63 protein-coding genes (2 of these 63 only partly in view) are annotated in these 57,671 nt (G+C 38.4%); 58 read left to right on the forward strand and 5 right to left on the reverse strand.

The window, feature by feature from the left end; all coding sequences use genetic code 11:
- From ACE198_RS11345 to ACE198_RS11360, 4 genes are all read left to right on the forward strand, one after another.
- Positions 1-2,506: the 3' portion of a vitamin B12-dependent ribonucleotide reductase gene (locus ACE198_RS11345; RefSeq protein WP_375375643.1), read on the forward strand. The gene continues 53 nt to the left of window position 1, outside the view; 2,506 of the gene's 2,559 nt are visible here — the last part of the coding sequence; the start codon falls outside the window, past its left edge; its stop codon occupies positions 2,504-2,506.
- Positions 2,507-2,730: 224 nt separating this feature from the next.
- Positions 2,731-3,183 carry a C40 family peptidase gene (locus ACE198_RS11350; protein WP_375375644.1) on the forward strand — a complete coding sequence of 151 codons (453 nt, stop codon included), beginning with the start codon at positions 2,731-2,733 and terminating at the stop codon, positions 3,181-3,183.
- A gap of 160 nt (positions 3,184-3,343) precedes the next feature.
- A complete protein-coding gene (locus ACE198_RS11355) occupies positions 3,344-4,228 on the forward strand; it encodes a patatin-like phospholipase family protein (protein ID WP_375375645.1) in 885 nt (294 codons plus the stop codon).
- Between the two features lie 31 nt (positions 4,229-4,259).
- Positions 4,260-4,433, forward strand: a complete 174-nt coding sequence (locus ACE198_RS11360) for a hypothetical protein (protein WP_375375646.1) — start codon at positions 4,260-4,262, stop codon at positions 4,431-4,433.
- A 36-nt stretch (positions 4,434-4,469) separates the two neighbouring features.
- Here ACE198_RS11360 and ACE198_RS11365 read toward each other — a convergent pair whose 3' ends face one another.
- Entirely contained in the window at positions 4,470-4,865 is a 396-nt protein-coding gene (locus tag ACE198_RS11365; RefSeq protein ID WP_375375647.1) for an SA1362 family protein, read from the reverse strand.
- A 57-nt stretch (positions 4,866-4,922) separates the two neighbouring features.
- The gene (locus ACE198_RS11370) at positions 4,923-5,867 is read right to left on the reverse strand and encodes a DUF1385 domain-containing protein (protein WP_375375648.1); all 945 of its coding nucleotides are present in this window, start codon (positions 5,865-5,867) and stop codon (positions 4,923-4,925) included.
- Between the two features lie 289 nt (positions 5,868-6,156).
- On the opposite strand from ACE198_RS11370, the gene ACE198_RS11375 reads away from it, so the two are divergent.
- From ACE198_RS11375 to ACE198_RS11455, 17 genes are all read left to right on the forward strand, one after another.
- A complete protein-coding gene (locus tag ACE198_RS11375) occupies positions 6,157-6,654 on the forward strand; it encodes a YqhR family membrane protein (protein ID WP_251457227.1) in 498 nt (165 codons plus the stop codon).
- Between the two features lie 79 nt (positions 6,655-6,733).
- On the forward strand, positions 6,734-7,795 hold the full coding sequence (locus ACE198_RS11380; RefSeq protein ID WP_375375649.1) for a M24 family metallopeptidase: 1,062 nt from the start codon (positions 6,734-6,736) through the stop codon (positions 7,793-7,795).
- Positions 7,796-7,816: 21 nt separating this feature from the next.
- A complete protein-coding gene (efp, locus tag ACE198_RS11385) occupies positions 7,817-8,374 on the forward strand; it encodes an elongation factor P (protein WP_098571152.1) in 558 nt (185 codons plus the stop codon).
- A gap of 133 nt (positions 8,375-8,507) precedes the next feature.
- The gene (locus ACE198_RS11390; RefSeq protein ID WP_375375650.1) at positions 8,508-9,011 is read left to right on the forward strand and encodes a DUF6803 family protein; all 504 of its coding nucleotides are present in this window, start codon (positions 8,508-8,510) and stop codon (positions 9,009-9,011) included.
- Positions 9,012-9,161: 150 nt separating this feature from the next.
- Positions 9,162-9,611 (forward strand): PCYCGC motif-containing (lipo)protein, encoded by a 450-nt coding sequence (locus ACE198_RS11395; protein WP_375375651.1) that lies wholly within the window; start codon positions 9,162-9,164, stop codon positions 9,609-9,611.
- A gap of 10 nt (positions 9,612-9,621) precedes the next feature.
- Positions 9,622-10,272: a c-type cytochrome gene (locus tag ACE198_RS11400; RefSeq protein WP_375375652.1), complete on the forward strand. Its 651-nt coding sequence runs from the start codon at positions 9,622-9,624 to the stop codon at positions 10,270-10,272.
- Between the two features lie 233 nt (positions 10,273-10,505).
- Positions 10,506-11,558, forward strand: coding sequence for a hypothetical protein (locus ACE198_RS11405; RefSeq protein ID WP_375375653.1), 1,053 nt, complete (start codon positions 10,506-10,508; stop codon positions 11,556-11,558).
- A 13-nt stretch (positions 11,559-11,571) separates the two neighbouring features.
- A complete protein-coding gene (locus ACE198_RS11410; protein WP_098571157.1) occupies positions 11,572-12,024 on the forward strand; it encodes a cytochrome c maturation protein CcmE in 453 nt (150 codons plus the stop codon).
- A gap of 25 nt (positions 12,025-12,049) precedes the next feature.
- Entirely contained in the window at positions 12,050-14,032 is a 1,983-nt protein-coding gene (locus ACE198_RS11415; protein ID WP_375375654.1) for a heme lyase CcmF/NrfE family subunit, read from the forward strand.
- Between the two features lies 1 nt (position 14,033).
- A complete protein-coding gene (locus tag ACE198_RS11420) occupies positions 14,034-14,540 on the forward strand; it encodes a cytochrome c-type biogenesis protein (RefSeq protein WP_375375655.1) in 507 nt (168 codons plus the stop codon).
- A gap of 12 nt (positions 14,541-14,552) precedes the next feature.
- Entirely contained in the window at positions 14,553-14,927 is a 375-nt protein-coding gene (locus tag ACE198_RS11425; protein ID WP_375375656.1) for a hypothetical protein, read from the forward strand.
- Positions 14,924-15,919, forward strand: a complete 996-nt coding sequence (locus ACE198_RS11430) for a hypothetical protein (protein WP_375375657.1) — start codon at positions 14,924-14,926, stop codon at positions 15,917-15,919. The genes ACE198_RS11425 and ACE198_RS11430 overlap by 4 nt, the downstream gene beginning before the upstream one ends.
- Positions 15,920-15,943: 24 nt before the next feature.
- Positions 15,944-16,648 (forward strand): ABC transporter ATP-binding protein, encoded by a 705-nt coding sequence (locus ACE198_RS11435; protein ID WP_251457203.1) that lies wholly within the window; start codon positions 15,944-15,946, stop codon positions 16,646-16,648.
- Positions 16,645-17,325 (forward strand): heme exporter protein CcmB, encoded by a 681-nt coding sequence (locus ACE198_RS11440; RefSeq protein WP_375375658.1) that lies wholly within the window; start codon positions 16,645-16,647, stop codon positions 17,323-17,325. Before ACE198_RS11435 ends, ACE198_RS11440 begins: the two co-directional genes overlap by 4 nt.
- Positions 17,326-17,328: 3 nt before the next feature.
- On the forward strand, positions 17,329-18,090 hold the full coding sequence (locus ACE198_RS11445; RefSeq protein ID WP_375375659.1) for a cytochrome c biogenesis protein: 762 nt from the start codon (positions 17,329-17,331) through the stop codon (positions 18,088-18,090).
- Positions 18,091-18,102: 12 nt separating this feature from the next.
- Positions 18,103-18,234, forward strand: a complete 132-nt coding sequence (locus ACE198_RS11450) for a CcmD family protein (protein WP_081825327.1) — start codon at positions 18,103-18,105, stop codon at positions 18,232-18,234.
- 77 nt (positions 18,235-18,311) lie between these two features.
- On the forward strand, positions 18,312-18,821 hold the full coding sequence (locus ACE198_RS11455; protein ID WP_098571165.1) for a TlpA family protein disulfide reductase: 510 nt from the start codon (positions 18,312-18,314) through the stop codon (positions 18,819-18,821).
- A 43-nt stretch (positions 18,822-18,864) separates the two neighbouring features.
- On the opposite strand, the gene ACE198_RS11460 is transcribed toward ACE198_RS11455, so the two are convergent.
- On the reverse strand, positions 18,865-19,542 hold the full coding sequence (locus ACE198_RS11460; RefSeq protein WP_375375660.1) for an SIMPL domain-containing protein: 678 nt from the start codon (positions 19,540-19,542) through the stop codon (positions 18,865-18,867).
- A gap of 216 nt (positions 19,543-19,758) precedes the next feature.
- Here ACE198_RS11460 and spoIIIAA point away from each other — a divergent pair, with 216 nt between their 5' ends.
- From spoIIIAA to spo0A, 23 genes are all read left to right on the forward strand, one after another.
- On the forward strand, positions 19,759-20,682 hold the full coding sequence (gene spoIIIAA, locus ACE198_RS11465; protein WP_251457188.1) for a stage III sporulation protein AA: 924 nt from the start codon (positions 19,759-19,761) through the stop codon (positions 20,680-20,682).
- Positions 20,683-21,198: a stage III sporulation protein SpoIIIAB gene (spoIIIAB, locus tag ACE198_RS11470; RefSeq protein WP_098571168.1), complete on the forward strand. Its 516-nt coding sequence runs from the start codon at positions 20,683-20,685 to the stop codon at positions 21,196-21,198.
- A gap of 11 nt (positions 21,199-21,209) precedes the next feature.
- On the forward strand, positions 21,210-21,413 hold the full coding sequence (gene spoIIIAC, locus ACE198_RS11475; protein WP_007084610.1) for a stage III sporulation protein AC: 204 nt from the start codon (positions 21,210-21,212) through the stop codon (positions 21,411-21,413).
- A 15-nt stretch (positions 21,414-21,428) separates the two neighbouring features.
- Positions 21,429-21,818 carry a stage III sporulation protein AD gene (spoIIIAD, locus tag ACE198_RS11480; RefSeq protein ID WP_373561647.1) on the forward strand — a complete coding sequence of 130 codons (390 nt, stop codon included), beginning with the start codon at positions 21,429-21,431 and terminating at the stop codon, positions 21,816-21,818.
- A gap of 31 nt (positions 21,819-21,849) precedes the next feature.
- A complete protein-coding gene (gene spoIIIAE, locus ACE198_RS11485) occupies positions 21,850-23,049 on the forward strand; it encodes a stage III sporulation protein AE (RefSeq protein WP_375375661.1) in 1,200 nt (399 codons plus the stop codon).
- Positions 23,050-23,060: 11 nt separating this feature from the next.
- On the forward strand, positions 23,061-23,690 hold the full coding sequence (spoIIIAF, locus tag ACE198_RS11490; RefSeq protein WP_098571171.1) for a stage III sporulation protein AF: 630 nt from the start codon (positions 23,061-23,063) through the stop codon (positions 23,688-23,690).
- The gene (spoIIIAG, locus tag ACE198_RS11495) at positions 23,683-24,336 is read left to right on the forward strand and encodes a stage III sporulation protein AG (protein ID WP_098571172.1); all 654 of its coding nucleotides are present in this window, start codon (positions 23,683-23,685) and stop codon (positions 24,334-24,336) included. The genes spoIIIAF and spoIIIAG overlap by 8 nt, the downstream gene beginning before the upstream one ends.
- 3 nt (positions 24,337-24,339) lie before the next feature.
- Positions 24,340-24,528, forward strand: a complete 189-nt coding sequence (locus ACE198_RS11500; RefSeq protein WP_375375662.1) for a hypothetical protein — start codon at positions 24,340-24,342, stop codon at positions 24,526-24,528.
- 15 nt (positions 24,529-24,543) lie between these two features.
- Complete coding sequence (locus ACE198_RS11505) at positions 24,544-25,113, forward strand: SpoIIIAH-like family protein (protein ID WP_098576554.1); 570 nt, start codon at positions 24,544-24,546, stop codon at positions 25,111-25,113.
- Positions 25,114-25,364: 251 nt separating this feature from the next.
- Positions 25,365-25,877: an acetyl-CoA carboxylase biotin carboxyl carrier protein gene (accB, locus tag ACE198_RS11510; RefSeq protein ID WP_098574927.1), complete on the forward strand. Its 513-nt coding sequence runs from the start codon at positions 25,365-25,367 to the stop codon at positions 25,875-25,877.
- A gap of 18 nt (positions 25,878-25,895) precedes the next feature.
- Entirely contained in the window at positions 25,896-27,251 is a 1,356-nt protein-coding gene (accC, locus tag ACE198_RS11515; protein WP_098574926.1) for an acetyl-CoA carboxylase biotin carboxylase subunit, read from the forward strand.
- An 18-nt stretch (positions 27,252-27,269) separates the two neighbouring features.
- The gene (locus tag ACE198_RS11520; RefSeq protein WP_251457176.1) at positions 27,270-27,680 is read left to right on the forward strand and encodes an Asp23/Gls24 family envelope stress response protein; all 411 of its coding nucleotides are present in this window, start codon (positions 27,270-27,272) and stop codon (positions 27,678-27,680) included.
- A 223-nt stretch (positions 27,681-27,903) separates the two neighbouring features.
- Complete coding sequence (gene nusB / locus ACE198_RS11525) at positions 27,904-28,302, forward strand: transcription antitermination factor NusB (RefSeq protein WP_098574924.1); 399 nt, start codon at positions 27,904-27,906, stop codon at positions 28,300-28,302.
- A gap of 33 nt (positions 28,303-28,335) precedes the next feature.
- Positions 28,336-29,193 (forward strand): bifunctional methylenetetrahydrofolate dehydrogenase/methenyltetrahydrofolate cyclohydrolase FolD, encoded by an 858-nt coding sequence (folD, locus tag ACE198_RS11530; protein ID WP_251457173.1) that lies wholly within the window; start codon positions 28,336-28,338, stop codon positions 29,191-29,193.
- Between the two features lie 92 nt (positions 29,194-29,285).
- A complete protein-coding gene (gene xseA, locus ACE198_RS11535) occupies positions 29,286-30,644 on the forward strand; it encodes an exodeoxyribonuclease VII large subunit (RefSeq protein WP_375375663.1) in 1,359 nt (452 codons plus the stop codon).
- A complete protein-coding gene (locus ACE198_RS11540; protein WP_311315808.1) occupies positions 30,634-30,867 on the forward strand; it encodes an exodeoxyribonuclease VII small subunit in 234 nt (77 codons plus the stop codon). Before xseA ends, ACE198_RS11540 begins: the two co-directional genes overlap by 11 nt.
- Before the next feature lie 3 nt (positions 30,868-30,870).
- Complete coding sequence (locus ACE198_RS11545; RefSeq protein WP_251457167.1) at positions 30,871-31,764, forward strand: polyprenyl synthetase family protein; 894 nt, start codon at positions 30,871-30,873, stop codon at positions 31,762-31,764.
- 188 nt (positions 31,765-31,952) lie between these two features.
- Positions 31,953-33,848: a 1-deoxy-D-xylulose-5-phosphate synthase gene (gene dxs / locus ACE198_RS11550; protein WP_251457164.1), complete on the forward strand. Its 1,896-nt coding sequence runs from the start codon at positions 31,953-31,955 to the stop codon at positions 33,846-33,848.
- A 3-nt stretch (positions 33,849-33,851) separates the two neighbouring features.
- Positions 33,852-34,691 (forward strand): TlyA family RNA methyltransferase, encoded by an 840-nt coding sequence (locus ACE198_RS11555; protein ID WP_251457161.1) that lies wholly within the window; start codon positions 33,852-33,854, stop codon positions 34,689-34,691.
- Positions 34,692-35,025: 334 nt separating this feature from the next.
- Positions 35,026-35,475 (forward strand): transcriptional regulator AhrC/ArgR, encoded by a 450-nt coding sequence (ahrC, locus tag ACE198_RS11560; RefSeq protein ID WP_098574917.1) that lies wholly within the window; start codon positions 35,026-35,028, stop codon positions 35,473-35,475.
- A gap of 15 nt (positions 35,476-35,490) precedes the next feature.
- The gene (gene recN / locus ACE198_RS11565) at positions 35,491-37,209 is read left to right on the forward strand and encodes a DNA repair protein RecN (protein WP_251457158.1); all 1,719 of its coding nucleotides are present in this window, start codon (positions 35,491-35,493) and stop codon (positions 37,207-37,209) included.
- Positions 37,210-37,389: 180 nt separating this feature from the next.
- Positions 37,390-38,679, forward strand: coding sequence for a SpoIVB peptidase (spoIVB, locus tag ACE198_RS11570; RefSeq protein ID WP_098574915.1), 1,290 nt, complete (start codon positions 37,390-37,392; stop codon positions 38,677-38,679).
- 380 nt (positions 38,680-39,059) lie between these two features.
- Positions 39,060-39,851 (forward strand): sporulation transcription factor Spo0A, encoded by a 792-nt coding sequence (spo0A, locus tag ACE198_RS11575; protein ID WP_098574914.1) that lies wholly within the window; start codon positions 39,060-39,062, stop codon positions 39,849-39,851.
- An 84-nt stretch (positions 39,852-39,935) separates the two neighbouring features.
- Here the strand turns inward: spo0A and ACE198_RS11580 are convergent, their stop codons facing one another.
- Positions 39,936-40,073 carry a YycC family protein gene (locus ACE198_RS11580; protein WP_144547617.1) on the reverse strand — a complete coding sequence of 46 codons (138 nt, stop codon included), beginning with the start codon at positions 40,071-40,073 and terminating at the stop codon, positions 39,936-39,938.
- A gap of 37 nt (positions 40,074-40,110) precedes the next feature.
- Between ACE198_RS11580 and ACE198_RS11585 the strand changes: the two genes are divergently transcribed.
- On the forward strand, positions 40,111-40,839 hold the full coding sequence (locus tag ACE198_RS11585) for a glycerophosphodiester phosphodiesterase (RefSeq protein WP_251457156.1): 729 nt from the start codon (positions 40,111-40,113) through the stop codon (positions 40,837-40,839).
- A gap of 10 nt (positions 40,840-40,849) precedes the next feature.
- On the opposite strand, the gene ACE198_RS11590 is transcribed toward ACE198_RS11585, so the two are convergent.
- Entirely contained in the window at positions 40,850-41,083 is a 234-nt protein-coding gene (locus ACE198_RS11590) for a DUF2627 domain-containing protein (RefSeq protein ID WP_098574911.1), read from the reverse strand.
- A gap of 183 nt (positions 41,084-41,266) precedes the next feature.
- Here ACE198_RS11590 and ACE198_RS11595 point away from each other — a divergent pair, with 183 nt between their 5' ends.
- From ACE198_RS11595 to ACE198_RS11655, 13 genes are all read left to right on the forward strand, one after another.
- Positions 41,267-43,342, forward strand: coding sequence for a sigma 54-interacting transcriptional regulator (locus tag ACE198_RS11595; protein WP_375375664.1), 2,076 nt, complete (start codon positions 41,267-41,269; stop codon positions 43,340-43,342).
- 129 nt (positions 43,343-43,471) lie between these two features.
- The gene (yqiS, locus tag ACE198_RS11600) at positions 43,472-44,377 is read left to right on the forward strand and encodes a phosphate butyryltransferase (RefSeq protein ID WP_375375665.1); all 906 of its coding nucleotides are present in this window, start codon (positions 43,472-43,474) and stop codon (positions 44,375-44,377) included.
- Between the two features lie 30 nt (positions 44,378-44,407).
- The gene (gene bcd / locus ACE198_RS11605; protein WP_098574908.1) at positions 44,408-45,511 is read left to right on the forward strand and encodes a branched-chain amino acid dehydrogenase; all 1,104 of its coding nucleotides are present in this window, start codon (positions 44,408-44,410) and stop codon (positions 45,509-45,511) included.
- 106 nt (positions 45,512-45,617) lie between these two features.
- Positions 45,618-46,721: a butyrate kinase gene (gene buk / locus ACE198_RS11610; protein WP_251457150.1), complete on the forward strand. Its 1,104-nt coding sequence runs from the start codon at positions 45,618-45,620 to the stop codon at positions 46,719-46,721.
- A gap of 21 nt (positions 46,722-46,742) precedes the next feature.
- On the forward strand, positions 46,743-48,164 hold the full coding sequence (gene lpdA / locus ACE198_RS11615) for a dihydrolipoyl dehydrogenase (RefSeq protein WP_375375666.1): 1,422 nt from the start codon (positions 46,743-46,745) through the stop codon (positions 48,162-48,164).
- Positions 48,165-48,203: 39 nt separating this feature from the next.
- Positions 48,204-49,199 (forward strand): thiamine pyrophosphate-dependent dehydrogenase E1 component subunit alpha, encoded by a 996-nt coding sequence (locus ACE198_RS11620; RefSeq protein WP_251457144.1) that lies wholly within the window; start codon positions 48,204-48,206, stop codon positions 49,197-49,199.
- Between the two features lie 12 nt (positions 49,200-49,211).
- Positions 49,212-50,195, forward strand: coding sequence for an alpha-ketoacid dehydrogenase subunit beta (locus ACE198_RS11625; RefSeq protein WP_251457141.1), 984 nt, complete (start codon positions 49,212-49,214; stop codon positions 50,193-50,195).
- Between the two features lie 64 nt (positions 50,196-50,259).
- Positions 50,260-51,567 carry a dihydrolipoamide acetyltransferase family protein gene (locus tag ACE198_RS11630; protein WP_251457138.1) on the forward strand — a complete coding sequence of 436 codons (1,308 nt, stop codon included), beginning with the start codon at positions 50,260-50,262 and terminating at the stop codon, positions 51,565-51,567.
- Between the two features lie 126 nt (positions 51,568-51,693).
- Entirely contained in the window at positions 51,694-53,592 is a 1,899-nt protein-coding gene (locus ACE198_RS11635) for a methylmalonyl-CoA mutase family protein (RefSeq protein ID WP_375375667.1), read from the forward strand.
- Positions 53,573-55,771, forward strand: coding sequence for a methylmalonyl-CoA mutase (gene scpA, locus ACE198_RS11640; protein ID WP_375375668.1), 2,199 nt, complete (start codon positions 53,573-53,575; stop codon positions 55,769-55,771). Before ACE198_RS11635 ends, scpA begins: the two co-directional genes overlap by 20 nt.
- Positions 55,771-56,886: a methylmalonyl Co-A mutase-associated GTPase MeaB gene (gene meaB / locus ACE198_RS11645; protein WP_375375669.1), complete on the forward strand. Its 1,116-nt coding sequence runs from the start codon at positions 55,771-55,773 to the stop codon at positions 56,884-56,886. Before scpA ends, meaB begins: the two co-directional genes overlap by 1 nt.
- A 109-nt stretch (positions 56,887-56,995) precedes the next feature.
- Positions 56,996-57,433, forward strand: coding sequence for a BrxA/BrxB family bacilliredoxin (locus ACE198_RS11650; RefSeq protein ID WP_098574899.1), 438 nt, complete (start codon positions 56,996-56,998; stop codon positions 57,431-57,433).
- Between the two features lie 123 nt (positions 57,434-57,556).
- Positions 57,557-57,671, forward strand: partial view of a M20 family metallopeptidase gene (locus ACE198_RS11655; protein WP_098574898.1) — the 5' portion only. It continues 1,052 nt past the right edge of the window; the window shows 115 of its 1,167 coding nt (coding positions 1-115); it begins with the start codon at positions 57,557-57,559; its stop codon lies off the right edge, out of view.

Raw genomic sequence — 57,671 nt, forward strand, 5'->3', positions numbered from 1 at the left:
GGATATCCGCTTATTCCCCCAGGTGCATCCAGTTACCCCAGATATGAAAATAACTCACAAAGGTGTTTCTCGTTTGGTAATGTTGGACCGCTATACCTTTAAAGACACTGCAAAAATTACCCTTTCTAACGACGACTTCGTTGTTTTAACTATAAAAGAAGATCCGAAATTTCCAGCACGCGGCCTTGGCTATATCCAGGAAATCGATTGGGAAAAGAAAAAAGCAAAAGTTTTAGTGGAAGAGGAGTTTAGAGGAGTACTCGATGATCCTGAAGAAGCTAGCACAGGTGTGATTATTAGGTCATTAGATGTGATTGAAAAGCCGTTAGAGCTGTTCTACGAGCAAATTGCGAAGCGTAATGCTACTGGTCTGGCCTCTGTCGAAGAAACGGAAGAGAAGCGAAGAGAATGGACAGAACGGTTTTATCAAGAACTTGTAAACATGAACTTCATTCCTGCAGGCCGCGTTCTTTACGGTGCTGGGGCAGATACCGATGTTACTTACTTCAATTGCTATGTTATGCCTTTTGTCCCAGACTCACGTGAGGGTATCTCTGACCATCGTAAGCAGGTGATGGAGATTATGAGCCGTGGCGGCGGAGTTGGTACAAATGGCTCAACATTGAGACCGCGTAATACACTGGCCAGAGGCGTAAATGGTAAATCATCTGGTTCGGTTTCATGGTTGGATGATATTGCGAAGTTGACACATTTGGTTGAGCAGGGTGGATCAAGACGTGGAGCTCAGATGATCATGTTAGCAGACTGGCATCCAGACATTATTGAATTTATTATCTCTAAGATGCAAAATCCTAGAATTCTACGATTCTTAATTGAAAATACAAATGATGATACGATCAAAAAACTTGCAAAAGATAAATTAAAGTTTACCCCTCTAACTCTAAGTGAAACTGCAATGTACCAAGGAATTGTAAATTATAAAAACATTCAAGGTTTCGGTGGATTTGATGAAAAAATCATTGCTGATGCAGAAGAGAAATTATTAACCGGTGGTAACTACACGGTACACAATTCTGAGTTCCTTACTGGTGCAAATATTTCTGTTTGTTTAACAAAGGAATTTATGGAAGCTGTTGAAAACGATAGTGATTACGAACTGCGCTTCCCATATGTTGAACACTATGATCAAGAAGAAATGAAGATTTATAATGAAGAATGGCATAAAGTGGGAGATGTCCGCGAGTGGGAAAAACTTGGACATAAAGTACGGGTGTACAAAAAGTTCAAAGCAAAAGAACTATGGAACCTTATCAATATTTGTGCTACCTACTCAGCAGAACCAGGAATATTTTTTATCGACAATGCCAACGACATGACCAATGCAAAAGCATATGGCCAACAGGTAGTTGCAACAAACCCATGTGGGGAACAACCACTTGCACCATTTTCCGTCTGTAACCTTGCAGCAGTCAACTTGGCAGAAATGGCTGATAAAGAAACAAAGACGATCGATTTTGAAAAGCTTAAGCGAACAGTAGCCGTCGGAGTTCGGATGCAGGATAATGTCATCAATGCAACACCATACTTTCTTGAAGAAAATAAAAAGCAGGCACTTGGTGAGCGACGTGTAGGGCTTGGAGTAATGGGCTTGCATGACATGCTGATTTATTGTGAAACAAAGTATGGATCACCAGAAGGAAACGAACTAGTCGATCAAGTTTTTGAAGTAATTGCAACTACTGCATACAGAACTTCAATTGAATTGGCGAAAGAAAAAGGAAGTTTCCCATTCTTAACTGGGAAAACAACAGGTGAAACTAATCGATTACGTCAAGCTTTCATCGATACAGGGTATATGAAGAAAATGCCTGAAGATATCCGCCAATCTATTTTAGAAAGTGGAATTAGGAACTCTCATTTACTAACGGTTGCTCCCACGGGATCCACTGGAACAATGGTTGGAGTCTCCACCGGCTTAGAGCCTTATTTCTCATTCTCTTATTTCCGCAGCGGACGTCTTGGTAAATTTATCGAAGTCAAAGCGGATATCGTGAAAGAATACCTTGATAAACACCCTGAATCGGATGAAAACAATCTTCCACATTGGTTTGTTACTGCGATGGAACTTACGACAGAAGCACATGCAGATGTTCAATGTGTCATCCAGCGCTGGATCGACAGTTCCATTAGTAAAACAGTCAACGCACCAAAAGGGTATAGCGTAGAACAGGTTGAAAAAGTATACCAGCGTTTATATCGTGGCGGAGCAAAAGGTGGAACTGTTTATGTGGATGGCTCACGTGATTCACAGGTACTAACACTGAAAGCAGAAGAAAACACCAATGAACAATTATCCATTTTTAATGAACAACCAAAACAGCATGTGGTCCTTGTTGATACAATCAGTGAACTTCGTTCAACAAGTGTGACCATCGGATCAGAAGTAGGAAACACATGCCCGGTGTGCCGTACCGGTAAGGTAAAAGAAATGGGCGGCTGCAACACGTGTACCAACTGCGGAGCCCAATTGAAATGTGGTTTATAATTTGTGAGTAATTAATGGGGGAAGAGTTTCCCCCATTTTTTTGCGTGATAAATGTCGATAAATCTGATAACTAATATGAAATTTACTACAATTCAAATGAATATTTACTAGAATTTTTAGAATAAAGTCGAAATTTGTAATATAACTGTAATCTAGCTGTTACTTCGGTGTTAATCTTTTTTTGTATATTAATAGTATCGAAGCACACAGGGGGATTAAACAAGATGTTGAAAAAGATCATAACAGCCATGATGGCTATGACAATAATTCTAAGTTCATTGTTTACCACTATGGGTGATAAAGCAGAAGCGGCCTATTATCATACAAAAGCAATCTCAGTTGCAAAAGCAAATCTTGGCGTCCCATATAGGTGGGGTGGGTTATCTCCAAGAGGATTTGACTGTTCAGGTTTGGTTAAATATTCTTATGGTAAGGCTGGCAAAGTATTGCCTAGAACGGCAGCTGATATGTACTACAAAAAAGGATACCGTGTTAAATCTTTAAAGGTCGGAGACTTAATGTTCTTCTCTCAAAATAAGGCAAGCAAACCTAGTCATGTAGCGATTTACATAGGTGGCGGAAAAATGATTCAATCATCATCTTCAAAGGGCGTTTCAATTGCATCTACAAGCAACAGTTATTGGAAGCCAAGATTTATTGGAGCAAAAAGATTTTAATGAATAGTTAAGCGGTTTCAACCTCATTAATAAACCAAGAACATCGTGCAGAGTCGATGTTCTTTTTTATTTACAAATTTTTTTTGCTTGTCTACCGTACTATTTATGAATGCAACTGCTTAAAGATGTAAAAATAACTTCATCTTTAGGAGTGACTGCCATGTTTATAGACGGCGTTTTTTCCGGAGGAGGAATAAAAGGGTTTGCCCTAATTGGAGCCTGTGCAGAAATAGAAGATAAAGGTTTGCGTTTTGTAAGGTTGGCAGGAACAAGTGCAGGATCCATCGTTGCTGCATTAATCGCCGCCGGTTATACCAGTAAAGAAATTTTCCAACTGGTCGACGAATTAGATCTTTCAAAACTACTGGATACCCGAAAAACAATCATTCCATTCCCATTTGCTAAATGGCTGTTTGTCTATTGGAGGCTGGGTCTTTATAAGGGAAACGAGCTTGAAAAATGGCTTTGTGAAAAACTTGAGGCTAAAGGGTTAAAAACATTTGCAGATTTACCCCCTCAGGCCCTTAGGGTCATCGCTTCAGACCTTTCAAATGGGCGAATGATTGTTTTACCAGACGACTTACAGAAGTATGGCATCTCACCAGGCTCCTTTTCCATTGCTAAAGCGATAAGAATTAGCTGCAGTATCCCATATTTTTTTGAGCCAGTAAAAATGCGTTCAATGGACGGTATGAATGTATTAGTTGACGGAGGAGTTTTGAGCAATTTTCCAATGTGGCTTTTTGACCAAGAGAATGTACAAAAAGTAAGACCAGTGCTCGGAATTAAATTAAACGCTAGTGAATATGAGCATGAAAAACATAAAATCAAAAATGCGGTACAATTATTTGCTGCCTTATTTGAAACGATGAAAGATGCCCACGATTCCAGGTATATTTCCAAAAAACATGTAAAGAATATAATCTTTATCCCAACTGAAGGTGTTTTATTTACGGAATTTTCATTAACAGAAGAAAAGAAACACGAATTATTTAATTTAGGAAAAGAAAAAGCGAAACATTTTTTGAAAACATGGGGGTATTAATTAAGATATATTTCTGCTTGTTCATAAAAATATGGCTGTGTTAAAGGACAATGTTGATTTTGGCACCCTGTTGATTGGAGTGGAGGGCACGAAGACTCCTGCGGGAGTACGGGGCAGGGGAGACCCCGCAGGAGCGCAGCGACGAGGAGGCTCCCCGGCACGCCCGCGGAAAGCGAAGTGCCTGGAACGGAAATCAACAGACTAGTTTTTAACACAGCCAAAAATATAAAAAATCGAGCGCCTATAGTGACGCTCGATTTTTCTTTTTCCCCTTTTTGCCGTCGATAACGGTCAAATGTGCAGGAGATTTCTTTTTTGTCTTGTTGCTTTTCTTTAATGAGGCTAACGTTCCGAGAGAAGAAGTCTTAACAGTTCCTTCCCCGCTCTTTTGTTGTAATCGTTTTTTTGATCTTTTTGCTGCTTTTAGAAATGCCCGCTGCTCTTTTTTCTGAGGGCTTGAGCCGGTAAACTTTCGAACTAGGAAATAAACGACTAAAACAACCAGTGCCATGACAGCTATACTTTGAATGAAACCGGCTGGATTAGCTGTAAATGTACCAATAACACCAAGTAATGCTAGAATGATAAGTCCCCCAATAACCACATTAACAAATGTCCGATTTTTCAAGAAAGCCACCTCCCTAAGAGCATCTTAAGCATTTTTATAATCTTTTAAACACGATAAAACAAAGATTTAGACAATTTCTTCACTTTCTATGGAGAACGCAGTTTCTTTCTCCATTTTCAATAATCGGTTAAAAGAAAGGATCGCCACTTCCACTTGGTCATCTTGAGGTTCCTTCGTTGTTATTAATTGAAGCCAAAGACCAGGTATCCCAAGATATTTCAAGACAGGAACATCTCTGAGTTTGTTTGTCACTTGAAGAATTTCAAAGGCGATTCCTAGAACAACCGGAATTAAAAGGAGTCGGTCGACAACCCGTAACCAAAGCGGAGTAGTAGGTACAAACATGTAAACAAAAACACCTACAATTACAGTAAATAAAATGAAACTGCTCCCACAGCGGTAATGGAGTCGAGAATGAGCCTGCACATTTTCTACAGTTAACTCTACACCTGCTTCAAACGTATTAATTACTTTATGTTCAGCTCCGTGATATTGAAACACTCTTTTTATCAATGGAGTAAGGGAGACAAAATAAATATAAGCTATTAGTAAGATTAGTTTAAAAAAGCCTTCCACTAGCACTTGAGCAAAATCTGAAGGGAAAATTGGTTTTGTTAAAACGGCAAGAAAAACTGGAATTAATGTAAAAGCGAATTTACCAAATAAAAATGAGATGACACCAATTGCTGCTACACCAAGATACATGGTTAATTTAGATACTTCTTTTTCTTTTATGATTTCATCTTCTTTTGGGTCAACATCAAATCTTTCCGTTGAAAAGTTTAAATGTTTTGATCCATTTGCACTCGACTCAATAATGGCAATAATCCCACGTAGAAAAGGGATTTTTTTTAACATTGTAAAATAAGGATTTGCTTTACGTGGCAAATGAAAATATTCTACAGATTGATCCTTTCTGCGAACCGCAGTAACATAATGATGCTTACCGCCAAACATAACACCTTCGACAACCGCTTGGCCGCCATAAACAGGTTTTTGCGAACTAGACATATACATAACACCAACCTAATCAAAAGTTGCACAACAGCAGAAGTAGAAAAAATCTGTATGTACTTAATTCTATTCTACTAGAAAAACAAAAAAACCTCTAGGAATGACATAATATTTCCAATTAAAAAGTTTTTTTTTATGCAAGGGATTGAATACCTAAGGACATAATAAAAAATGGAGTTTATTATGGCTTTTTGTTGACCCTGTATTGTTTTAGGGACAGTATTACATGAATGATGGACGGCAAATAAGGCAGCAAAGAAGCAGAATGTTAATGGAGGTTGTTATTATGTCAAATGAGCAAAAACTAAGTAATTATCCTAAACCCATGTCCTTTCCGGTAATGGTCTTTTGGACAGGGTTATTTGGAGGCTTGTTTTGGGGAACAATTGGCTGGATTGCTTCCTATTTTAGTTTTACAGAAATTCGTCCTACTGTCCTACTGGAGCCCTGGGCGCTAGGCGATTGGAAGCATGAATGGCTTGGTACACTCATTTCCATCATTTTAATTGGAATTTGTTCAGTGGTTGCTGCATTTATTTACTATGCAGCCTTGAAAAAGTTCAAAGGTTTTTGGTTTGGTTTGGCGTATGGTCTTGTATTGTTTGCAGTGGTATTTTTCTTACTTAATCCACTCTTTCCGGGAATTAAGCCCTTCTTTGATTTAAACAGGGATACAATCATAACTTCCGTTTGTTTATATATCGTATATGGAATTTTTATTGGATATTCCATAAATTATGAGTATCAAAATAATAAAGTTCAAGAGAAAGAGGAATCAGCCTAAGTTTCGATTAGTCGGATTTGGTAGGTTATGATAAAATATTTTTGTCCTCATTGATTTGAAAAGGAGAGTGGAGAATATCATGGAAAAAATAGAAAAATTGAGATCTAATTTTTCAACACATGGAATAGATGGGATCTTGATCACAAGTCCATTTAATCGAAGGTATATATCTAACTTTACTGGTACCGCAGGTGTTGTATTAATTAGTGCAGATAAAGCGCAGTTTCTTACAGATTTCCGCTATATTGAACAAGCAGCTAAACAATGTCAGGGATTTGAGATTATAAAGACTACAGGATCTATCCCTGAGGAGGTAGCGGTCCAAGCAAAGAAACTTGGTATTCAAAAGCTTGGATTTGAAGCGGATTTTCTAACGTTTTCTTCTTTTAAATTATATGATAAGGAATTGGAAGCTGAACTAGTACCAATTTCCGGAGTAATTGAAAAGTTACGCTTGATAAAGACGGATTCAGAGCTTAAGATATTAAAGGTGGCAGCTGATATCGCGGATGCTGCATTTAAACATATTTTAGACTTCATTCGTCCAGGAAAAACGGAATTAGAAGTATCGAATGAGTTAGAGTTTTTTATGAGAAGAGCTGGTGCTACATCTTCTTCATTTGATACGATTGTTGCTTCAGGTCATCGCTCTGCACTTCCTCATGGTGTGGCAAGTGACAAAGTTATTGAGGCTGGAGATATTGTAACAATGGATTATGGATGTTATTACAATGGTTATGTATCTGATATTACAAGAACCGTGGCAGTTGGTGAGCCGGATGCCAAGCTTAAAGAGATTTATGATATTGTTCTTGAAGCCCAATTACGTGGGATGGCGGGAATCAAACCAGGATTGACCGGTAAAGAAGCAGATGCAATCACTCGAGATTACATAACAGAAAAAGGTTATGGTGAATACTTTGGACATTCAACTGGACACGGAATAGGACTTGAGATTCACGAGGGTCCAGGATTGTCGATGAAATCAGATGTCGTTTTAGAACCTGGCATGGTGGTAACATGTGAACCGGGCATTTATATCCCAGGTCTCGGCGGTGTTCGAATTGAAGATGATACGTTGATTACAAAAGACCATAACGAAGCACTTACACATTCTACAAAAGAACTAATAATACTGTAACGATTTTAGGAGGATTTTAACATGATATCTGTAAATGATTTTAAAACAGGATTAACAATTGAAGTTGATGGAGGCCTATGGCGTGTTCTGGATTTCCAACACGTAAAGCCAGGTAAGGGTGCAGCGTTTGTTCGTTCCAAACTTCGTAACCTACGTAATGGTGCCATTCAAGAAAAAACGTTTCGTGCAGGTGAAAAAGTAGAGAAAGCTCAAATTGATAATCGTAAAATGCAATATTTATATGCAAGCGGCGATAATCATGTGTTTATGGATATGGAATCTTATGAGCAAGTAGAATTACCAGCAGCGAACATTGAGTATGAATTAAAGTTCTTAAAAGAAAACATGGAAGTACACATTATGATGTTTAACTATGAAACCCTAGGGATTGAATTACCAAACAACGTTACTTTAGAAGTGACTGAAACAGAGCCAGGGATTAAAGGTGATACATCTTCCGGCGGTACTAAGAATGCTACTCTTGAAACTGGACTTAATGTTCAAGTGCCTTTCTTTATCAATCAAGGTGATAAATTAATTATTAACACTTCTGATGGTTCATACGTTTCTCGTGCATAATCATGATCAAAGCCTTAGTCCGATAATTACGGATTAAGGCTTTTTTTTAACAATTTCTCCATACTTTCTCCTAAGTTTCTGCACACTTTTTCACTACATTAGGGATGTAGAAAAATTAAAGGAGAAGATGAATATGAATATGAATATGACGCATTATATGGGATTATTAGCAGACAATCAACCTTGGAATTTATTGATTTTTATGGCGGTTCCAGTCATTTGTGCAGAAATCCTTGCGATTTCGGAAATAGCGATATTGTTTACAAGAAAATTAGATGGTGCACTAAAAAAATTGAATAAAGTAACAGGTATCTTTGCAGGCTTGTATTTTACCGGAATATTTATGTACCTTATGAAATCGGCATATATACCATTAACTGTTAACGGGGAGTGGAAAGGTTGGATTGACGTTGTAGCTGTTACTTTCTATTTACTTGGAATCATCCCATTTCTTGGCATGGCGCTGCTTGATTTAGGTCTTATTTTCAGACATAAAACTGAGGAAGAAAAACTGAAAATTCATGCTATATTTGTAAGTATTTTTCTAGTAGTTGCTCACATCGCAATGATATTTGGGATGATTGACCCATCACTTGGAACCGGTTCACCTTCTAGTCACGATATGATGAATATGTAATAAAGGATGAATAAGCAATGAGGAAAAAGTTAATAACTTAAACTACTTAAAAAACTTCACGAAATAGTAAGATTTAGTTACATTTTGACTAATCTCTTTTTGCTAAACTTAAAGAGTATTTAATACTATAGGGAAGGGGGGCAACAGATATTGAAACGAATTACATCTCTCTTGTTCCTTGGGATTTTGTTTGCCATTGTTGCAGCTGGATGCAGTTCCAAACTAAGTGATGAAACCTGGAAACTTGATAAAAAACATTCGCCATTACCAGATTTTGTTCTGAATACATCTGAAAAGATTAATGAAACTTATGTTATGGCTGCAACTTATCCAGAAGTTGTAGCTTCGGTTCCTTGCTATTGTGGTTGCGTTGTCGAAGGGCATAAGAGCAATTTAGATTGCTTTGTAAAACAGGTTGGTGAAAATAATGCAGTGACAGAGTGGGATTCACACGGAATATCTTGCGACACTTGTATCGATATAGCTAGAGATGCAGTTGAGATGCATCTTAGTGGAAAAAGTCCTAATAAAATTTATCAATTAATTACAGGTAAATATGAAGATATTGGGGAGCCAACCCCAACGCCCGAACCTAAGTAAGGGGTAACCCATGAAGAAAATATTAATCGGATTTTATATTTTGATTATTATTGGCATTATTGTCTGTATTAGTAATAGTGGCATTTTTAATAGCAAGAAGTCAGAGGCTATTGCTGCAGGTGAGAAAATCTACAAAAAAAATTGTATCTCCTGTCACGGTGAGACTGGAAAAGGAGAAGGCTCAAAAACTGGAACGGCGTTAAATAGCCAGAATTTTTTAAGCAATGTATCTGATAAAGATTTGTATAATTATATGAAGTATGGAAGAGATGGCACGGTTATGCCTGCCTACGGTCCCAGACTATCAGACAAGGACTTAAAGAATCTTGTTGCTTTTATTAGAGACTGGCAAACAAAGGAAATAACATTTGATACTCCAAAAACAATTGCTGGTGATCCTGAGCGTGGGATGGCGCAATTTAACTTGTATTGCCTTAACTGCCATGGTGAAGCTGGTATTGGTAAGGAGAAAATGGGAACAGCGCTTTCTAATCCACAATATTTGAAATACACTACTGATAAACAAATTTGGATTGATGCAGCTTATGGGCGTGAAGAAACACGGATGGGACCTTCATTAAAAGGTTTAGAAGGTGCACGTCAACTGAAGGAAAAGGATATTACCGATATTGTTACTTATATCCGTTCGTTGGAGAAGTAAAAACTATACTATTGTTGTAAGACCTGAATCTATCAAGTGGATTCAGGTCTTTTTTTGAATAGGGACCAAATGTGAACAATTTGTTGTGGATTTTTGACGAAAACGCAACGATTTATATCCTTTAACAAAATGTTCAAGAGTGATTCAACAAATAAGATCGGATAAAGATTATATTTATTCCAAAGAGGACTATAGTAAAAAATAGTATTTTCTTCAAGTCAAGGAGGATTAAGATGCTAAAGAAAAAGTGGTTGGCATTATTCGTAATCGCATCATTTTTAACGAATTTCATCATCCCGCAGGCTAGTGCTGAAACAGCCTTTCCTGCAGAAAAATTTCCTTTTAAGGAAATGCAGATTCAAGTAATGCCAGAGTTTGATTATCCCGAAGGTTGGTCACGTGATATTCCGTCATTATTAGTTGGTCAGTACGGAACCATTACCAATAAAAGTGGTCAAGATTATGATGGCAAGATAGAGATTGCCGTTCCAGCAATGGAAAAAGGATTTGAAGCCTTCTTAGTAGCAGAATTCCCTGAGAAAGATAAGCCTGAAGTACAGCGTCCGTATGATGTTGATAAAGAAAAAGGACTTATTACTTGGAAGCCAGCTAAGGCGATTAAGAATAATGAGACTTACGAATTTGTAATTGAGTATTATACAAAGTCAATCAAAGTGAAGGATAACAAGACTTTTACATATGAGCTTAAAAATAAAGCTACTATCGATCTTTTAGATGTAATTTTTTATGCTCCGATGGAAGCTAAGGATATAAAAATTGAGCCGAAGGCCGAGAACAATTCGAAAAATGAATATGGAGAAGAGCTTTATTACTACCAATATAAAAGTATAAAAGCTGATGCAGGCTTAAAATACTCCTTTTCATATAAAAAAGATGATACGGAATCTACGATGGAAGCTATAAACAAACAGCAGCCGCCAAACGATGAAAACCATAGTGGTGTAACTGCAACTGATCAAGTTGTTAAAAATGGTGGAACTACCGGTACTTCCAAACGTCCAATTATCGGACTTGGTGGTGCAGCAATCATTGGTATAGCGATTGTTATAGCAGGCCTCTTTATATTCCTAGGCTTAAAAGGAAATTCTCAATCAGCGTCTAAGGTTACCAAACAACCTAAAACACAACCAAAGAAACAAACTCAAACGGCAAAAAAGGACAATAAGATCACAAATTCTGAGGAAAAGAAAGAATTACGAAAAAAGCTGTTAACAGGAAAGATTGATCAAGAAATGTACGAAGAGGAAATGAAAAAACTAATCTAATGAGGTGAGCAGGATGAAAAAAAATACGATTGTCATGCTTGGTGGATTTATTATTGCGGGCGCCATTGTTTTCCTTTTGATGGCAGCAACTCCTGGATCAAGTGGAGTTGAACTAACAATGAAAGAACTATTGGCTACTCAAGAACAACATAAAGATGATTTTGTTACGGTTGAGGGTTTATTAATTGAAGACTCGATTAAATGGGATGCTAACAAAATTGAATTGAAATTTGATGTGAAGGATAACGACGGCAATGTTATGCACGTCATTCACAACGGAACTAAGCCGGATAATTTTTCAGAAGGTGTTATCACGATTCTCCAAGGAGCACCAACCAAAAAGAACACATTTGTTGCAGAAACAGTAAAAACAAGATGTCCGTCCAAATATGAAGGAAAAGATATCAAGGATTACGACCCCGAGACTCATAAAGATAAGTTAAATAAAACACCGAATGAAAAATAACAGGCTAACTTAAGAAGGTGACGAAATGTATTTATTTGCCAATGCAACAATTTATATAGGCTTAGCCATTGCGATTTATTCTCTTCTTATTATCACGTTGGGGATTAGCAAGAAAAATCAAAAATACGTTAACAGTGGTAAAGGTGGATTAATAGCATTATTAGTTTGTTCCTCACTTGCCATGCTATCATTGTTCTACCTTTTAGCAACCTCTCAATTTCAATATGAATATGTTCATGATTACACAAGCAGTGAGCTCCCTATTATCTATAAACTGACGGCACTCTGGGCTGGTAATGCGGGATCGTTGTTATTGTGGACGTTTTTCTTAACTTTATATACCTGTATGATTGCTTTCTCACGGAAGTTAAAGGGGAACCCAATGGTCCCATACATATCTGCCATTTTACTAGCTAATGCTGTTTTCTTCTTCTTTATTCTAGGCTTTGTAGCGAAACCTTTCATTCTATTAGATGAGATTCCAATCGAAGGTAAAGGCTTAAATCCAATGCTTCAAAACCCTGGTATGATTATACATCCAGTCACACTTTACTTAGGATATGTTGGACTTGCCATACCATTTGCCTTTGCGATGGCCGCACTGATTTTGAAAAATGTTGATGATTTCTGGATTAAAATGACAAGACGCTGGACGATTATTGCTTGGTTATTTTTAAGTCTGGGTAATATCTTTGGCGGGCAATGGGCTTATGTTGAACTTGGGTGGGGCGGATACTGGGCATGGGATCCAGTTGAAAATGCTTCCTTTATGCCGTGGCTAACGGCTACTGCATTCTTGCACTCTGTTATGATTCAAGAACGAAAAAACATGTTAAAGGTATGGAATATTAGCTTAATCATTGTATCCTATGCACTTACTTTATTTGGCACGTTCCTTGTACGAAGCGGGGTATTGACTTCTGTCCATGCCTTCGCCAATTCAAATCTAGGATTATACTTCTTAATCTTTATGGGCGTGGCGGTGATTGGAGCGCTTTATGTATTGATGAGCCGATACAATCTGCTAAAAAGGAGTGCAGGTGAATTTAACTCCTTTGTGTCTAAAGAAAGCAGCTTCTTAATTAATAATTTATTACTTGTTGGGGCCGCCTTTGCAGTATTTTGGGGAACCATTTTCCCATTAGTATCGGAAGCAGTCCGGGGTACAAAAGTGACGGTGGGACTCCCATTCTTTAATAAGGTTGAAGCACCGATTTTATTATCAATGATGTTTATCATGGCGGTTTGTCCATTGCTTGCTTGGCAGAAATCTACCGTAAAAAATCTTAGGAAAAACTTTATGATTCCGGCAATCCTAGCAATTCTAGCGATGATTTTAATGGTAGTACTAGGAATTCAAAAGGCCTGGGCAGTCATTGGTTACGGTGTTATCAGTCTATTATTAATAACTCATTTCTTAGAGTTTTATAGAGGTGTGAAAGCCAGAAGAAAGATGACCAAGGAATCTCCACTAGTTGCCCTCTATCGCTTAATGATCCGAAATCGACGCAGATATGGCGGATATATCGTTCACCTTGGAATTGCTTTTATTACGATGGGGATTATTGGTTCGCAGAACTATGATTTACAAACAATGAAAACGGTCGATTTAGGAAAGTCAATTGAATTACAAGATTATCGAATCAACTATGAACGGCTAGATCAGAAAAAAGAAGGAATTAACGACATCGTTTATGCCGATGTAACTGTGTTTAGAAATGGTAAAAAGCTGGGCACATATCAGCCGGAAAAGGTTTTTTATGGAAACTGGGAACAGCCGTCTTCTGAAGTGGCCATTATATCCTCACTTAAGGAAGACTTATACATCGTATTAAGCGCATGGGAAGACGATGGAAAAGCTACCTTTGTTGTAAAAGTTAATCCCATGATGAATTGGTTGTGGATTGGATCATTCATGATTGTTATTGGCGCACTGTTCGCCGTCTGGAACGGAAAATATGGAAATGTAACTCCGAGATACACAGGAGTTCGTAAAGAGGTGTCTTAATATGAAAAGTAAAATATATATGGGGCTCCTCATTATCTTAGCCATATTTCAAGGATCATTCCTTCGTGCGGAAGCTGCAAAACAGATTGACTATAAATCTGCCGAATTCAAAGCTGTTGCTCAGCAATTCGCCTGCACATGTGGCTGCGGTCAGGATCATTATGAATGTGATCCGAATACATGTAATCTAACAACTGAGTTTAAAGCAGACTTAGTTGATATGATGAACAAGGGCTGGGATAAGGATAAAATTCGTGAATATTACGTCAATATTTATGGGGAAGAGATATTAACTTCACCAGAGAAAAGTGGTTTTAGCCTAACCGCTTGGGTACTGCCGTTTGTTGTAATAGGAGCAGCAGGAATTGCAGTGTTTTTCATCATCCGTAAATGGGTGAAGAAAAAAGCAACAGAAGAAGATGTGGCGGAATACGAGAGTCCCGGGGATGAAGTAGAAGGAGAAATCCTTTCCTCAATCATTGATGAAGAACGCAAAAAGTATCTTTAGGATGTGAACAATATGCAAGATATCACCGTCATTTCGATGATTTTTACTACCATTTTAGCGCTTGCTTGTCTATTTCTAATCTTATCACCTTTATTTAAGTGGGATACGTATATACAGGTTTCTTCTAAAGGAAAAGATATCAATGCTACCAAAGAAGCACTTTTGACCACTCTTAATGAAATAGAATTTGAGTTCAAGATGGATAAAATCTCACACGCTGATTATAAGCATTTAAAGAAACAATATGAGACAGAAGTGGCTAGTATTATGAAGGAAGAAGAAGAATTAATGATAACGAATATCGACAGAGAATTAATGGATGAAGTGGAAAAAGAAATTGAAGCTCAGATGAAGACCTATAAGAACAAAAAGGGGGAAGGAAAGTGATCAATAAAATCACCGTTTTCTTCCTCGGGCTGATGCTGTTAATCCCTTTACATGGATTAGCGGCATCAGATTCAAAGGTTTCAATTGATATGCATTATATCGTGATTAGTCCTACAGAAGACGGCGGGACGAATATGATGAATATGGTTAACTATACAAATACCGCAGACCATGTATATAAAGGGGACGGAAAAAGCGAAGCTGTCTTAAATGTAACCCTTCCTGAAGGAGCAGAAGATCTTAACTTTTTAGATAATCAAATTGCCTTTAAAGAGAAGAATAAGGGGTTCATTACAACCACACCAATTCCAGCCAATCAAACGATGGTATTGCCATACAGTTATAGAATGGCAAAAGGGAAAGTAATAAGTTTAAGATCTGACTATTCCGTACAAATGATGCAGATTCTCGTTCCAGAAGGAAGAGGAAGTATTGAAGTAAAAGGCGCTGAAGCGACAAGTCAAGGCAGCTTCAAATTTGATGATCAAAATTACTTTGGCTATAGTATTGAAGGACTTAAGGCTAATCAGGCGTTTACTCTGGTTTATAACAAAGACGTTCAGCCACCGGCAGATGAAACCAAAGAAGCGGAAACAACTAGTGAAAGTGGAAATAATAGTTCAGTCACACACACAGCGCCTGCTTTCCATAATCCTGGTCATCTAAGAATTTGGGCACAATCCCCAATACATCGCTTTAACCCGCATGTGTTCTTGATTATTTTAGTGACGATTGTCATTGCAGGAATCTCTTATTATATCTATTTTAGGAGGAAAGCAAGAATACTTGATGAACGCCTTGGGGCAGATAAGGAAGAGAAAGCATTTAAACTATTAATGACCAAGCAAAAAGCAATTATGGATAAGATCATAGAATTGGAAGAATCCTTCGGTGATGGGAAGCTTTCAGAGGATGAATACCACGCAAAGCTTGAGGCATATAAACAACATCTTGTCCAAGTAAAATTAAATCTGCGTAACTTTGTAGAGTAGCAGCTGGGATGGGAGAGACTTCATATGATAGAAATAAAAAAGCTAACGAAGCAAGCCGATAATAAACTTATCTTGCGTGGTGTAGACCTCTTAATCAGTAAAGGCGAAACAGTTGCCATACTCGGACCCAATGGAGCAGGGAAAAGTACACTTCTTAAAGTGCTGGCAACCTTAATAAAACCTACATCAGGACTGATACAGGTTAATGGTATGGATTTGAAAAAAAACCATATAAAAATAAAAAAAATAATGGGTTATTTACCCCATTCCAGCTTGCTTTATGATCATTACACACCATTAGAAAATATTGTCTTCTTCGGAAATATATATGGTGTTAAGAATGTTGAACAACGAGCAACGGAGCTTGTTAAAGAGGTAGGCTTATCATTCTTTTTGAATGAACCTGTAAAGAACTTCTCACGCGGGATGATTCAAAGGATTGCTATCGCAAGGGCCATCGTTCATGAACCAGAAATCCTCTTATTGGACGAGCCGCACACCGGGTTGGACCAAGGGGCTATTGGGATATTGAATAATGTGATCCTTTCTATGAAAGCAAAAGGGACGACTACTTTGATGGTAACACATGATTTTAAACAAGCGGCTGAAATCTGCGACAGGATTATTATTGTTAAAAATGGAAAGATTGTCGATGATTTTAGGATTGAAAATCAAAACTTAGGATATGTTTCTGAGAAATATGAACAATTAGTGGAGGGAGTATCATGAACATTTTTCGAACAGCCCTCTTACTAGCTAAAAAGGATCTATATTCCGAGCTAAAAACAAAGCAAATAATGGTCACACAAATTATATTTGCTGGTCTAGTGATTGTGGTTTTCAGCTTTGCCTTTGACCCTGCTAATAATACAACCAAAGCAGTTATTCCGGGGGTGATTTGGGTCATTATCGTTTTTGCAGGAATTTTAGGTTTGAACAGGTCGTTTATTTCAGAGCAGCGGAATGATACGATGCAAGGATTATTGGTGGCACCAATGGAGGCAGCCAGTATTTATTTAGGAAAGTTCTTAGCCAATTTTACCATGATGCTGATTGTGGAACTTGTTTCGATCCCGTTTTTGTTCCTATTATTTGATTTCAAATTCTATGGAAGTCTTCCATATTTTATCTTAGTTGTATTCCTGGGAAGTTTTGGATTTATTGCGATTGGTACATTCCTTGCTGCATTAGCAGCCAATTCTAAAAGCAGTGAAATGCTGCTTCCGCTCTTACTGTTTCCGATAACAACACCCATCTTAATCGGTGTTGTCCAAGCGACAAGAATCATCCTAACCAACATGGAGAAATTTTCAAGTGCCGTGGCGTGGATTCAGTTGGTTACAGCTTACGATGTTATCTTCTTTGTTGTGTGTTTCTTATTAATAGATTATGTGCTGGAGGTTTAAGTGATGAGTATAAATCTCGAACGGGAGAAAGCAGTGCTTCCTGGAACTCAATTAACTGTTAAAAATAACCTGGATCTGTCAAAAATTTTATTTGGTGCGACATTTATTTCGATGCTGGCTGCCTTGTATTTTATCTTTATCTTTGCTGCTGAGGAAGTAACGATGGGAGCAGCCCAGAAAATCTTTTATTTCCATGTAAGCTCTGCTTGGCTTGCATTCATGGCATTCTTTGTAACATTTGTATTTAGTATATTGTTTTTAATCAAACGGAAAAGAATATTTGACACCTATGCCTATATTTCTGCGGAAATTGGAGTGGTGTTTACAATCATCGTTTTAACGACAGGTCCGATTTGGGCAAAATCTTCATGGAATACTTGGTGGGTATGGGAACCGCGGTTAATTACCACGTTGATTCTATTTTTTATCTATATTGCCTACATAATGATCCGACAAATGGATGGAGTTTGGGATAAAAAAGCCAGGCTGGCTGCTGTATTTGGAATTATCGGGTTTGCTGATGTTCCGATTGTATTCTTCGCGATTCGCTGGTGGCAAACAAAGTTTCACCCAATTGTATTTGGTGAGGGACCTTCACAAAAAGGTGGAGGTATTGAAGGTACCATGTTAGTAGCCCTGTTTGTTTCACTTGCGGCATTTACCATTCTTTATTCTTACCTTCTTCATAAAGGTGTTTCCTTTGAAAAAATGAAACTTAAAGTTGAGCAGTATAAAGAAAAATTACGAGAAGACTTGGAAAAATAGGAGGAATTTATCATGGGATTTGAATTTATGTATGGTGCGTATTCAGTGGCGTGGGTTGTTATATTCTCATATATGCTAATACTTGGGAAGAGACATACAAAACTGAAGAAAGAAATTGAATTCTTAAAACAACTAGAAAAATAATTAGTATGTAATTTAGGGCCTGTGTAGAATTTACAGGCCTTTTGCATAGAACCTTAGAGGTGTCAGGAGGAAGTACGATGAACAAGCGGGTCATTAAATTACTCGTATTGATTCTTATTGTAGGTATGTTCGGTTTCTTTGGTTATAGTTTAGTAACAAAAGGCAAACATACAGATGTAGGGGATAAAGCGTATAATTTTTCATTGCCAAATTTAGATGGAAGTACAACCAAACTCAGTGATTTTAAGGGAGAGGTTGTCATTTTGAATTATTTTGCCTCATGGTGTGCTCCGTGTAAGGAAGAGTTACCGGAACTAGAATCGTTCCAAAAAGAATATGGGGATAAGTATAATTTTCTGATGATTAATCGCGGAGAGACCATGGATAAGATTAATAAAGTAACTGAGAAAAATAAAGCTGGAATGAATTATTTATTCGATTATAATGCTAAAGTTTCGAAAATGTATAATGTGACAGGGCAGCCTGAAACCTTTGTAATTGATAAACAAGGGGTAATAAGAGAGCATTTTAATGGTCCAGTTACAGAAATGCAATTATATAATTGGGCAAAGAAATATGATAATTAAACCACAAAAAAGGATTGAACCTAAAAATTGGTTCAATCCTTTTTTAATGTGAGGAAGTAAATTTAAAATCGGCGATTACTTCTGCTTTGACTTTTATTTGTCCCGGTTCTAATGGTGTGGAAGTCATTCCTTTCACGAAAGTGGCAGACTGATTAAAGACAGGCTGGACGGTACTTCCTCCTTCGATGATTTGAATTGGAGTTGGTTTTAATGAAACCTTTATGGTGCTTGCAATGGTTTTAGCTTTTTCAGAGGCATTATTTACAGCAAGAACTAAGGCCTGCTGATAAAATAATTCTTTGTTTTTTGCAGTAAATTGAACATTAGAGACGTAGTTTACCCCATTCTGAACAGCGGTGTCTACAACCTTTCCAATGATTGATAAATCATCAATTATTACTTTTAAAATATGAGTAATTTTATAGCCGCGAAATATTTGTTTCCCTTGATCATAATCATAATCGGATTCAATACGATAATCGAAAGTTTGAATATGATTTTTTGTAATACCTAGTTCAATAAGTGAGTCGATTACTTTAGTTGCTTCAGCGGAGTTTTGTTGTTGCGCCGTGATTAATTGCTTACTTTCAGTAATAATCCCTAAGTTTACTAAAGCTGAGTCAGGTTGTACGTCTATTTCTCCCTCACCTGATACTTTAATTAAGTTGCTCCTGTGAGGGTGTCTATTGCGGTCAAGGGGAGGGGAATTGAAATTGTACACTTTTTAACGCCTCCTTGGTGGATATTCTTTCCTATAAAACACGGTTTACCTTATGATACGTTCTGAGATTTAATTCATTCCTGTTAACTTATCAAACTTTGTTCTAGCAATAATCTAGGATATTGAAAAAGAATTGACAGATTTGAAAGTCATAATGTGACCAAGCAGGCATACATTTTAAATAATGATAAATGCAAATAAGAGGAGGTTGCACACGTGGAAAAAATCTTAAACTTTTTACCTAAAAAAATAGCAGACCTAATCAGCAAAATCCCTCCTAACCTAAAAGAAGAATTAGAAGAAATTCGTATTCGCATCAATCGCCCTATTGAAATAACAATGAGAGGGAAGCCCAGATTTTTATCCTATATTATCCAACCAGAAGATGCTATTCATCTAATGAATAAAATAAGTCATTTCTCCATCTATACACTTGAAGAGGAGCTTAAGCAGGGGTTTATCACTGTTTCTGGAGGACATCGGATTGGACTCGCAGGCAAGGTAATCCTAGAGGGTGGCAAGGTGAAGGCGATTAGAGATATTTCCTCTTTTAATATCCGGATTGCCAGAGAGAAGGTGGGAATAGCAGAACCTCTTATACCATACATCTATCAAGGCAGATGGATGCATACCATGGTGATTGGACCGCCCCAAACCGGTAAAACAACATTACTTCGTGATATTGCAAGAATTGCCTCCTCGGGATTCGGAGTAAGCGGAATAGAGTCAAGTAAGGTCGGAATTGTAGATGAACGAAGTGAAATTGCCGGTTGTGTTCATGGAATCCCACAATTGACTTTTGGTGACCGCTTAGATGTATTAGATGCCTGTCCGAAAGCTGAAGGAATGATGATGATGATCCGCTCTATGAGTCCAGATATATTGGTAGTTGATGAAATCGGACGGAAAGAAGATAGTGAGGCGATCCAAGAGGCTGTTCATGCAGGAATTACTTTGATGATGACCACACATGGGACGAGCATTGAAGAAGTAAAGAACAGACCATCTCTACGATATATTCTCGAACAAAGAATCTTTCAACGGTTTATTGTTCTTGATAGGTCATCAGGACCAGGTACAATTACACACATTTTAGATGTGAATGGAAATGAAATGAATCAAAAAGTGAGAGTGACATAAATGATTAAGCTAATAGGTGCTGTTTTCATAATTGTCGCGACAACCTGGATTGGGTTTGAGATTTCCAGACGCTTTAGTGAACGGCCAAGACAGCTCAGAGCATTAAGGTCTGCACTTCAATCACTTGAAGCAGAAATCATGTATGGTCATACACCGTTACACGAAGCGGCCCGAAGGTTAGCCGACCAATTATCAAAACCACTTTCGCCCTTTTTTGAAGCCTTTTCCAAGAAATTAACAGACACAGAGACAACGGTTAAAGAAGCCTGGGAAACGAGTTTAAGAGATATATGGAGTTCCACAGCATTAAAGCAGGGAGAATTTGAAATTATGAAGCAATTCGGGGAAACCCTAGGCCGGCATGATCGGATCTCCCAGCAAAAACACATTATGCTGACACTGACACATCTAGAAAGAGAAGAGGCAGAAGCGGTTCAAGCACAAGCCACATACGAAAAAATGGTAAAGAGCCTGGGATTTTTGTCAGGGTTATTACTGATTATTTTATTATTTTAGGGGGAAAAGCAATGGGGTTAGAAGTGGATATCATATTTAAAATTGCCGGTGTGGGAATCGTGGTTGCCTTTTTGCATACCGTTTTGGACCAAGTGGGAAAAAAAGAATACGCTCAGTGGGTCACGCTGTTTGGGTTTATTTATATTTTATTCCAGGTAGCTTCCATTGTGGATGATCTCTTTCAAAAAATTAAATCCGTATTTTTATTTCAATAAAGGAGGGGCCCTAAGATTGAAATCATAAAAATCGTCGGCATATCACTCGTAGCAACCTTTCTCGCATTAATTGTAAAGGAACAAAAACCTAATTTTGCTTTTCTCCTAGTCGTCTTTGTAGGTTGTGTCATTTTCCTATTTTTAGTCGATAAAATATATGAAATTATTCATATGCTTGAAAAACTTGCAGTGAATGCAAATGTGAATATGGTTTATATTGAAACGATCCTTAAAATTATTGGAATTGCGTATATAGCTGAATTTGCGGCCCAGATTACCAAGGATGCAGGTCAGGGAGCACTCTCTTCTAAAATTGAAATAGCCGGAAAAATTATTATTCTTGCAATGGCTATTCCGATTTTAACTGTTTTAATAGAAACAATCATAAAGCTTATTCCAAGTTAATGACATACCTGAAAAAGAGGTGTTAAGGAAATTGAAGCAGCGATGGCAGTTTATTCCTATTACCATTCTCGTATTCTTTTTTTTATTGATTCCAAATGTACAAGCTGCTGAAGAGGGAAAAGATCAAACCAATCCGCTTTCCCCCCAGGAGTTGGTTGATGAACAGCTCAAATCGCTCGATATCACAGAACTTAAACAATTTTGGGAGGACATCAAGTATAAATATGGGGGATTCCTTCCAGAAAGTCAGAAAGGCAGTTTGTATGACTTCATTAGTGGTGAGAAAAAATTTTCTTTAAAACAATGGGGATTGGGAATCGTTAAATTTGCCTTTCAAGAATTTGTTGCAAACGGTAAATTACTAGGTTCATTGATTATGTTAACCATTTTTAGTATGTTCCTTCAGTCAATGCAAAATGCTTTCGAGAAAAGCGCCATTAGCAAAGTTGCCTATTCGATTGTTTATATGGTGTTAGTCATTATTGCCCTAAACAGCTTCCATATCGCAATCAGTTATACAAATGAGGCAATCGGTTCGATGATCTCGTTTGTGCTTGCTCTTGTCCCACTTTTACTTGCATTAATTGCAGCATCAGGAGGCCTGATTTCAGCAGCCTTCTTTCATCCGGTGATTTTATTTCTTATGAATATGAGCGGATTGTTTATGCAGTATATCATTCTGCCTCTCCTTTTTCTTGCTACACTTTTGAGTATTGTGAGTACGATGTCCGAGCAATATAAAGTGTCACAACTAGCAGCCTTGCTAAGAAATTGGAGTATTGGACTTATGGGACTCTTTTTAACTGTGTTCCTTGGTGTAATCTCAGTACAAGGGGCTTCGGCGGCTGTTTCTGATGGAATAACGATTAGGACAGCGAAGTTTGTGACAGGAAATTTTATTCCTGTAATTGGGAGGATGTTTACAGATGCTACAGATACGATCGTTAGTGCATCAGTCCTATTAAAAAATACGGTAGGTATTGCTGGGGTAGGAATTTTACTTATTATCGTGGCCTTTCCGGCTATTAAAATATTAATGATTGCCTTCATATATAAATTTGCCGCTGCAATTTTACAGCCGTTAGGCGGCGGCCCAATCATTACCTGTCTAGATATTATTAGTAAAAGTGTTATATATGTTTTCGCAGCACTGGGTATCGTGTCACTTATGTTCTTTTTATGTGTAACAGTTATTGTTGCAGCTGGAAATCTGACGATGATGATCAGATAGGGGGGATAAAAATGGATTTTTTAATAGAGTGGGTAACGAATATTATTCTTTTTATCTTATTAGCAACGGTAATTGATATGCTCCTCCCCAATTCAAGTATGCAAAAATATACGAAAATGGTAACGGGGCTCCTCTTAATTGCCATTATTCTAACCCCAATCTTTAAATTGATCTCCAAGGATTTTGAAACTGCACTTGGATCTATCCCTTCATATCAAGCTCCTGGAGAAAAAAATATGAAAAATTCAATAGATTTGAAGAAAAAAGAAATACAAGCCTTGCAACATGCATATATTTTAGAAGAAATGGCTGTCCAACTGGAAAAGGACGTGAAAGAGGAGTTGATGGAACAATACGGATTGGAGATCGCAAAAATTGATGTAGCTACAAATGAAGAAAGCGACCAAGCATTCCCTGAAAACCTCCAAAAGGTTATGGTTCTTCTGAAACAACCAGAAAATGAAGTGAAGACAGTCGAAGCAATTAAACAAATTGAAATTAACACAGAAACACCTCTTCCATCTAAAAGCTCAACAGAAGAAACTGAAAAAATAGCCGCTTTTCTTTCGCAAAAATGGAATGTGACCGAAAAAACAGTTGAAGTTTCGATTGAAGGGGGGAGTAATAACAAAAATGGATAATAAAAACCAGGGGCCATTTTCATGGCTTAAAAAGGTACTGAAAATCGAAGGAAGTTCTGAAAAGAAGCCAGGTAAATACCAATATATGATCGTTGTTTTATGCATTGGTGCAGCTTTTATGCTTGTTGGCAATATTGTTTTCAAAAAAAACCCGAGTTCAGCAGATATCCCGGTTACGGCCAATAATAAGGTCGAAGCCGAAGATGTACCTGCATTTGGTCTAAACCAAGGTTCCGGCAATAAGACAGTGTCTGCATATGAGGAAAAATACGAAAGTCAACTTAAGAAGGCCCTCCAGCAAATGCTAGGAGTAAACGATGTGACAGTGGTCGTCAACATCGACTCAACTGATAAGAAGGTCCTAGAAAAAAATAGAGTTTCCAAATCACAAACGACAGAAGAAACAGATCGAGAAGGCGGGGAACGTAAAGTTCAGGAGGCCTCAACAGATGAACAGCTTGTGATTATCCGTAATGGTGAAAAAGAGGTTCCTATTGTAGTAGAAACGAAAAAGCCTGAAATTCGAGGGGTCCTAGTAGTCGCGAAAGGCGCAGATAATATTCAAGTAAAAAAATGGATTGTAGAAGCCGTTACACGCGCCTTAGATGTACCAAGCCATCGGGTCGCAGTAATGCCTAAAAAATAGACTGTGTTAAAGCTTATTGTTGATATTGGCACCCTGTTGATTGGAGCGGAAGGCACGAAGACTCCTGCGGGAGGACGGGGCAGGGGAGACCCCGCAGGAGCGCAGCGACGAGGAGGCTCCCCGGACCGCCCGCGGAAAGCAAAGTGCCTGGAGCAGAAATCAACAGGCCAGTTTAAAAGACCTAAAAAATAAAAGGGGTGTTTTTAGATGTTATTGAAAAAACAAACAGTTTGGTTATTAACGATGTTAAGTTTAGTTGTTGTATTATCTGTTTATTACATCACATCACCAGAGCAAAAGGGTAATGATCTTGCAGCTATCCAGCAAGATGCCAAGGAACAAAATAAAGGAAAAACAACAACAAAAACAACAACAAAAACAGAAGCAAAAGATGATAAAACAATTGTATCAACCGTTGCTGGTGATCAAGAGTTTGAAGAACTTCGAATGAAGTTAGATGACCTAAGAAGTCAACAGCAAGAGGATTTAACGACTGAGCTTGCATCAACTGATCTTCCAGCTGTCGAACGCAGCAAAGTAAAAGACCAAATGGATAAATTAAATCAAACTGCACAAAAAGAAGAAATACTTGAAACGCTAATTAAAACAATGGGTTATGAAGATGCATTGGTCAGAGCTGATGGTGAGGAAGTACGAGTTACCGTTAAATCTAAGAATAAGCCTTCCGCAACTGAAGCAAATAAAATCATCTTACAAGTGAAAAAAGAAATTGGTGAAACCAATTATGTAGCAGTAGAATTCCAGCCAACAAAATAAGTTACGAACAAAAAGGAAAGTCACTGACTTTCCTTTTTTTTGATTGTGGACCCTCATATAGGGTAAAATAATATGTTGTGAGACATCCACTGTCCAAAATTTCCTTTTGTTCATAAAAATATTAAGATAGAGGGATAAGGCAGAGGGTGGGATATTCTATGGTGAAAATATACATCATTGAACTTTCACTAGATATTATCGTATAGTTATAGTAGTTAGTCATAATTTTGTTGTATGAGGGGTGTAACTCAATGTTAAAAGTTCAAGAAATTCGCGAATTAATAAAATTGGTGGACCAATCGAGTATTGATGAGTTTGTATATGAAAACGAAGGTTCAAAAATTAAAATGAAAAAAAATGTTTCTGCTACATATGTTTCACAAGTTAGTGCTGCTCCATCTGTAATTGAAACTGTACCAACTTCAGTAGCACCAATCGTTCAAACCGCAACACCATCGGCTGCCGTTCAGGAAGTAAGCCAAGAAGATCAAAAGCAAGAACCTGTAAAGCAAGCCGATACAACAAATCTTCACAAAATTGTCTCACCTATGGTTGGAACTTTCTATGCTTCACCAACACCAGATGCTGACGCTTATGTTAAACAGGGATCGAACGTCACAAAAGATTCCATTGTGTGCATTGTAGAAGCAATGAAATTATTCAATGAGATCGAAGCGGAGATTGACGGAGAAATCGTTGAAATCCTCGTTAAAGATGGACAATTAGTAGAATACGGCCAGCCTTTATTTTTAGTAAAGCCATAAGTTAGGAGCGATAACAGGATGATAAAAAAACTGTTAATTGCAAACAGAGGGGAAATTGCAGTTAGAATTATTCGTGCATGTCGAGAAATGGGTATTGAATCCGTAGCTGTATTCTCTGAAGCAGACCGCGAAGCATTACATGTTCAGCTGGCAGACGAGGCCTACTGCATAGGACCAACTTCATCAAAAGACAGTTATTTAAATGTAACCAATCTTATTAGTGTAGCGAGGTTAACAGCTTGTGACGCTATCCACCCAGGGTATGGGTTCTTAGCCGAAAATGCTGATTTCGCAGAGCTTTGCCGGGAATGCAATATTACATTCGTCGGTCCAAGCCCTGAAGCGATTACAAAAATGGGTACAAAGGATATTGCAAGGGAAACCATGCGGGAAGCCGGTGTTCCAATTGTCCCAGGGTCAACTGGGATTATTAACGACATCGATGAGGCGCTTGAACTTGTGAAAAACATCCAATATCCAGTAATTATTAAAGCCACAGCTGGCGGAGGCGGCAAAGGAATTCGTGTTGCCAAGAACGAACAAGAATTAGTAAAAGGCATTAGTATCACACAGCAGGAAGCGATGACAGCCTTTGGAAATCCTGGTGTCTACATTGAGAAATATATTGAGGATTTTCGTCATGTTGAAATACAAGTCCTTGCTGATTCCTATGGTAACACTATTCATTTAGGAGAAAGAGACTGTTCCATTCAACGCAGACTCCAAAAGCTTCTTGAAGAAACCCCATCTCCAGCATTAGATGGAGAGATAAGAGAAGAGATGGGAAATGCGGCTGTAAAAGCTGCGAAAGCAGTTGATTATTCAGGTGCCGGCACGGTAGAATTTATATATGACTACCGCAATCGGAAATTTTATTTTATGGAAATGAACACACGAATTCAGGTGGAGCATCCTGTAACGGAAATGGTCACCGGAATAGATCTCATTAAAGAACAAATCCGAGTGGCTTCTGGAGAGAAACTAAAGTTGAACCAGAAGGATGTAACTTTCACTGGATGGGCAATCGAGTGTCGGATAAATGCCGAAAACCCGGAAAAGAATTTTCTTCCATCAGCTGGAAAAATCAACATGTATCTTCCACCAGGTGGATTTGGTGTACGAATTGACTCAGCAGCATATCCAGGGTATACGATTCCGCCATATTACGATTCCATGATTGCAAAAGTCATTGCATATGGCGCAAGCAGGGAAGAGGCAATTTCAAGAATGAAACGTGCTTTAAGTGAATTTGTTGTAGAAGGTATCCATACAACCATTCCATTCCATTTAAAACTGCTCGATCATGAAAAATTTGTAGAAGGCAGCTTTAATACAAAATTCTTGGAATTGCATGATGTGATGAAGTCTCATTAAAAATTGGAGGTGCTATGAATGAGTGAATTTAGTGTCTTGGAAATGGAACAAGGCAATAACGGACATGGGAAAGTTGAAATTGCTCCTGAAGTAATCGAAGTTATTGCAGGTATTGCTGCATCTGAGGTGGAAGGTGTTGCTGCGATGCGTGGGAATTTCGCAACAGGTGTGGTTGAACGGTTAGGGAAAAAAAACCACGGAAAAGGCGTTAAAGTGGAACTAACCGAGTCAGGAATAAAAGTTGATGTTTATTGCATGATGAAGTTTGGAATATCCATTCCATCTGTTGCAAGTAAAGTTCAGGATAATATTCGGCAAGCATTGCTGAATATGACTGCTCTCGATGCTGAGGAAGTTAACATTCATGTAGTGGGCATACAATTTGAAAACCAAAAGAATGAACAAGAGATTATTGACACGGAAGTCTAAATTATGGAAACCAAAGGAGTTTATTCCTTTGGTTTTTCTATTTTTGGAATATAGTTTTAAATAAAAGTGCTTACATAATGGAAAAATAACAAGGTTAGAGTGCGAATCATTTTTAGTTATGCTATTATCGTTAATGTGAAACCTATTCTATGACTTATTACCATTGATGTGTATGAAAAATAGACAAAATTTAATTAATTTCTCTAAAGGAGTTAAATGTATAATGAAAAGAAGAACAGCAAGGGAAAAGGCATTGCAGGCACTTTTTCAAATTGATATAAGTAATACTGAGCCTTCAGCCGCAATTGAACATGTACTGGAAGGGGAGGCGGGGGACGAATATCTTACTAGTCTCGTTCTAGGGGTAATCGAACAAAAAGCCGCAATTGACAATTTAATCAGTGAAAATCTAGAAAAATGGTCGATGGACCGCTTAGCGACAGTTGATCGAAATTTATTAAGAATAGCTGCCTATGAAATGAAATTCTTTAGAACAGAGGTCCCAGAAAATGTTATTTTAGACGAAGCCATCGAAATAGCAAAAATATATGGTGATGACCAATCAAGTAAGTTTATTAATGGTGTCCTTTCAAAAGTAAAAAATAAGCTGCAAAACAATTAATGATTTGAGAATTAAGTGAAGGGTGAAGAGAAAATGACCGCTATAATTATTAATGGAAAAGAAATTGCAGAAAAGAAAAGAATGGAAATAGCTGAAGAAGTTAGCAGAATAAAAAGACTTGGGGTAACACCAGGACTTGCGGTTATCCTTGTCGGAAATAACCACGCTTCTCGGACATATGTAACAAATAAAGAAAAAGCCTGTAAAGAACTAGGAATGAATTCTGTTTTAATTGAATTGCCAGAGGAGATTTCTGAAGAGGAGTTACTCTCTAAAATTGATGAGTTAAATAATGATATTAATATTCACGGAATCTTAGTTCAGTTACCTATTCCTAAGCATATTGATGAGAAAAAAGTGATTGAATCAATTTCTCCTCTTAAAGATGTTGATGGATTTCACCCAATAAATATTGGCAGAATGATGACAGGGCAAAATGCCTTCCTCCCATGTACTCCTTACGGAATTATGGTCCTCCTAGAAGAGACAGGTATTTCAATAGCTGGGAAGCATGTTGTTGTGGTTGGGAGAAGTAATATTGTAGGCAAGCCGGTGGGACAATTATTCCTTAATCAGCATGCAACTGTTACATACTGTCATTCGAAAACAAAAGATTTAAAGTTACATACAAATCAGGCGGATATCCTGATTGCTGCTGTTGGGATAGCTAACTTTATTAAAGCTGAGCATGTAAAAGATGGTGCTGTCGTCATTGATGTAGGTATTAACCGTAATGAAGCCGGAAAGCTTTGTGGTGATGTTGATTTTGCTGAAGTGTCCGAAAAAGCCGGATACATTACACCTGTTCCTAAAGGTGTGGGTCCGATGACAATTACGATGCTTATGTATAATACCCTAAAATCAGCTGCAGAGAGTCTTGACCGCAATTAGAGGGGAAATTGTCCTTATCTGTTATTTTAGATAAGGACTGTTTTTCGCTAATCGAAGTGTTCTTTATTATTGGGTAAAAAAAGGAGTTACATATGCAGGAACAAAAATATTTAACTGTGAATGCTCTAACCAAGTACATAAAAAGAAAATTTGATGCAGACCCGCATTTACGAGATGTGCATGTAAGAGGTGAAATTTCAAATTTTAAACAGCATTCGAGCGGACATATGTATTTTACCTTAAAGGATGAAAGGGCCCGAATTCTTGCCGTTATGTTTTCAAGTAACTCTCGTACTATGAAATTCACACCCGAAAACGGCATGAAAGTGATCGTAAAAGGTGAAATTTCGGTATATGAACCAAGTGGTCAATATCAGATCTATATCAAAGAAATGCTTCCAGATGGAATTGGGGAATTGTTTTTAGCTTATGAACAGCTTAAACAAAAACTTGAATTAGAAGGGTTATTTGCGCTTGAAACAAAAAAGACGATACCATTATATCCGAAAACAATTGGTGTGATTACTTCGCCCACAGGGGCTGCCATTAGAGATGTCATTACTACCATTAAAAGGCGATATCCTATTGCAAATATTCTTGTCTTTCCTGCCCTTGTACAAGGTGAAAATGCTGCACCATCGATTGCCAAGGCTATCTCTCAAGCAAATAGTATGACCGGAATTGATGTGCTAATAGTTGGACGAGGCGGAGGTTCCATTGAGGAATTGTGGGCCTTTAATGAAGAACTCGTTGCACGTACAATTTTTTCTTCAGATATTCCTATCATTTCAGCGGTTGGACATGAAACTGATTTTACCATTGCCGACTTTGTCGCAGATTTACGTGCACCTACACCAACTGGTGCAGCTGAACTGGCAGTTCCGCATATTGATGAGTTAATGGAAAGAGTCTTGCAGCGGCAGACTCGCCTTCTTCGTTCAATGAAGGGGAAATATCAGTTAGAAAAAGAACGGTTAACACGTGTTCAGAAATCCTATGCCTTTCGTTATCCACATCGACTATATGAACAAAAACTAGAGCAGGTTGATAAACTAACAGAACTGCTTGTCCGTGGTGCGTCTAGGTTGTCTCAAATTAAAAAAGGACAACACGAAACTCTTCATAAACGCTTACAAAGGAACCATCCGAGCCAATCTTTACACGAAGCAAGTAAACGATTAGATCATACCAATAAAGAAATGAAACGTGCCATGCTCCAGGTATTTTCAAAAAAACAAACTGAATTTGAACGAATTCTTTCCACCTTAGGGGCATTAAGTCCTTTGAAAATTATGGAACGTGGCTATAGTTTAGCATATTCCGAAGAGAACAGACTGATAAAAAGTATTCATCAAGTGAGGATGAATGAGCAAGTTCAGATTCAATTAACAGATGGCAGTCTATTTTGCAAAGTCGAGAATATTAAGGAGAGTGAAAAACGTGAAGACTGAAAATAAACTATCCTTTGAAGAAGCGATGACTAAATTAGAGCAAATAGTGGATAAGCTTGAAGAAGGTGACGTACCTTTAGAAGAAGCGATTATCTTCTATAAAGAAGGTATGGAGTTGTCCAAACTTTGCCATGATAAATTGAAAAATGTTGAAGACCAATTAACACAGATTATTACGGAGGACGGTCAAACAGAGAGTTTTACCATTGACGAGGAGGTATAAGACTTGGGAACCGGGTTACTAGATGCATTTGCACAAGAATATAAACTTCTGCTTGATTCGGAGCTTCGGACTTTAGTTAATAAGCTTGATGCCCCCCCAATCATAAAGGAATCGATGATTTATTCCCTTGAAGCAGGTGGCAAACGTATACGCCCATTATTACTATTCGCTACTTTAGACTCATTTGGAGTTGAGCCGCAAAAAGGGCTTTTTGCTGCTTCGGCTATTGAGATGATCCATACATACTCTCTCATACATGATGACTTGCCAAGCATGGACAATGATGATCTAAGGAGAGGAAAGCCGACAAATCATAAAGTTTTTGGTGATGCAATAGCTATTTTAGCTGGAGATGCATTATTAACTTATAGTTTTGAGGTAATAGGGAACATTCCTCCTGAGATTGCATCAGATGCAACAAAATTAAAATTAGTGATTGAATTAGCAAAGGCTGCAGGCACAGAAGGAATGGTTGGCGGCCAAGTGGCCGATATGGAAGGTGAAGGAAAATCCTTAACTATAGAAGAACTTGAGTATATACACATACATAAAACAGGAAAATTACTAAAGTTTAGTGTTCTTGCGGGTGCGATTATGGCAAATGCAACACAAGATCAATTAGAGAACCTTTCATCATTTGCCCATCACTTAGGTCTCGCTTTTCAAATTCAGGATGATATTCTTGATTTAGTTGGGAACCAACAATTAATTGGGAAGCCTGTTGGAAGCGATACTAACAATCATAAAAGTACTTATCCGCAGTTGTTAACACTAGAAGGGGCAACTGCAGCATTGCATAAACAAATCAATCTGTCAAAGAAGTATTTAAGCCTGACAGGATTGAATACAAACCTACTTTTGGAAATAACTGATTTAGTTGCTTCAAGAGACCATTAATATACGGAATTTGAGGCATTGAAATAAGTGTGTTATAATTATTTTCATTGTAGAAAACGTTGTCAATGCCGTTATCACTCAAGTGTTAGCGGCTATTTTTTAATCAGAGTTAAATTTTCTGAATGTGTCCTTTTTACACAGCTACTAAACAGAGAATGCATAAACGTATGAAAGTGAGTGGTCCAAAAATGGATCTATTATCAATAAAAGACCCGTCCTTTTTAAAAGGCATGTCGAATACCGAATTAGAGGCTTTAAGTCAAGATGTCCGAAAGTTTTTGATTGAAAAGCTGTCTGTTACTGGAGGCCATATTGGACCAAATTTGGGTGTTGTTGAATTAACTATTGCTTTACATAAATGTTTTAACAGTCCTACGGATAAGATTATTTGGGATGTGGGACATCAATCCTATGTTCATAAAATTTTAACTGGCAGGGCTTGTGAGTTTGATACATTGCGGCAGTATAAAGGCTTATGCGGATTCCCGAAACGAACTGAGAGTGAGCATGATGTATGGGAAACGGGTCATAGTTCCACATCTCTTTCAGCGGCGATGGGGATGGCTATAGCTAGAGATTTAAAAAAGGAAAAATCTTTTGTTATTCCTGTGATCGGCGATGGTGCGTTAACTGGTGGAATGGCGTTGGAAGCCTTAAATCATATCGGACACGAGAAGAAAGACATGATTGTTATCTTAAATGATAACGAGATGTCAATCGCGCCTAATGTTGGTGCCGTTCATAATATCCTTGGCCAATTACGCACAGCTGGAAAGTACCAGTGGGTTAAAGATGAATTGGAAGTACTACTGAAAAAAGTACCTGCAGTGGGTGGGAAATTAGCCGCAACTGCTGAGCGAGTGAAAGACAGCCTTAAATATTTATTTGTTTCAGGAATGTTTTTTGAGGAACTAGGTTTTACCTATCTCGGTCCAATTGATGGTCATAATTTTGAAGCGTTATTTGAAAACTTCAGCTATGCCAAAAAGACAGAAGGCCCAATCCTTCTGCACGTCATTACTAAAAAGGGAAAAGGTTACCAGCCAGCGGAAAGTGACAAAACAGGGACATGGCATGGAACTGGACCTTATAAAATGGATACAGGTGCCTTTGTTAAGCCAGCAAAAACTCCACCGCCAGCCTGGAGCAGTCTTGTAAGTGAAACTGTTCGTAAGCTTGCTCGAACTGATGACCGAATTGTTGCAATTACACCAGCGATGCCTGTGGGTTCCAAACTTGAAGGCTTTGCAAGTGAGTTCCCTGAGCGTATGTATGATGTCGGGATTGCTGAGCAGCATGCTGCGACAGTTGCAGCTGGTTTAGCTACACAAAATATGAAACCTTTTCTTGCTATTTATTCAACCTTTTTACAACGAGCCTATGACCAAGTTGTTCACGATATTTGCAGGCAAAATTTAAATGTCTTTATGGGAATTGACCGTGCCGGTTTGGTAGGTGCAGACGGAGAAACCCATCAAGGTGTGTTTGATATAGCTTTTTTAAGGCATATTCCCAATATGGTATTAATGATGCCAAAGGATGAAAATGAAGGCCAGCATATGGTATACACCGCACTGAATTATAATGACGGGCCGATTGCGATGCGATTCCCGCGTGGAAATGGACTTGGGGTTCCAATGGATCAGGAATATCATAATATTCCAATTGGTACATGGGAAGTTCTTAAAGATGGCGATGATGCAGCAATCTTAACCTTTGGAACTACCATACCGATGGCGTTAAAAGCTGCTGAGATCCTTAATAAGAAGGGGATATCTGTCAAGGTTGTCAATGCCCGTTTTATTAAGCCATTGGATGAAAAAATGCTAACTAATCTCCTTTCAAAACATATGCCGATTCTCAGCATTGAGGAGGCTGCATTACAAGGCGGTTTCGGGAGTGCAATTCTTGAGTTTTCGCAAAACCATGGCTTTTATCATTCACACATTGACAGAATTGGAATACCAGACAAATTTATCGAACATGGGGATGTAAACTCCCTTCTTGAAGAGATTGGTTTAACAACCGAAGAGGTAGTCAAAAGAGTTTCCATTCTAGCTAGAAAAAAACAACAAAGGGCTTAAGAAATGAAAAATAAAGAACGGTTAGATGTATTACTAGTAGAAAGAGGTTTAATCGAAACAAGGGAAAAGGCAAAGCGGTCAATTATGGCAGGGCTTGTTTATTCAAATGAGGAGCGGTTGGATAAACCTGGAGAGAAAGTCAAAATTGATATCCCGCTTTCTATAAAAGGAAAAGTGCTTCCATATGTCAGCCGCGGGGGATTAAAGCTTGAGAAGGCTTTAAAAGTTTTTGATGTCAGTGTTGCAGATAAAGTACTATTAGACATTGGATCATCTACAGGAGGCTTTACAGATTGTGCACTTCAAAATGGAGCAAAGATGTCCTATGCCTTGGATGTAGGTTATAATCAACTTGCCTGGAAACTTAGACAGGATGAACGAGTTGTAGTGATGGAAAGGACCAATTTCCGTTATGTCACACCAGCTGATTTAATTGGAGAAATGCCGAATTTCGCCACAATAGATGTTTCCTTTATCTCGTTAACTTTAATCTTGCCAGTTTTAAAAACACTTTTAGTTACTGGAAGTGATGTAGTGGCTCTGGTTAAACCACAATTTGAAGCAGGCCGTGAACAGGTTGGGAAAAAGGGAATTGTCAGAGACGAGAAAGTGCATCTTCAAGTAATTGATAAAATCATAAATTTTGCGGTCCAACAAGGGTACACGATTAAAAACTTATCCTTTTCACCAATTACAGGTGGTGATGGGAATATTGAATACTTGCTCCACTTAAAATGGGAAGGCGAACGGGAAACGGGCGACAATCAATTACCTGTCACACCTGCTGAAATTGTAAAGGACTCCCATTTGGAATTTAAAACAAAACAAAATTCAGAAGGATAGGCAGAGGCTTATCCTTCTCTTCGTATTCAAGGCCCTTAATCCACAGCCTCTGTTAAACGATATTATTGTTTTTTACCTCTGTTGATTGGAGCGGAAGGCGCTCGACTCCTGCGGGAGTACGGGGCAGGGGAGACCCCACAGGAGCTAAAGCGCCGAGGAGGCTCCCCGGCACGCCCGCGGAAAGCGAGCGACTGGAGCGGAAATCAACAACCTAATTTAACAGAGCCTAAAGAAAAAATGTACAAGTTTATAAAAATCGGCTAACATATGGGTAGAAGCACGTTTTAGTACAAAATACATAGATAAACTTTTTTAATGATTATGGGGTGAGATAATGAATAAAGGCCAACGTCATATTAAAATAAGAGAAATTATTGCAAGTAATGACATAGAGACACAAGATGATTTAGTGGATGAACTGAAGAATGCAGGCTACAATATAACCCAAGCCACGGTTTCAAGGGATATTAAGGAGTTACATCTTGTTAAAGTTCCCTTAAGCGATGGAAGGTATAAATACAGCCTGCCTGCCGACCAAAGATTTAATCCATTACAAAAATTAAAAAGATCATTAATTGATGCGTTCGTGCGAATCGATGCAGCAGGTCACTTGCTTGTTATGAAGTGCTTGCCAGGTAATGCAATGGCCATAGGCGCATTAATTGATAATCTGGATTGGGAAGAAATATTAGGAACCATTTGCGGTGATGATACGATGTTAATTATTTGCCGAACTCCAGAGGATACTGAAGTAATCACCAATCGGTTCCTAGATATGCTTTAATTGGGGGAATGTTCCTTGTTAGCTGAATTATCTATTAAAAATTTCGCTATTATCGAATCCTTGTCTGTAACTTTTTCAAAGGGATTAACGGTTTTAACGGGAGAGACTGGAGCAGGAAAATCAATCATTATTGATGCTATTCATTTATTAGTTGGAGGCAGAGGGTCTGCAGAGTTTGTTCGGCATGGCGAGGAGCGTGCCGAAATTGAAGGACTTTTCCAGCTGGATGATAGTAAACATCCTGTCATTGCTAAAGCTCTTGAATTTGGCATCGATATTGATGAAGGAATGGTTATATTACGACGGGATATTTCCCAGTCGGGTAAAAGTATTTGCCGGGTGAATGGGAAGTTAGTGACGATTGCTACTCTTAGGGAAATTGGGTCAACACTTGTTGACATTCATGGTCAGCATGAGCATCAGGAATTAATGGATGAGTCGAGACACTTAACCTTGTTAGATCAATTTGGTGCGGATGATATTTATCCATCTCAAGGGGAATATCAGCAGGTTTTTCGGCGTTATGAGCAAACATTGCAAAGGTTAAAAGCATTAAGTGAAAATGACCAAAAGACTGCCCATCGGCTCGATCTTATTTCGTTTCAATTGGATGAGATCCAAAATGCAAATTTAAAGATAAATGAAGATGAAGAACTTTTTGAAGAAAAAAGAAAACTGAATAATTTTGAACGAGTGTTCGAAGCTCTTCAATCGAGTCATAACGCCTTACAAGGGGAACAAAAGGGGCTTGATTGGATTAGTATGGTAATGGGGCATCTCGAGGATGCTGCTGCCATTGATAGCGCATATAAGGACATGTATGAAGCGGTTTCAAACAGCTACTACCAATTGGAGGATGCTGCACGGTCCTTAAGAACTGAATTAGATGCATTAGAGTTTGATCCTCAGCGGTTGCACGAAATTGAAGATCGCCTAAATGAAATTAATCGCCTAAAACGGAAATATGGTAAAACCATTGATGAAATATTAGAATACGCCAGAAAAATTGAAGAAGAAATTGAAACATTACAAAATAAAGAAACGCATATAAGCGAATTAGAAAAAGAATTAGCCTCGATAAAAAAAGACTTAATGCTTGAAGCAAAACAATTGACGGAAATTCGTCTAAAATGGGCTGACAAACTTACAAAGTTAATACATAAAGAGTTAAAAGAGTTGTATATGGCGAAGACTGTTTTTGAAATTCGCTTTGAGTCTAACCCAATGCAGTTTACCAAAAATGGGGTGGACCATGTCGAATTTTACATATCAACTAATCCTGGTGAGCCACTAAAGCCTTTATCAAAAGTTGCTTCAGGAGGGGAATTATCACGAATTATGCTGGCATTAAAAAGTATTTTCTCTCAGCATCAAGGCGTGACTTCAATTATTTTCGATGAAGTAGATACAGGGGTGAGCGGCAGGGTTGCTCAGTCTATTGCCGAGAAGATCTATAAGGTGGCAAGCCTTTCCCAGGTTTTATGTATTTCGCATTTGCCACAGGTTGCTGCGATGGCAGATATACACTTGTTTATTTCCAAACTTATTAAAGGCGGAAGAACAAAGACTTCTGTTACTCCATTGCAGCTTGAAGATAAAATTAATGAAATCGGCCGGATGATTTCTGGATCCGAAATAACCGACCTGACAAAAAAACATGCTGAAGAATTATTATTTTTAGCTGCAGAGAGTAAGAAAAGCGGCAGTGGAGCACTGATCCGACTTAATCGTTAGTTTTAGACATTTTTCCATTCAGAAAAGCTATATTTACTATATTTTTAATAAAAATTGTAATGCTATCCATTTCGGGTAGCTTTTTTATGTTGAACCAAGTTATAAATGATTGTCAAGGAGGCAAAATTAAAGATGTAGCCATTTAAGTTTAATGAAAAGAAGCGAGGAGAGTGAAAAAATTTGAAGTTAGAACTAATTAGAAAGATTATTGGTGGAATTCTCCTTGTTTCATTAATTAGCCTTATTTTTTTTCAGCCTATACAGCAATATCTCGCGATACCCAAGACTATTACGGTTTTCGAAGGACAAGACTATACTTTTCAAAAGGCTGTACCGGTATCAGCCTCTTTGGTTTCTCAAAATTCAAATATCACTTTGGATGAAGGAAAACACACGGTTTCAATGGCGGCATCTAAAAATGGTAAAAATGAAATGCTGTTAGAATATGCGGGGATACCGATCAAGAAGGTAGATGTACGTGTATTAAAAGATTTTAGGGTTATACCAGGCGGACAGTCGATTGGAGTGAAGTTAAATACCGTAGGTGTATTGGTAGTGGGCCACCATTTAATCAATACCATTTCGGGAAAAAAGTCTCCAGGTGAAATTGCAGGGATAAAAATTGGGGATATCATTACAGAAATAAATGGTAATAAAATAGAAAAAATGACGGATGTGGCACCATATGTGCAAACTGCTGGACAAGAAGGTAAAGCGCTCAATATGGTTATTAGTCGAGAAAGTGGAAAATTTACTACAAAACTTACCCCATTAAAAGAAAAAGGGGAAAACAATTATAAGCTTGGTTTGTATATTAGGGATTCTGCAGCAGGAATTGGAACAATGACATTTATTCACCCACAATCAAAAAAATATGGTGCCCTAGGGCATGTAATATCTGATATGGATACAAAACAACCGATCGTTGTAGAGGACGGCCAAATTGTCCGTTCCACGGTTACTTCTATTGAAAAAGGGAGTAACGGAGACCCGGGTGAAAAGCTTGCACGCTTTTCGTCGGACCGTGAGATAGTTGGGAATATCCAAAAAAATAGTCCATTTGGAATTTTTGGAGAGATGGTCAAAGATTTAAAAAATGGTGTTATGGATAAACCACTGCCGATTGCCTTATCGCATCAGGTTAAAGAAGGACCTGCTAAAATTTTAACGGTTGTAAATAATGACCGAGTAGAAGAATTTGATATTGAAATCGTAAGCACAATTCCGCAAAAGTTTCCAGCAACCAAAGGCATGGTAATCAAAGTAACCGACCCTAAACTCCTTAAAAAAACAGGAGGAATTGTTCAAGGGATGAGCGGTAGCCCAATTATTCAAGATGGAAAACTAATTGGCGCTGTTACACATGTTTTTGTTAATGATCCAACCTCCGGATACGGAGTACACATCGAATGGATGTTAGATGAAGCTGGAATTAACATATATGAAATGCCAAAAAATAAAGCAAGTTAACAATTGGGAGCAAAATAGGAAAAATCCCTATTTTGCTTTTTTTACATTGACTGTGTTCCAGTTTAATGTTGAATTTTTACACTTTGTTGATTGAAGTGCCTGGAACGGAAATCAACAGCCAAGTTTAACACAGCCATTACATAAAAGTTTTTCGACAAAAATAACCCAAACATTGGAAAAAACGCGTTTTACGTCGAAAAGGTGAGAAAAACAAAGAAAAGATAAGATTTTATCACTATTTTAAGAAATATTAAAAAAATGAGAGGAATTTTTGTTGCATTGTCGAATTTCTAATTTAGAATATAATTAGGAGAATACAACTGATTAGGAATGTAAGTTGAAATAGAGGTTATGATTTGAACCCTGAGGAGGAACTGGAAGTGAAGAAAATCAAAGTATGTGTCGTTGATGACAATAGGGAACTAGTAGGATTATTAGAGGACTTTATTTCGTCCCAGGATGATATGGAAGTTGCAGGGATTGCCCACAATGGTCAGGAATGTTTAGAAATGTTATCGCAAACGGATCCTGATGTTCTAGTTTTAGATATAATCATGCCCCACCTAGATGGCTTAGCAGTATTAGAGCGCCTCCGTGAAATTAAAAAAGGAGTTTTGCCGAATGTAATCATGTTAACCGCATTTGGACAGGAAGATGTTACGAAAAAAGCGGTTGAACTTGGTGCATCCTACTTTATTTTGAAACCATTTGATATGGAGAATCTAGGCAGCCATATTAGACAAGTTAGTGGAAATACTAACTCTTTTACCCGAAAATCAACATCCTCCACCTACCGTACTCAAACTGAACAAAAACCTAAAAACTTAGATGCCAGTATTACAAGTATTATTCATGAAATTGGTGTCCCAGCCCATATTAAAGGGTACTTATATTTACGAGAAGCCATCTCCATGGTTTATAATGATATCGAACTTTTAGGTTCCATTACGAAAGTGTTATATCCAGATATCGCCAAAAAATACAATACGACTGCAAGCCGTGTGGAACGAGCCATCCGTCATGCGATAGAAGTAGCTTGGAGCCGTGGAAATATTGATTCTATTTCCTCGCTGTTCGGTTATACGGTCAGTATGTCTAAAGCAAAGCCAACCAATTCCGAGTTCATTGCAATGGTTGCTGACAAGCTTCGTCTAGAGCACAAGGCGTCTTGAACAGAATAACAATGAGGAAAAGCCTTCATCACAAAAATGAAGGCTTTTCTCATTCTTTAAAGTTGAATCAAGCTTTTTAGAGAATTATTTCTTTTCATTCTCTAGTTCCATCAGTTTTTGAATAAGAATATGTTGAGGCATATGCATAAGCTGTTCTATCGGAACATTTAACTTTTGGGAAAGCTTTATGGCCGTTTCAGGTGATAACTGTAAGGGTTTCATTAGTAATCCTCCTATATTGAAGTTGGGAAGTGAAAAGATGACTCAAATTTTTGCGCACCGTGGTTATTCCGCTTCTTTTGCCGAAAATACACTAACAGCCTTTATAGAAGCAGAAAAAGCAGGAGCTGACGGATTAGAATTGGATGTACAATTAACTAAGGACGGCGAAATAGTTGTCATTCATGATGAAAAAGTTGATCGAACTACGAATGGTAAAGGGTTTGTCAAAGATTTTTTATATAAAGATTTAAGAAAGTTGAATGCGAATAATAAAAACAGCAAAATGGAACCAATTCCAGCATTAACGGAAGTGTTGGAATGGCTATCTACAAATAAATTATTATGTAATATTGAACTCAAAAATGGACTTATTCCCTATAGAGGGTTGGAAGAAAAAGTCATTCAGCTTATTTACAAATATAAGTTAGTGGATAGAATTATTATTTCCTCTTTTAATCATTATAGTATTGTCTATACCTACAGTATCGCACCGGAAATAGAAACAGCTCCTCTATTTCTTGAGGGAATCTACATGCCATGGGTCTATGCTAAAGCAATTCGAGCAAAAGGGATTCATCCCAAACATTCTGCGATATCTAATGAAATTATCATTAAAACCATTGAAAATGGGATTGCTGTACGTCCTTATACAGTAAATAAAGAAGTAGATATGCAGCGTCTGTTTAATATTAATTGTACGGCACTTATTACTGATGACCCAGTCAAGGCGTTAACAGTACGAAAGCAATTTGAAAAGAGACCGTAGGGGCCTCTTTTTATTTTTTAAATCTCTTTTGAACTTTGCTTCTTTTTCGATCGCGGTGGAAAATAAATCCTGCGACGAAGCCTAGTCCTCCGATAAAAAAGATTAATCCAGTTAGAAATTGAAGTAATAAATTAGGAAATGGTGCTTGTACTATTCCGAATAACATATCACGCATTAATTTAATGCCAATAGCAGCTAGGATACCTGGAATTAATACAATCAAGAGGGCAATAATTCGCTTCATAAATAAATCCTTCCAATACTTAAATTTTGCAAAGTGAAAGCCTTAGTTTGATTATATCTCAAGAAAATATTATTACATAGAAATAATTTGTCAATAATTGTGATTAAAGTTAAAATGAATATGAAAAAAGTTGCATGGATTTCCTAAATATTATGAAAAAAATTTCTTATGAGAGGTATTTAAATGCAAAACGTAATGATTGTTGGTGCAGGAAAAGGTGGTACGGCAATCTTAAAAATCCTAAAAGAATCTGAGGTTTTAAAGGTAAGTGTTGTCGTTGATCGGAATTTAAATGCACCTGGCATGTTGTTAGCCCGCAAAGAGGGGATAAATACTGGTACAGATTGGCAGCCTTATTTAACTGACCAGATTGATATTATTATCGAAGTTACTGGAAATGAGGTAGTATTCCAAGAGTTAAGAAATACAAAAAGTAAACAGACCGTTTTGATTCCAGGAAGTGTTGCCTTTCTAGTTGCAAAGATTATGGAAGAAAAAGAAGATCTCATTGAAAAGCACAAAAATGAATCCTACCAGCAAGAACTTATTTTTAATGCAACTAATGACGGAATGGTTGTTATTGATAAATATGGTAAGGTCATTTTATTTAATACCCGCGCACAAGAAATTATCGGTGTAACAAAGGAACAGGCAATTGGCAAATATGTAGTCGAAGTTATTCCAACAAGCAGGCTCCCTTTCATCCTTGAGTCAAGAAGAACAGAAGCAAACCAAGAAATGGTTTTAGAAAATGATCGAAAAATTATTACTACGAGGATTCCTATTATCGAGGAAAATGGCACCTTGATAGGAGCGTTTGCTGTCTTCAAAGATATCACTGAAGTGGTTAATCTTGCAGAGGAACTTACAGATTTACGGGAAATTCAAACGATGCTTCAGGCCATTATTCATTCTAGTGATGATGCTATTTCTGTTGTGGATGAGAATGGCAGGGGAATTCTTATTAATCCTGCTTACTCACGGATTACAGGTCTTACACAGGAACAAGTAATAGGAAAACCTGCCACAGCCGATATTTCTGAGGGCGAAAGTATGCACATGAAAGTGCTGCAAACGAGGAGAGCTGTTCGCGGGGTACCAATGAGAGTGGGACCCAATAAACGAGAAGTTATTGTGAATGTTGCTCCAATTATTGTAAAGGGAAAGTTAAAAGGCAGTGTTGGTGTTATCCACGATATGTCTGAGATGAAATCTTTAAGCAGGGAATTAAATCGTGCACGCCAACTCATTCGCAAACTTGAAGCGAAATACACCTTTGAGGATATCATTGGCCAATCCGATGAAATGATGCTGGCGATAGAACAAGCAAAATTAGGAGCAAAAACCCCTGCTACCGTCCTCCTGCGAGGTGAATCGGGAACAGGGAAGGAACTGTTTGCTCATGCCATACATAATGCCAGTGACCGGAAATATAACAAATTTATCAGGGTCAATTGTGCTGCCATTTCAGAAACCTTGTTGGAAAGTGAATTATTTGGCTATGAAGAGGGTGCTTTTTCGGGTGCAGTGAGAGGCGGAAAAAGAGGCTTTTTTGAAGAAGCTAATAATGGGAGTATTTTTCTTGATGAAATCGGTGAGCTTCCAGTGAATACGCAGGCAAAGCTGCTCCGGGTTCTGCAAGAAAAAGAAATCATCCGAGTGGGCGGAACAAAGCCTATTTCCATTAATGTTAGGATTATTGCGGCAACTAATGTCAATTTAGAAAAAGGTATTGCTAAAGGCTCCTTTCGGGAAGACTTATATTATCGATTAAATCGTATGCCAATTCATATTCCCCCATTAAGAAAACGTATTGAAGAAATCCCTCTTTTAAATGAGCGGCTAATTCAAAAAATAAGTCAGGACTATGGAAGGAATGTAGAAGGAATTACCCCGTCTGCATTAAAGCAATTAATGGAATATGACTGGCCGGGAAACGTACGAGAATTAGAAAATATTCTTGGAAGAGCGATCATTTTTATGAAATTTAATGATCAGTTTATAGATGTGCAGCACTTACCGGAATTAAAAAATCAACAAAACCTAACGGAATCATCTGTAAATAATACTACTGATTCCGTAGTTATGGATCGTACATTATCAGATATGATGGAAGAATTTGAGGCTAAAATTATTAAGCAGACACTTCTTCGTTTGAATGAGAATAAAACATTAACAGCAAAAACGCTTGGATTGTCTGTAAGGAATTTATATTATAAGATTGAAAAATACAAGATTGAAAAAAATAGCATGCAATAAATTTCATATTTGAAAAAAAATGCACACTTGAATGCGAATGATAAAGCGTTTTCATAAACTGTGATTTGGCATGGAAATTGCATATTATAGAATGGGAGTTGCAGTAAAGGAGAAAGGGTTGATGACAACTTGTTGCTTGATTCACTAATTGAAAAAGCAGCCCAAGAACGTATAAACACCGTTGCAGTTGCTGCGGCAGAAGATTTAGAAGTCATCGAAGCAGTTATCGCTGCTTTAGAACAAAATCTTGCAAAATTTATTCTTTTCGGTGACGACGAAAAAATCAAATCCATAATAAAAGAAAAACACCCAAACATTAGCGAACTTAATTTAAAAGTTGTCAATGCTGCTTCAATTGCTGCAGCGGCAGAATTAGCTGTAAAGGCAGTCTTTAATAAAGAAGCAAATGTCCTGATGAAAGGGAATATTCCCACAAATATTTTTTTAAAGGCAGTCCTGAATAAAGAGCATGGATTGAGGACAGGAAATGTTTTATCACATATTGCTGCATTTGAAGTTCCTGGTTTCAATCGTTTTACGATCATTACAGATGCTGCAATGAATATTGCTCCAGATTTAGAAATGAAAGCACAAATTATTAAAAATGCAGTTTCCGTTGCAAGGTCAATTGGAATAGAAATACCGAAAGTGGCACCTCTAGCTGCGGTGGAAGTAGTAAATCCGGCTATGCAAGCTACATTAGATGCTGCTTCATTAACGGTAATGAATAGACGAGGACAGATTTTGGATTGTATTGTGGATGGTCCATTAGGGTTAGATAATGCTGTGTCAATGCTTGCTGCAGAACATAAAGGGATTCATAGTGATGTAGCTGGAAATGCAGATATTTTATTAGTCCCAACCATTGAAGTTGGCAATGTATTATATAAATCATTAATTTATTTTGCAAATGCAAAAGTGGGCGCCGTTATTGCCGGAGCAAAAGTACCAATTGTGCTAACATCCAGATCAGATTCTGCTGAAAGTAAGCTTTATTCAATTGCACTAGCGGTATGCTGTGCTACATCAAAATAGATAGTCAATCATTTGAGGAGGAATTTTTATATGGAAATTTTCAAATACCTAGAACAATACGATTATGAGCAAGTGGTATTCTGTCAGGATAAACAATCAGGATTAAAAGCAATTATTGCTATTCATGATACAACCCTAGGGCCGGCTTTAGGTGGAACACGGATGTGGACGTATGCATCTGAAGAGGCTGCCATTGAAGATGCACTAAGACTTGCTAAAGGAATGACTTATAAGAATGCAGCGGCTGGGCTAAATCTTGGCGGTGGTAAAACTGTTATCATCGGCGATCCAAGAAAAGATAAAAATGAAGAAATGTTCCGTGCATTTGGCCGTTACATTCAAGGATTAAACGGCAGATATATTACTGCAGAAGATGTCGGTACAACAGTGGCTGATATGGATTTAATTCATGAAGAGACAGATTTTGTAACTGGAATTTCTCCAGCGTTTGGTTCATCTGGTAATCCATCCCCAGTAACAGCATTTGGTGTATACCGCGGTATGAAAGCAGCTGCGAAAGAGGCATTTGGATCGGATTCTCTTGAAGGAAAAGTAGTGGCTGTTCAAGGTGTTGGAAATGTTGCTTATACACTTTGCGAATATTTACATGAAGAAGGGGCACAGCTGATTGTAACTGACATTAATAAAGAAGCAGTTAACCGTGCGGTTGAAGCATTTGGTGCTCTAGCTGTTGATCCTGATGAAATTTATGGTGTGGAATGTGATATATATGCCCCATGCGCACTCGGAGCAACGATTAATGACGAAACCATTCCACAGTTAAAAGCAAGAGTGATTGCTGGTTCTGCGAACAATCAATTAAAGGATACCCGTCACGGTGATATTATTCATGAAATGGGTATCGTTTACGCCCCGGATTATGTAATTAATGCTGGAGGTGTAATCAATGTGGCAGATGAATTGTATGGTTATAACCAAGAGCGCGCAATGAAAAAGGTTGAGCAGCTATATTCCACCATTGAAAAAGTAATTGAAATTTCAAAACGTGACGGCATTCCAACTTACGTAGCGGCAGACAGGATGGCAGAAGAAAGAATTGCAAGAATTCGTAATTCAAGAAGCCAATTTCTCCAAAACGGTCATCATATTTTAAGTCATAGAATTTCAAGATAACAACCTTTGACAAAAAATAGTATTTGGAAAGCGCTGAATGGGAATTCAGCGTCTTTGCCTTTCATGGGGCAATTAGGTTGAAAAATAAAATTGGAGGTCAAATACGTTGCACGATAATGAATATCGGATTCTCGTCATCAACCCAGGCTCGACATCCACGAAAATTGGGGTTTTCGATAATGATATTTCTATTTTTGAAAAAACAATTCGTCATGATTCTGAGACAATCAACTCTTTTGCAAATATTATTGATCAATATGAATTTAGAAAAACAACAATTTTGGAAACAATGGATAATGAAGGGATCAATTTTTCCAAACTATCGGCTGTATGTGCACGTGGGGGATTGCTGCGTCCGATCGAAGGGGGTACCTATGCAGTTAATGATGTGATGTTAGCAGATTTACGGTCTGGTTATGCAGGGCAGCACGCATCCAATCTTGGCGGGATCATTGCTTATGAAATTGCTTCTGGTTTAAATATTCCTTCGTATATCGTTGATCCAGTTGTTGTTGATGAGCTTGAACCAATTGCAAGAATATCTGGATTTTCCTTAATTGAACGGAAAAGTATTTTTCATGCATTGAATCAGAAGGCCGTTGCAAGAAGAGTTGCCAAGGAGTTAGGAAAAAGATACATCGACTTAAACTTAATTGTAACCCATATGGGTGGCGGTATTACAGTGGGTGTCCATAAGCAAGGGAAGGTCATTGATGTAAACAATGGTCTTCATGGAGATGGCCCCTTCAGTCCAGAACGATCCGGTACCGTTCCTGTTGGGGATTTAGTGGCCCTTTGTTATTCTGGAGAATATTATCGGGAAGAAATTATGAAGATGCTGGTTGGTCAAGGCGGCCTTGTAGGTTATCTCGGCACCAATGATGCTGTAAAGGTAGAGCAGCGAATAGCAGCAGGCGACAAAGAGGCAATGTTTATTTATGACGCAATGGCTTATCAAGTGGCTAAAGAAATTGGGGCTGCTAGTGCTGTTCTCTCTGGAAAAGTGGATGCCATTGTTCTAACTGGGGGCCTCGCATACGGGAAAGGATTTGTGAAATCTATTACCGATAGAATCAATTGGATTGCTGATGTAATGGTTCAACCGGGTGAAAATGAACTACAAGCACTTGCTGAGGGTGCGCTTCGGGTCTTAAGAGGCGAAGAAGAGGGAAAAATTTATCCTGGGAATTTTAAAACAGTTAAAATTTAAGGTTATGGGGAGGAAAAAAGAGTGGCACAAGAATATGATTTGGTAGTTCTTGGCGGGGGAACTGGCGGCTATGTCGCCGCTATTAGGGCCTCACAGCTTGGTTTAAAAACAGCGATTGTTGAAAAAGGGAAACTTGGCGGGACATGTCTGCATCAAGGGTGTATACCAAGTAAAGCACTGCTTAGGAGTGCTGAGGTTTTTGCAACTGCAAAGAATAGTGAGGATTTCGGGGTTATTACTAGTGATGTATCAATAAATTTTGGTAAAGTACAAGAAAGAAAAAATAAAATTATTGACCAACTTCATAAAGGTGTACAACATTTAATGAAACAGGGTAAAATCGATGTCTATGAAGGAATAGGCAGAATCTTAGGACCGTCCATTTTTTCTCCTATGCCAGGAACTATTTCAGTTGAAATGAATAACGGGGAAGAAAATGAAATGCTTCTTCCTAAAAATGTGATCATTGCAACAGGTTCAAGACCAAGGACCCTTCCAGGTCTTGAGATTGATGGTGAATATGTCATGACATCTGATGAAGCATTGCATTTAGAAACACTACCTAATTCTATTATTATAGTTGGTGGTGGCGTAATTGGAATAGAATGGGCGTCCATGCTTCATGATTTCGGTGTTGATGTAACAGTTATTGAGTATGCTGACCGTATTATTCCGACAGAAGATAAAGAAATTTCAAAAGAAATGCAGCGTTTAATGAAGAAAAAAGGAATTAAACTGGTAACAAGTGCAAAAGTCCTCCCTGAAACAATGGTAAAGGACAATGGTGTTACGATTTCTGCAGAAGTAAAGGGTACAGTGAAAGAATTTAAAGCTGAAAAAATTCTTGTTTCTGTAGGTCGTCGGGCAAATACAGAAGGAATTGGCTTAGAGAATACAGAAATACAAGTAGAGAATGGTTTTATTGCAACAAATGAATTCTTCCAAACAAAAGAATCACATATTTATGCGATTGGCGATGTAATTGGGGGATTACAACTTGCCCATGTGGCATCGCATGAAGGAATCATTGCTGTCGAACATATTGCCGGAAAAGATCCTTCGCCAATGCAGTATCATTTAGTTTCTAGATGTATCTATAGCAACCCTGAGGTTTCTAGTGTGGGAATAACAGAAGACCAAGCGATAGAAAACGGTCATAAAGTCAAAACAGGGAAGTTTTCTTTCCGAGCGATTGGGAAAGCGCTTGTGTTTGGAGAATCGGACGGATTTGTGAAAATTGTTGCGGATGAAGAGACCAATGATATTCTAGGGGTGCATATGATTGGACCACATGTAACTGATATGATTACGGAAGCAGGACTTGCGATGGTATTAGATGCGACCCCTTGGGAAATTGCACATACAATTCATCCACACCCAACTCTTTCAGAAGCCATTGGTGAGGCAGCACTTGCCGTTGATGGGAAAGCGATTCATTCTTAAGTGATTTTTTTCATTCGAACATTAGGAGGTAAGAAATAGATGACAGAAAAGCGTCATGATGCTTTAGGTTTAAATGACGGAAAAGTATTGGAAATGTACGAAACTATGCTATTGGCCCGCCGTATTGATGAGCGGATGTGGTTATTAAACCGTGCCGGGAAAATTCCCTTCGTTATATCCTGTCAAGGGCAGGAGGCAGCACAAGTAGGGGCTGCATTTGCGCTTGATCGTGAAAAAGATTATGTTCTTCCGTATTATCGTGATATGGGTGTGGTCTTAACTTTTGGTATGACTCCGAGGGAATTGATGCTTTCAGGTTTTGCCAAAGCGGAAGACCCTAACTCAGGCAGCAGGCAAATGCCAGGTCACTTTGGCCAAAAGAAAAATCGGATTGTCACAGGTTCTTCTCCGGTAACAACTCAAGTTCCACACGCTGTTGGAATTGCCCTTGCCGGGAAAATGGAAAGAAAAGATCTCGTAACTTTTGTAACTTTCGGAGAGGGCTCTTCTAACCAAGGGGACTTTCATGAGGGCGCCAATTTTGCAGGTGTACATAAACTTCCTGTTATTTTTATGTGTGAAAATAACAAATACGCAATTTCCGTTCCAATCGAAAAACAATTGGGGTGTGAAAAAGTTTCCGACCGTGCGATAGGTTATGGTATGCCAGGGTTCACTGTTGATGGAAACGATCCATTAGAGGTTTATAAAGCAGTGAAGGAAGCAGCAGAGCGTGGTCGACGCGGTGAAGGACCAACGTTAATTGAAACCATTTCTTATCGTCTAACGCCGCACTCTTCTGATGATGATGACCGTTCCTACCGTGCGCCAGATGAGGTTGCCAAAGCAAAAACCCAAGATCCAATTATTACCTTTGGGGCATATTTAAAGGAAACAGGTGTCATGGATGATGCGTTAGAAAAAGAAATTAATGACCGCGTAATGAAGCTTGTTAATGAGGCGACAGACTATGCAGAAAATGCACCGTACTCTGCACCTGAAGATGCGCTGAAATTTGTTTATGCGGACTTGTAAGGGGGATGAAACATGGCGATAATTTCATATATTGATGCTATTACAATGGCAATGCGAGAAGAAATGGAAAGAGATTCAAAAGTTTTTGTCCTTGGGGAAGATGTTGGATTAAAAGGCGGGGTGTTTAAGGCAACCCAAGGATTATATGACCAATTTGGGGAAGAACGAGTCATTGATACACCACTTGCTGAATCAGCTATTGCTGGCGTAGGAATTGGTGCAGCGATGTATGGCATGCGTCCGATTGCCGAAATGCAATTTGCCGACTTTATCATGCCTGCAGTGAATCAAATTATTTCAGAAGCAGCGAAAATCCGCTATCGTTCCAATAACGACTGGAGTTGTCCGATGGTTATTCGTGCTCCTTATGGCGGTGGTGTTCATGGTGCACTTTATCATTCCCAATCCGTTGAGGCAGTATTTGCAAATCAGCCTGGATTAAAAATTGTTATGCCATCCACACCTTACGATGCAAAAGGACTGTTAAAGGCCGCTGTCCGTGACAATGACCCAGTATTATTTTTCGAGCATAAGCGGGCGTATCGATTAATTAAAGGTGAGGTACCTTCAGATGATTATACCCTGCCAATAGGAAAAGCAGATGTAAAGCGCGAGGGAGAAGATATTACCGTCATTACGTATGGGCTATGTGTTCATTTTGCCCTTCAAGCAGCGGAAAAATTAGCGAAAGATGGTATCTCCGCTCATATTCTTGATTTGAGAACTGTCTATCCTCTGGATAAAGAAGCCATCATTGAGGCGGCATCGAAAACCGGTAAAGTTCTCCTTGTTACAGAGGACACAAAAGAAGGCAGTATTATTAGTGAGGTTGCTGCAATTATTGCAGAAAATTGTTTATTCGAATTAGATGCGCCAATTATGAGATTAGCTGGACCAGATGTACCGGCTATGCCATACTCGCCAACAATGGAAAAATTCTTTATGGTAAATCCTGATAAAGTCGAAAAAGCGATGCGTGAACTAGCTGAGTATTAAAACGAAAGCCCTGGCAACTGAAAGGGGTTAGGCGCCAGTGCTTGACAATAGGAGTGTGTAAATAGTGGTAATTGAACAAATTAAAATGCCTCAGTTAGGGGAGAGCGTAACCGAAGGTACGATCAGCAAATGGCTTGTATCTGTAGGAGATAAAGTAAATAAATACGACCCCCTTGCAGAAGTGATGACAGATAAGGTAAATGCGGAAATTCCATCCTCCTTTACAGGTGTAATAAAGGAACTAATTGCTGAAGAAGGGGATACCTTAGCCGTTGGGGAGCAAATTTGCACGATAGCGTTGGAAGGTGGAACAACTGAAGAAGTTCCCGAAGAGGCACCTGCTGCAGCTGGCACAAGCACACCATCAAGTACTCCAGAAAATGTGGAAAAAGCTGATCAAGGCAACAAAGCACGTTATTCGCCTGCTGTCCTTAAAATTTCTCAAGAACATGGCATTGATTTAACTAGGGTGTCAGGCACCGGTGCAGGCGGGCGAATTACGCGGAAAGATCTCTTAAAACTAATTGAATCAGGTAATATTCCTGAGGCAGGACAAGATGTTAAACCAAAAGCTGAGCCTGAAGTTACCAAGGTATCAAAACAAGCAATGGTTCAGCCAGTTGCCCAGTCAACGGCACCTGCTCAAGCTGTGAATATTCCAGTAGCCGTTGGCGACATTGAGATACCAGTCACAGGTATTCGTAAAGCAATTGCCGCAAATATGCTTAGGAGCAAACACGAAGCACCGCATGCTTGGACAATGATTGAAGTGGACGCCACGAATTTGGTGGAGTACCGTAACTCAATAAAAGCTGAGTTTAAGAAAAATGAGGGCTTTAATTTAACTTTCTTTGCATTCTTTGTGAAGGCTGTTGCACAAGCGTTAAAAGAATTCCCACAAATCAATTCTATGTGGGCAGGGGATAAAATCATTCAAAAGAAAGATATCAATATTTCCATTGCAGTTGCAACAGATGACGCCCTATATGTTCCTGTCATTAAACAGGCCGATGAAAAAACGATTAAAGGGATTGCACGTGAAATATCTGAGCTTGCAGTCAAAGTGAGAACCGGGAAACTAAGATCTGAAGACATGCAAGGCGGAACCTTCACGGTGAACAATACGGGTTCTTTTGGATCTGTTCAATCAATGGGTATCATCAATTATCCTCAAGCAGCTATTCTTCAAGTGGAGTCTATCGTCAAACGGCCAGTCGTCATGAATAATGGAATGATTGCTGTTCGTGATATCGTAAATTTATGTATGTCTCTCGATCATAGAGTATTAGATGGCCTCGTTTGCGGACGTTTCTTACAGCGAGTGAAGGAAATACTAGAAAATACTTCAAAATCAACGACTTCGATTTATTAAAACAAAACAACCGCTACCAGGCATGGCAGCGGTTGTTTGTTTTTAGATTGCTTGAAATGTGTTTGTGCCATAAAATAGTTGTAGGTAGAATTATTTGAATTTTAATTCAATTGAGTCGAGAGGGGGATGAGAAGTTTGAATAATTTAAAGAACCAGTCTTTTCCTTCAATATCAGAACAAGCATGGACAGAAAAGGCAGAGCAATCCTTAAAAGGAAAATCGGTTGAATCTTTACAAACTACTACATATGAAAACATTATTTTGAAACCGCTTTATACCCGTCAAGATGAGTGTCAGGTACCGGAATACCCAGGAGGTTCGGATTTTAGAAGAGGGATCTATCCATTAGGTTATCTGACAAATGATTGGAAGGTTGCCCAAAGACTATCCTTTCAATCGGTGGAAGATCTGCAGGCGAAACTCAAACAAGCATTTATAAAAGGACAAACAGCCATTTCATTTTATGTCTCGAAAAGTCTCCTAAGTGGGAAGCAAAACCTAGTAAAAGTTTTAGGAGATTCATATAAGAGATATCCATTTTCAATCGACGCTAAAGAATTACAATCCACTTTTCTATCTGAATTAGAAGGTATAGTAGAACAAGAAGATGCTGGAGAAAAAATCAGTGGATACATTGGTTCAGATCCAGTTGCCATTTTTGCTAAAGAAGGAGCTATTTCAGAAGCATTTCTAAAAGACTGGGATAAAAACATTAGTAAATCGGCTGTAAAGTTTCCTAATTTACGTACAATTCTAATTGATACTAGTGCCTATCATAATGGTGGTGCAAGTGCAGCTCAAGAACTGGGAATTGCAATAGCTGAGGGGATATTCTATCTCGAACATCTTCAGGATGCAGGCATGGATTTAGATACAATTTTTACAAAAATGATTTTCCAATTCTCCATTGGCAGCAATTTTTTCATGGAAATCGCTAAGCTTCGAGCTGCCCGAGTTCTATGGAGCCGTGTGAGCAGTGTTTATGGAGCGAATGAAGATAGTTCCAGGATGAATATTTCTGTTGAAACTTCCACTTACACAAAAACTATACATGACCCATATGTTAACCTCCTAAGGGCTGGAAATGAAGCTTTTGCGGCCGTGGTTGGGGGCATTCAATACCTGCATGTGAGTCCTTTCGATGAACTCACATGTGTCACGTCGATTTCGGATAGAATTGCTAGAAATACTCAATTGCTTTTGAAAGAAGAAGCACATCTCCAAAAGGTTATTGATCCTGCAGGAGGTTCTTGGTATGTGGAGCATCTAACCAATGAACTTGCCGAAAAAGCTTGGGGATTTTTTAAACATATTGACGGACATGGAGGCATATTAGAAGTACTAAAATCCAAATGGCTGCAACAAGAAATTACAGCGGTCTCTGAAAAAAAGATCCATGATATCCAAACAAGAAGGAAAAGTATTGTGGGAACAAATGTCTACGCAAATCTTGATGAAGTGGTTACATATAAAAACCTGCCAGAGAAAAATTCATATTTTGCAAATGATGAAAACTCATTAATAAATATTGAGGCTATTCCAAATCGTAGATTGGCAGAACCATTCGAAGAATTACGAAAAAAGTCAGCAAATCTCGAAGGAAAAGTAGGATCTAAGCCCACTGTAGGTATGATTTGTCTCGGGGGACTAAAACAGCATAAAGCAAGGCTTGATTTTATGAAGGGGTTTCTCGCAGCCGGAGGTTTGGAAGCACTTATAAGTAATTCCGTTATAACTGTTGAGAATGCCAGACAATTCGTATTAGAACATCCTGCAAGTCACTATTGCTTATGCGGAACGAATGATCAATATGAAATAATTGGACATGACATTCTAAAGATTCTTAAAACTGAATATCCTGAGCGGTCTTTTTACTTAGCTGGACTGCCAGAAAAAGAAAAACAGGATCTATGGATGGACGAAGGTATTAAGCAGTTTATCCATATGAAAAGCAATTGCTATGAAACGCTGTTGTCCATTCTAAGTGAGTTGGAGGTGGGTAAGGTTGAAGAAACAAAAGCCTGATTTTCAAAATATATCCTTATTTGACGAACAGAAATTTATTACCAAAGAAGAGTGGCAGCAAAAAGTCGATCAAGAAATAAATGGTGCGATCGATGATTTACTGTTTGAGACGAATGAACAAATCAGTCTGAAACCGCTTTATACAAAAGAGGATCGTAATGATCTTCCGCATATTGATGATCTTCCCGGGCTCCCTCCTTATACAAGAGGTCCGTATCCAACCATGTATGTCAACCGACCATGGACAGTTAGACAATATGCAGGTTTTTCAACAGCTGAGGAAAGCAATGCATTCTATCGCAGAAACCTAGCAATGGGACAAAAGGGATTATCTGTTGCTTTTGATTTAGCCACACATCGCGGCTATGACTCCGATCATCCACGAGTAGTTGGTGATGTCGGTAAAGCAGGTGTTGCGATCGATTCCATTCTTGATATGAAGACATTGTTTGAGGGAATACCATTAGACCAGATGTCTGTATCAATGACCATGAACGGGGCAGTTCTGCCGATCCTTGCCTTTTTCATCGTGACTGCTGAAGAACAAGGTGTAAGTCAGGAGAAACTGGCTGGTACCATTCAAAATGATATTTTAAAAGAATATATGGTTCGAAATACCTATATATATCCACCTGAAATGTCTATGAAAATAATAGCAGATATCTTTGAATATACGTCCAAACACATGCCAAAGTTTAATAGTATTAGTATTTCCGGTTATCATATGCAGGAGGCGGGAGCACCAGCTGATTTAGAGCTGGCATACACTCTTGCAGATGGTTTGGAATATGTACGTACAGGTCTTAAGGCAGGTATTGATATCGACTCATTTGCACCAAGATTGTCCTTTTTCTGGGCAATTGGGATGAATTACTTCATGGAAGTAGCTAAAATGCGCGCTGCTCGATTGATTTGGGCAAAAATGATGAAATCATTTTCTCCAAAAAACGAAAAATCATTAGCGTTACGGACACATTCGCAAACATCCGGCTGGAGTTTGACTGAGCAAGATCCATTTAATAATGTCACTCGTACCTTGATAGAAGCACATGCTGCTGCAATGGGACATACCCAATCATTGCATACGAATGCCTTGGATGAAGCAATCGCACTGCCAACCGATTTTTCTGCACGGATTGCCCGTAACACACAATTATTTTTGCAAGAGGAGACGGGGATTACTAATGTCATCGATCCCTGGGCAGGTTCTTACTATGTTGAAAAATTAACCGATAAATTGGTTAATAGAGCTTGGTCACACATTGAAGAAATTGAAAATCTAGGTGGTATGGCCAAGGCAATTGAAACTGGCCTTCCAAAGATGAGAATTGAAGAAGCTGCAGCCAGAAGACAGGCACAAATCGATTCTGGGAAGGAAACAATTATCGGTGTCAATCGCTATCGACTAGAAAAGGAAGAAGCGATTGATATTTTGGATATCGATAATACAGCAGTTCGTTTAAAACAAATTGAAAAATTAAATACATTAAAAGCTGATCGAGATGAGAAGAAAGTAAAAGAATCGCTTACTGCATTAACGAATGCGGCGGAAAAGGGTGTACAGAATTTATTAGAATTGGCTGTCCAAGCAGCAAGGGCGAGAGCCACACTTGGAGAAATTTCCGATGCAATTGAACAAGTGGCTAGCAGACATAAGGCAGTAATTCGTTCGATCAGCGGCGTTTATAGCACAGCTTTTAGCAATGAAGAAGAAATCGATGCAGTGAAAAAAATGACGGATGAATTCTTAGAAAATGAAGGCAGAAGACCAAGAATCCTGATTGCCAAAATGGGTCAGGATGGCCACGACAGAGGTGCCAAAGTTATTGCTACGGCCTTCGCTGACCTTGGCTTTGATGTCGATATTGGGCCTTTATTTCAAACTCCAGCAGAAACAGCGCTGCAAGCGGTTGAAAACGATGTTCATGTGATTGGGATAAGTTCGCTTGCCGCAGGTCATAAGACGCTTCTCCCGCAATTAGTCGAGGAATTAAATAAACTCGGCAGAGATGATATTTTGGTCGTGATTGGAGGGGTCATTCCGGCGCAGGATTATCAATTTTTATATGACCACGGTGCTTCAGCTATTTTTGGACCGGGGACGATTATTCCAGTTGCCGCACAAAAAGTAATCAAAGAGATTTATTACAAACTCGGTTATGAGGAAGTGTCACAATAATGACTCTTGACCAAAAGCCTGAATGGAGCGATCCAAACCAACCAGATAATTGTTCAAGTGTGATAAGAAAAGGTCAGGAGCTTGAAGAACAAACGGTATCCATCCAACCAAATATCCGTTTTCAAAAGCGGAGAAATTCTGAACCGACGGTGGAGGAGCTTTATGAAGGAGTAATAAGGGGTGATAGGAGTCTTTTAGCTAGGGCGATTACGCTTGTTGAGAGCAATGCAAAGCAGCATTTTCAAAAAGCACAGCAACTCCTGCAGAAACTCCTGCCTAAAAGTGGTCAAGCTATTCGAATTGGAATAACTGGTGTCCCGGGTGCAGGGAAAAGTACTTTTATTGAGACCTTTGGTACGTACCTTTGCAGCTTAGGACATCGAGTAGCCGTATTAGCCATTGACCCAAGCTCAAGCATAAGCGGTGGAAGTATTCTTGGTGACAAGACAAGGATGGAGCATTTAGCAAGGAACCCTCGCGCCTTTATCCGTCCTTCTCCAACTGCAGGAAAACTAGGCGGGGTTCATCGGAAGACGAGAGAGGCGATGTTAATTTGTGAGGCAGCCGGTTTTGATGTCATCTTAATCGAAACTGTCGGGGTTGGGCAAAGTGAAGTAATTATTAGAGATATGGTAGACTTTTTCATGCTGTTAGTTCTTACCGGTGCGGGCGACGAATTGCAAGGGATGAAGAAAGGGATTATGGAATTGGCTGATGCCGTCCTAGTTCATAAAGCAGATGGGGAGAACAAACCGATCGCTGAGCAGACGAGAAAAGAGTATAACCGTATCCTTCATTTTCTTCATCCAGCCACAAAGGGCTGGGCTACTAAAGCTTATACGTGTTCTTCGTTGACTCAAGAGGGGATAAGTGAGGTATGGAATGTCATACAGTCTTTTGAGCAAAAAGGTAAAACATCAGGTGTGCTAGTTGAAAGAAGAAGAATTCAGGCGAAGGAATGGCTCTATTCGATGATTACTGACCAACTTCAATTTCATTTCTTTCATCATATTGGAGTGAAAAGTGCCCTATCTACTTTAGAAAATGAAGTAATTGCTGGAGAAAAGACAGTGGCTACAGCTGTAGATGAGTTATTTACTATTTATTGGAAATAAAAGTGAAGCGGTCATTAAATTCTTCTAAAGTATTAAGATGCTTCATTTGAAAAAAACATATTTTTACTGTTAAATGTAAGTATAGTCATAAATCTAAGGAGTGAACTTAATGAGCATGGATTTTAATTTCTTTATGAATGATGTTGTGAAACAGGCACGACAAGAAATCGTGTCTGCCGGATATAAAGAATTGACAACACCTGAGGAAGTGGAAGCAGCACTTGATCAAAAAGGGACTACTTTAGTCATGATTAATTCCGTATGTGGTTGCGCTGGAGGCGTGGCGCGTCCAGCAGCAGCACATGCCCTGCATTATGATAAGCGCCCTGATCATCTTGTCACTGTTTTTGCAGGACAGGATAAGGAAGCAACTGAAAAGGCTAGAAGCTATTTCACTGGTTATCCACCATCCTCACCCTCATTTGCCCTTTTAAAGGACGGTAAGATTATATCAATGGTGGAAAGACATCAAATAGAGGGCTATGACCCTGCAACCGTTGTATCTAAACTTCAAAATGAATTTGATCAACATTGTGAAGAGGTATAATAAATGAATACGAAAAGAGCCATATCATAAGATTTGGCTTTTTTTCTTGTCGAAATGAATTTTTTAATGTATATTTATTAATTATTTCGCAATTTTAATCATAATAAAGAGGAGCATTTCATCATGAAGGATGTATTAAAAAATTATTTAGAAAAAATTCAAAATAGATTATGGGAGATAAGTGATACACTATACTATCATCCTGAATTAGGTGATCAAGAATTTGAATCTAGTAAAC

This window comes from Neobacillus sp. KR4-4 (genome assembly GCF_042136325.1).
Lineage (GTDB): Bacteria > Bacillota > Bacilli > Bacillales > Cytobacillaceae > Neobacillus.

Coding starts and splice junctions, on each gene's coding strand:
- ACE198_RS11350 (WP_375375644.1), top strand. CDS start 2,731: ATGTTGAAAAAGATCATAACAGCCATGATGGCTATGACAATAATTCTA.
- ACE198_RS11355 (WP_375375645.1), top strand. CDS start 3,344: ATGTTTATAGACGGCGTTTTTTCCGGAGGAGGAATAAAAGGGTTTGCC.
- ACE198_RS11360 (WP_375375646.1), top strand. CDS start 4,260: ATGGCTGTGTTAAAGGACAATGTTGATTTTGGCACCCTGTTGATTGGA.
- ACE198_RS11370 (WP_375375648.1), bottom strand. CDS start 5,867: ATGTCTAGTTCGCAAAAACCTGTTTATGGCGGCCAAGCGGTTGTCGAA.
- ACE198_RS11375 (WP_251457227.1), top strand. CDS start 6,157: ATGTCAAATGAGCAAAAACTAAGTAATTATCCTAAACCCATGTCCTTT.
- ACE198_RS11380 (WP_375375649.1), top strand. CDS start 6,734: ATGGAAAAAATAGAAAAATTGAGATCTAATTTTTCAACACATGGAATA.
- efp (WP_098571152.1), top strand. CDS start 7,817: ATGATATCTGTAAATGATTTTAAAACAGGATTAACAATTGAAGTTGAT.
- ACE198_RS11390 (WP_375375650.1), top strand. CDS start 8,508: ATGAATATGAATATGACGCATTATATGGGATTATTAGCAGACAATCAA.
- ACE198_RS11400 (WP_375375652.1), top strand. CDS start 9,622: ATGAAGAAAATATTAATCGGATTTTATATTTTGATTATTATTGGCATT.
- ACE198_RS11405 (WP_375375653.1), top strand. CDS start 10,506: ATGCTAAAGAAAAAGTGGTTGGCATTATTCGTAATCGCATCATTTTTA.
- ACE198_RS11410 (WP_098571157.1), top strand. CDS start 11,572: ATGAAAAAAAATACGATTGTCATGCTTGGTGGATTTATTATTGCGGGC.
- ACE198_RS11415 (WP_375375654.1), top strand. CDS start 12,050: ATGTATTTATTTGCCAATGCAACAATTTATATAGGCTTAGCCATTGCG.
- ACE198_RS11420 (WP_375375655.1), top strand. CDS start 14,034: ATGAAAAGTAAAATATATATGGGGCTCCTCATTATCTTAGCCATATTT.
- ACE198_RS11425 (WP_375375656.1), top strand. CDS start 14,553: ATGCAAGATATCACCGTCATTTCGATGATTTTTACTACCATTTTAGCG.
- ACE198_RS11435 (WP_251457203.1), top strand. CDS start 15,944: ATGATAGAAATAAAAAAGCTAACGAAGCAAGCCGATAATAAACTTATC.
- ACE198_RS11440 (WP_375375658.1), top strand. CDS start 16,645: ATGAACATTTTTCGAACAGCCCTCTTACTAGCTAAAAAGGATCTATAT.
- ACE198_RS11445 (WP_375375659.1), top strand. CDS start 17,329: ATGAGTATAAATCTCGAACGGGAGAAAGCAGTGCTTCCTGGAACTCAA.
- ACE198_RS11450 (WP_081825327.1), top strand. CDS start 18,103: ATGGGATTTGAATTTATGTATGGTGCGTATTCAGTGGCGTGGGTTGTT.
- ACE198_RS11455 (WP_098571165.1), top strand. CDS start 18,312: ATGAACAAGCGGGTCATTAAATTACTCGTATTGATTCTTATTGTAGGT.
- spoIIIAB (WP_098571168.1), top strand. CDS start 20,683: ATGATTAAGCTAATAGGTGCTGTTTTCATAATTGTCGCGACAACCTGG.
- spoIIIAC (WP_007084610.1), top strand. CDS start 21,210: ATGGGGTTAGAAGTGGATATCATATTTAAAATTGCCGGTGTGGGAATC.
- spoIIIAF (WP_098571171.1), top strand. CDS start 23,061: ATGGATTTTTTAATAGAGTGGGTAACGAATATTATTCTTTTTATCTTA.
- spoIIIAG (WP_098571172.1), top strand. CDS start 23,683: ATGGATAATAAAAACCAGGGGCCATTTTCATGGCTTAAAAAGGTACTG.
- ACE198_RS11505 (WP_098576554.1), top strand. CDS start 24,544: ATGTTATTGAAAAAACAAACAGTTTGGTTATTAACGATGTTAAGTTTA.
- accB (WP_098574927.1), top strand. CDS start 25,365: ATGTTAAAAGTTCAAGAAATTCGCGAATTAATAAAATTGGTGGACCAA.
- accC (WP_098574926.1), top strand. CDS start 25,896: ATGATAAAAAAACTGTTAATTGCAAACAGAGGGGAAATTGCAGTTAGA.
- ACE198_RS11520 (WP_251457176.1), top strand. CDS start 27,270: ATGAGTGAATTTAGTGTCTTGGAAATGGAACAAGGCAATAACGGACAT.
- nusB (WP_098574924.1), top strand. CDS start 27,904: ATGAAAAGAAGAACAGCAAGGGAAAAGGCATTGCAGGCACTTTTTCAA.
- folD (WP_251457173.1), top strand. CDS start 28,336: ATGACCGCTATAATTATTAATGGAAAAGAAATTGCAGAAAAGAAAAGA.
- xseA (WP_375375663.1), top strand. CDS start 29,286: ATGCAGGAACAAAAATATTTAACTGTGAATGCTCTAACCAAGTACATA.
- dxs (WP_251457164.1), top strand. CDS start 31,953: ATGGATCTATTATCAATAAAAGACCCGTCCTTTTTAAAAGGCATGTCG.
- ACE198_RS11555 (WP_251457161.1), top strand. CDS start 33,852: ATGAAAAATAAAGAACGGTTAGATGTATTACTAGTAGAAAGAGGTTTA.
- ahrC (WP_098574917.1), top strand. CDS start 35,026: ATGAATAAAGGCCAACGTCATATTAAAATAAGAGAAATTATTGCAAGT.
- ACE198_RS11580 (WP_144547617.1), bottom strand. CDS start 40,073: ATGAAACCCTTACAGTTATCACCTGAAACGGCCATAAAGCTTTCCCAA.
- ACE198_RS11585 (WP_251457156.1), top strand. CDS start 40,111: ATGACTCAAATTTTTGCGCACCGTGGTTATTCCGCTTCTTTTGCCGAA.
- ACE198_RS11590 (WP_098574911.1), bottom strand. CDS start 41,083: ATGAAGCGAATTATTGCCCTCTTGATTGTATTAATTCCAGGTATCCTA.
- ACE198_RS11595 (WP_375375664.1), top strand. CDS start 41,267: ATGCAAAACGTAATGATTGTTGGTGCAGGAAAAGGTGGTACGGCAATC.
- bcd (WP_098574908.1), top strand. CDS start 44,408: ATGGAAATTTTCAAATACCTAGAACAATACGATTATGAGCAAGTGGTA.
- ACE198_RS11620 (WP_251457144.1), top strand. CDS start 48,204: ATGACAGAAAAGCGTCATGATGCTTTAGGTTTAAATGACGGAAAAGTA.
- ACE198_RS11625 (WP_251457141.1), top strand. CDS start 49,212: ATGGCGATAATTTCATATATTGATGCTATTACAATGGCAATGCGAGAA.
- ACE198_RS11635 (WP_375375667.1), top strand. CDS start 51,694: ATGAGAAGTTTGAATAATTTAAAGAACCAGTCTTTTCCTTCAATATCA.
- meaB (WP_375375669.1), top strand. CDS start 55,771: ATGACTCTTGACCAAAAGCCTGAATGGAGCGATCCAAACCAACCAGAT.
- ACE198_RS11650 (WP_098574899.1), top strand. CDS start 56,996: ATGAGCATGGATTTTAATTTCTTTATGAATGATGTTGTGAAACAGGCA.